The 57,671-nt window shown below is 61.6% G+C and carries 43 protein-coding genes and 1 pseudogene (1 of these 44 running past the window's edge); 30 read left to right on the top strand and 14 right to left on the bottom strand.

Features of this window, described 5'->3' with window-relative positions:
- Together P3T23_RS40255 and P3T23_RS40250 are read left to right on the top strand one after the other, a co-directional pair.
- Positions 1 to 976, top strand: partial view of an efflux RND transporter permease subunit gene (locus tag P3T23_RS40255; protein ID WP_429321622.1) — the end only. The gene continues 2,096 nt to the left of window position 1, outside the view; only the last 976 of its 3,072 coding nucleotides appear in the window; its start codon lies off the left edge, out of view; its stop codon occupies positions 974 to 976.
- Positions 977 to 992: 16 nt separating this feature from the next.
- On the top strand, positions 993 to 2,516 hold the full coding sequence (locus P3T23_RS40250) for an efflux transporter outer membrane subunit (protein ID WP_429321621.1): 1,524 nt from the start codon (positions 993 to 995) through the stop codon (positions 2,514 to 2,516).
- A gap of 31 nt (positions 2,517 to 2,547) precedes the next feature.
- Here P3T23_RS40250 and P3T23_RS40245 read toward each other — a convergent pair whose 3' ends face one another.
- Positions 2,548 to 3,840 (bottom strand): phospholipase A, encoded by a 1,293-nt coding sequence (locus tag P3T23_RS40245; protein WP_429321620.1) that lies wholly within the window; start codon positions 3,838 to 3,840, stop codon positions 2,548 to 2,550.
- Positions 3,841 to 4,269: 429 nt separating this feature from the next.
- Here P3T23_RS40245 and P3T23_RS40240 point away from each other — a divergent pair, with 429 nt between their 5' ends.
- From P3T23_RS40240 to P3T23_RS40230, 3 genes are all read left to right on the top strand, one after another.
- Complete coding sequence (locus P3T23_RS40240) at positions 4,270 to 5,343, top strand: AI-2E family transporter (protein ID WP_429321619.1); 1,074 nt, start codon at positions 4,270 to 4,272, stop codon at positions 5,341 to 5,343.
- A 235-nt stretch (positions 5,344 to 5,578) separates the two neighbouring features.
- Positions 5,579 to 6,043, top strand: a complete 465-nt coding sequence (locus P3T23_RS40235; RefSeq protein WP_429321618.1) for a hypothetical protein — start codon at positions 5,579 to 5,581, stop codon at positions 6,041 to 6,043.
- A 382-nt stretch (positions 6,044 to 6,425) separates the two neighbouring features.
- Positions 6,426 to 7,448, top strand: coding sequence for a LysR family transcriptional regulator (locus tag P3T23_RS40230; RefSeq protein ID WP_429321617.1), 1,023 nt, complete (start codon positions 6,426 to 6,428; stop codon positions 7,446 to 7,448).
- 12 nt (positions 7,449 to 7,460) lie between these two features.
- Here the strand turns inward: P3T23_RS40230 and gltS are convergent, their stop codons facing one another.
- Both gltS and P3T23_RS40220 read right to left on the bottom strand, forming a co-directional pair.
- The gene (gene gltS, locus P3T23_RS40225) at positions 7,461 to 8,663 is read right to left on the bottom strand and encodes a sodium/glutamate symporter (protein WP_429321616.1); all 1,203 of its coding nucleotides are present in this window, start codon (positions 8,661 to 8,663) and stop codon (positions 7,461 to 7,463) included.
- A 230-nt stretch (positions 8,664 to 8,893) separates the two neighbouring features.
- Positions 8,894 to 9,937, bottom strand: a complete 1,044-nt coding sequence (locus P3T23_RS40220; protein ID WP_429321615.1) for a patatin-like phospholipase family protein — start codon at positions 9,935 to 9,937, stop codon at positions 8,894 to 8,896.
- A gap of 781 nt (positions 9,938 to 10,718) precedes the next feature.
- Between P3T23_RS40220 and P3T23_RS40215 the strand changes: the two genes are divergently transcribed.
- The 4 genes from P3T23_RS40215 (at position 10,719) to P3T23_RS40200 (ending at position 14,933) form a co-directional block, all read left to right on the top strand.
- On the top strand, positions 10,719 to 11,108 hold the full coding sequence (locus P3T23_RS40215) for a BON domain-containing protein (protein WP_429321614.1): 390 nt from the start codon (positions 10,719 to 10,721) through the stop codon (positions 11,106 to 11,108).
- Between the two features lie 492 nt (positions 11,109 to 11,600).
- Positions 11,601 to 12,638 carry an ABC transporter substrate-binding protein gene (locus P3T23_RS40210; RefSeq protein WP_429321613.1) on the top strand — a complete coding sequence of 346 codons (1,038 nt, stop codon included), beginning with the start codon at positions 11,601 to 11,603 and terminating at the stop codon, positions 12,636 to 12,638.
- A gap of 169 nt (positions 12,639 to 12,807) precedes the next feature.
- On the top strand, positions 12,808 to 14,223 hold the full coding sequence (locus P3T23_RS40205) for a sensor histidine kinase N-terminal domain-containing protein (protein WP_429321612.1): 1,416 nt from the start codon (positions 12,808 to 12,810) through the stop codon (positions 14,221 to 14,223).
- Positions 14,220 to 14,933 carry a response regulator gene (locus P3T23_RS40200; protein WP_429321611.1) on the top strand — a complete coding sequence of 238 codons (714 nt, stop codon included), beginning with the start codon at positions 14,220 to 14,222 and terminating at the stop codon, positions 14,931 to 14,933. Before P3T23_RS40205 ends, P3T23_RS40200 begins: the two co-directional genes overlap by 4 nt.
- Before the next feature lie 306 nt (positions 14,934 to 15,239).
- Here P3T23_RS40200 and P3T23_RS40195 read toward each other — a convergent pair whose 3' ends face one another.
- Complete coding sequence (locus tag P3T23_RS40195; protein ID WP_429321628.1) at positions 15,240 to 15,524, bottom strand: hypothetical protein; 285 nt, start codon at positions 15,522 to 15,524, stop codon at positions 15,240 to 15,242.
- A gap of 302 nt (positions 15,525 to 15,826) precedes the next feature.
- Between P3T23_RS40195 and P3T23_RS40190 the strand changes: the two genes are divergently transcribed.
- The 3 genes from P3T23_RS40190 to P3T23_RS40180 all read left to right on the top strand — a co-directional run bounded on the left by P3T23_RS40190 (position 15,827) and on the right by P3T23_RS40180 (position 19,435).
- Positions 15,827 to 16,105 carry an HU family DNA-binding protein gene (locus tag P3T23_RS40190; protein ID WP_133666611.1) on the top strand — a complete coding sequence of 93 codons (279 nt, stop codon included), beginning with the start codon at positions 15,827 to 15,829 and terminating at the stop codon, positions 16,103 to 16,105.
- A 1,208-nt stretch (positions 16,106 to 17,313) separates the two neighbouring features.
- Complete coding sequence (locus P3T23_RS40185; RefSeq protein WP_429321610.1) at positions 17,314 to 18,675, top strand: MFS transporter; 1,362 nt, start codon at positions 17,314 to 17,316, stop codon at positions 18,673 to 18,675.
- Positions 18,662 to 19,435, top strand: coding sequence for a type IV pili methyl-accepting chemotaxis transducer N-terminal domain-containing protein (locus tag P3T23_RS40180; RefSeq protein ID WP_429321609.1), 774 nt, complete (start codon positions 18,662 to 18,664; stop codon positions 19,433 to 19,435). Before P3T23_RS40185 ends, P3T23_RS40180 begins: the two co-directional genes overlap by 14 nt.
- 70 nt (positions 19,436 to 19,505) lie before the next feature.
- Here P3T23_RS40180 and P3T23_RS40175 read toward each other — a convergent pair whose 3' ends face one another.
- Positions 19,506 to 19,763, bottom strand: coding sequence for a hypothetical protein (locus P3T23_RS40175; RefSeq protein ID WP_429321608.1), 258 nt, complete (start codon positions 19,761 to 19,763; stop codon positions 19,506 to 19,508).
- A gap of 386 nt (positions 19,764 to 20,149) precedes the next feature.
- Positions 20,150 to 20,935 carry a TetR/AcrR family transcriptional regulator gene (locus tag P3T23_RS40170; protein WP_429321626.1) on the bottom strand — a complete coding sequence of 262 codons (786 nt, stop codon included), beginning with the start codon at positions 20,933 to 20,935 and terminating at the stop codon, positions 20,150 to 20,152.
- Positions 20,936 to 21,202: 267 nt separating this feature from the next.
- Between P3T23_RS40170 and P3T23_RS40165 the strand changes: the two genes are divergently transcribed.
- The 4 genes from P3T23_RS40165 (at position 21,203) to P3T23_RS40150 (ending at position 26,909) form a co-directional block, all read left to right on the top strand.
- The gene (locus tag P3T23_RS40165; RefSeq protein ID WP_429321607.1) at positions 21,203 to 22,384 is read left to right on the top strand and encodes an isovaleryl-CoA dehydrogenase; all 1,182 of its coding nucleotides are present in this window, start codon (positions 21,203 to 21,205) and stop codon (positions 22,382 to 22,384) included.
- Positions 22,385 to 22,418: 34 nt separating this feature from the next.
- A complete protein-coding gene (locus P3T23_RS40160; protein ID WP_429321606.1) occupies positions 22,419 to 24,026 on the top strand; it encodes a carboxyl transferase domain-containing protein in 1,608 nt (535 codons plus the stop codon).
- A 23-nt stretch (positions 24,027 to 24,049) separates the two neighbouring features.
- On the top strand, positions 24,050 to 24,835 hold the full coding sequence (locus tag P3T23_RS40155) for an enoyl-CoA hydratase/isomerase family protein (protein WP_429321605.1): 786 nt from the start codon (positions 24,050 to 24,052) through the stop codon (positions 24,833 to 24,835).
- A gap of 64 nt (positions 24,836 to 24,899) precedes the next feature.
- A complete protein-coding gene (locus tag P3T23_RS40150) occupies positions 24,900 to 26,909 on the top strand; it encodes an acetyl/propionyl/methylcrotonyl-CoA carboxylase subunit alpha (RefSeq protein WP_429321604.1) in 2,010 nt (669 codons plus the stop codon).
- Positions 26,910 to 26,922: 13 nt separating this feature from the next.
- Here P3T23_RS40150 and P3T23_RS40145 read toward each other — a convergent pair whose 3' ends face one another.
- Entirely contained in the window at positions 26,923 to 27,714 is a 792-nt protein-coding gene (locus P3T23_RS40145) for a phosphate/phosphite/phosphonate ABC transporter substrate-binding protein (RefSeq protein ID WP_429321603.1), read from the bottom strand.
- On the opposite strand from P3T23_RS40145, the gene P3T23_RS40140 reads away from it, so the two are divergent.
- The 4 genes from P3T23_RS40140 (at position 27,713) to P3T23_RS40125 (ending at position 31,632) form a co-directional block, all read left to right on the top strand.
- Complete coding sequence (locus P3T23_RS40140; protein WP_429321602.1) at positions 27,713 to 28,021, top strand: hypothetical protein; 309 nt, start codon at positions 27,713 to 27,715, stop codon at positions 28,019 to 28,021. The two genes, P3T23_RS40145 and P3T23_RS40140, sit on opposite strands and share 2 nt — an antisense overlap.
- 76 nt (positions 28,022 to 28,097) lie before the next feature.
- Positions 28,098 to 29,660, top strand: a complete 1,563-nt coding sequence (locus P3T23_RS40135; RefSeq protein ID WP_429321601.1) for an HAL/PAL/TAL family ammonia-lyase — start codon at positions 28,098 to 28,100, stop codon at positions 29,658 to 29,660.
- A gap of 114 nt (positions 29,661 to 29,774) precedes the next feature.
- On the top strand, positions 29,775 to 30,611 hold the full coding sequence (locus P3T23_RS40130; protein WP_429321625.1) for a transporter substrate-binding domain-containing protein: 837 nt from the start codon (positions 29,775 to 29,777) through the stop codon (positions 30,609 to 30,611).
- A 10-nt stretch (positions 30,612 to 30,621) separates the two neighbouring features.
- Positions 30,622 to 31,632 (top strand): LysR substrate-binding domain-containing protein, encoded by a 1,011-nt coding sequence (locus tag P3T23_RS40125; RefSeq protein ID WP_429321600.1) that lies wholly within the window; start codon positions 30,622 to 30,624, stop codon positions 31,630 to 31,632.
- A gap of 115 nt (positions 31,633 to 31,747) precedes the next feature.
- On the opposite strand, the gene P3T23_RS40120 is transcribed toward P3T23_RS40125, so the two are convergent.
- The 7 genes from P3T23_RS40120 to P3T23_RS40090 all read right to left on the bottom strand — a co-directional run bounded on the left by P3T23_RS40120 (position 31,748) and on the right by P3T23_RS40090 (position 38,360).
- Positions 31,748 to 32,602 (bottom strand): urea carboxylase-associated family protein, encoded by an 855-nt coding sequence (locus P3T23_RS40120; RefSeq protein ID WP_429321599.1) that lies wholly within the window; start codon positions 32,600 to 32,602, stop codon positions 31,748 to 31,750.
- Between the two features lie 137 nt (positions 32,603 to 32,739).
- Positions 32,740 to 33,450 (bottom strand): ABC transporter ATP-binding protein, encoded by a 711-nt coding sequence (locus P3T23_RS40115; RefSeq protein WP_429321598.1) that lies wholly within the window; start codon positions 33,448 to 33,450, stop codon positions 32,740 to 32,742.
- Positions 33,447 to 34,196, bottom strand: a complete 750-nt coding sequence (locus P3T23_RS40110; RefSeq protein ID WP_429321597.1) for an ABC transporter ATP-binding protein — start codon at positions 34,194 to 34,196, stop codon at positions 33,447 to 33,449. The genes P3T23_RS40115 and P3T23_RS40110 overlap by 4 nt, the downstream gene beginning before the upstream one ends.
- 58 nt (positions 34,197 to 34,254) lie before the next feature.
- The gene (locus tag P3T23_RS40105; RefSeq protein WP_429321596.1) at positions 34,255 to 35,214 is read right to left on the bottom strand and encodes a branched-chain amino acid ABC transporter permease; all 960 of its coding nucleotides are present in this window, start codon (positions 35,212 to 35,214) and stop codon (positions 34,255 to 34,257) included.
- On the bottom strand, positions 35,211 to 36,080 hold the full coding sequence (locus tag P3T23_RS40100) for a branched-chain amino acid ABC transporter permease (protein WP_429321595.1): 870 nt from the start codon (positions 36,078 to 36,080) through the stop codon (positions 35,211 to 35,213). Before P3T23_RS40100 ends, P3T23_RS40105 begins: the two co-directional genes overlap by 4 nt.
- Positions 36,081 to 36,211: 131 nt before the next feature.
- Positions 36,212 to 37,786, bottom strand: coding sequence for an ABC transporter substrate-binding protein (locus P3T23_RS40095; protein WP_429321624.1), 1,575 nt, complete (start codon positions 37,784 to 37,786; stop codon positions 36,212 to 36,214).
- A 292-nt stretch (positions 37,787 to 38,078) separates the two neighbouring features.
- On the bottom strand, positions 38,079 to 38,360 hold the full coding sequence (locus P3T23_RS40090) for a pentapeptide MXKDX repeat protein (protein WP_429321594.1): 282 nt from the start codon (positions 38,358 to 38,360) through the stop codon (positions 38,079 to 38,081).
- 559 nt (positions 38,361 to 38,919) lie between these two features.
- On the opposite strand from P3T23_RS40090, the gene P3T23_RS40085 reads away from it, so the two are divergent.
- The 10 genes and pseudogenes from P3T23_RS40085 to P3T23_RS40040 all read left to right on the top strand — a co-directional run.
- Positions 38,920 to 40,485 carry a multicopper oxidase domain-containing protein gene (locus P3T23_RS40085; RefSeq protein ID WP_429321593.1) on the top strand — a complete coding sequence of 522 codons (1,566 nt, stop codon included), beginning with the start codon at positions 38,920 to 38,922 and terminating at the stop codon, positions 40,483 to 40,485.
- Between the two features lie 10 nt (positions 40,486 to 40,495).
- Complete coding sequence (locus P3T23_RS40080; protein WP_429321592.1) at positions 40,496 to 42,148, top strand: multicopper oxidase domain-containing protein; 1,653 nt, start codon at positions 40,496 to 40,498, stop codon at positions 42,146 to 42,148.
- 17 nt (positions 42,149 to 42,165) lie between these two features.
- Positions 42,166 to 50,442 carry a choice-of-anchor Q domain-containing protein gene (locus tag P3T23_RS40075; protein WP_429321591.1) on the top strand — a complete coding sequence of 2,759 codons (8,277 nt, stop codon included), beginning with the start codon at positions 42,166 to 42,168 and terminating at the stop codon, positions 50,440 to 50,442.
- A gap of 10 nt (positions 50,443 to 50,452) precedes the next feature.
- Complete coding sequence (locus P3T23_RS40070) at positions 50,453 to 50,953, top strand: hypothetical protein (RefSeq protein WP_429321590.1); 501 nt, start codon at positions 50,453 to 50,455, stop codon at positions 50,951 to 50,953.
- 42 nt (positions 50,954 to 50,995) lie between these two features.
- Positions 50,996 to 51,835 (top strand): outer membrane lipoprotein-sorting protein, encoded by an 840-nt coding sequence (locus P3T23_RS40065; RefSeq protein ID WP_429321589.1) that lies wholly within the window; start codon positions 50,996 to 50,998, stop codon positions 51,833 to 51,835.
- Positions 51,836 to 51,861: 26 nt separating this feature from the next.
- On the top strand, positions 51,862 to 52,686 hold the full coding sequence (locus tag P3T23_RS40060; RefSeq protein ID WP_429321588.1) for a hypothetical protein: 825 nt from the start codon (positions 51,862 to 51,864) through the stop codon (positions 52,684 to 52,686).
- Between the two features lie 2 nt (positions 52,687 to 52,688).
- Entirely contained in the window at positions 52,689 to 54,386 is a 1,698-nt protein-coding gene (locus tag P3T23_RS40055) for a cytochrome C (protein ID WP_429321587.1), read from the top strand.
- Between the two features lie 516 nt (positions 54,387 to 54,902).
- Positions 54,903 to 56,288, top strand: coding sequence for a cytochrome C (locus P3T23_RS40050; protein WP_429321586.1), 1,386 nt, complete (start codon positions 54,903 to 54,905; stop codon positions 56,286 to 56,288).
- 176 nt (positions 56,289 to 56,464) lie between these two features.
- On the top strand, positions 56,465 to 57,136 hold the full coding sequence (locus P3T23_RS40045) for a c-type cytochrome (RefSeq protein ID WP_429321585.1): 672 nt from the start codon (positions 56,465 to 56,467) through the stop codon (positions 57,134 to 57,136).
- Positions 57,137 to 57,201: 65 nt separating this feature from the next.
- Positions 57,202 to 57,671 (top strand): annotated as a pseudogene (locus P3T23_RS40040) (c-type cytochrome biogenesis protein CcsB); the annotation flags it as partial.

Here is a 57,671-nt window from a genome sequence, read left to right as displayed (position 1 = left end):
GGTCAACGTCGTGCGGCCGGTGTTCGATGACTCGCGCGCCCGCGCCGCCGGTGTGACGCGGCGCCAGGTGAACGACGTGCTCGCGTATGCCACCGAAGGCATCACCACCGGGATCTTCCGGGAACACGACCAGCTGCTGCCGATCGTCCTGCGGGCACCGGATAGCGAACAGGGAATGGAGCGCCTGCTCACGATGCAGGTCTTCAGCGCTGGACAACAGCGCTATGTGCCGCTTGCCGACGTGCTGGACGGGGTCTCGCCGCAGACAGAAGAGAGCATCATTTCGCGTAACGATCGTATTCGAACGCTGACCGTGTCGGCCGGCGTAACGTACGGTAGCAACAGCGTGGCTGCGTTCGAGCGGGTGCGGCATGCGATTGAAGCAATTCCGTTGCCGCCCGATTACAGCTTCGAGTGGGGCGGCGAACACGAATCGTCGAGCATTGCCCAGGAAAGCCTGTTCCGTCAGTTGCCGATGGGCTTTCTTGGGATGATCCTGCTGGTGCTGTTCATGTTCGGTCGCCTCAAGCCCGCGCTGGTGGTGCTGCTGGTGGTGCCGATGTCGATTTGTGGTGTGACGGTGGGTCTGCTGCTGTTCCGGGGAGCGTTCGGCTTCATGGCGCTGCTCGGGCTGCTCAGCCTCATTGGCATGATGATCAAGAACGGCGTGGTGCTGGTGGAGGAGATCGATGGTCAGGTTTCCGCCGGCGTGCCGCGCATGCAGGCGGTGATCTATGGCTCGATGAGTCGTCTGCGGCCGGTGGCGCTGGCTGCCGGCACGACGATTCTCGGCATGTTTCCGCTGTTATGGGATCCCTTCTTCAAGGACATGGCGATCACGATGATGGCAGGGCTTGCGTTCGCGACAGTCCTGACGATGGTTGCAGTTCCTGCGCTCTATGTGCTGCTCTTCTCGATCAAGGGTACGGAGTGGGAAGAAGGCCAGCAACCCGGGGACCAATATGGAAAGCCCTGAGAACCGGAGCCGCCCGATGTCGTCTCTCGCGTCGCGCGAGGCGCGCCGTTCGACGTGGCGCGCCATGCGTCATTTGCCGCTGGCTTCGCTCGTGGTGGCGATAGCATCGGGCTGCACGGGTTCGCTGAAACTTGATTCGCCGAAGGCGCTTCCGCAGCACTTCAACGAGGTGTCGCCAGACGTCGCCGATACGCACGCGTCCCTTAGCGACGAACAGCTCGCGGCGTGGTGGACGCAGTTCAACGACCCTGCGCTTACCCAGTTGATCGAGACGGCGATCGCGCACAACTACGACATTTCGATTGCGGCTGCGCGCGTCGATCAGGCGCGCGCCGGCGTGCGCCTCGCGCGCTCGCAACTGCTGCCTTCGGTGGGCGTGGGCGCTGAGGCTGCGCGTTACCACGGCGGGGAAACCTCGCTGGAGTTTCAGGAGTTTCTCGGGGTCAACAATCTCGATGCGGAGTTCTGGCGCGTAGGGCTTCAGACGCAATGGGAGATCGATGTGTTCGGTCGCGGGCGCGCGCGTCTTGCCGCGGCGCGTGCGTCGACGCTCGCCGCAGCGGGCGATGCCGAGGCCGTGCGGCTCAGCGTCATCGGGACGGTCGCCGATCTGTATATGAGCTACCGCGGCCTGTTGCGGCAGCGAGAGCTGCTCGCGCAAAGCCACCAGATAGCCGCCGACTTCGTCGTCATTGCCGAGCGCAGTTTCAGGGCGGGCGTGGTGTTGAGCACGGATATCGACGTGGCCCGCGCAGGGCTCGCGCAGGTCGAGGCACGACAACAGGACGTCGAGACAGCCATTGCCGCTGCGCAGCTGTCGCTCGAGAATCTGTGCGCGGTCCAGCCGGGTGAGCTCACCGCCACGCTCAATTCCGTCAGCGGTCTGCCCAAGCCGCTGCCGGACATCACGCCGGGGCAGCCTGTCGATCTGTTGATGCGGCGCCCCGATCTTATCGCTGCGCGTGACCGGCTGTTCGCGAGTGTGAAGCAGTCGGACGCCGCGCGTCTGAACTACTGGCCGACATTCTCATTGAGCGCGCTGCTTGCGCGCAACGGTTGGGAGATCGCCGGCCAGAACCTTGGGCCGAGCACGTTCTGGCTGTTCGGCGCGGCCGCGACATTGCCCTTGATCGATTTCGGCGCGCGCGAATCGCTGGTGGAATCGTCGGACGCGCAGGCGCAACAGGCGCTTCGTGCCTATGAAAAAACCGCCTCGGGAGCGCTATACGATGTCGAGCAGGCCCTGTCCAGATTGAAGCGGCAGGAACAGTTGCAGCAGGCGCGCAACGAAGAGGTCGCGCGACGCAACGAGGTGCTCAGGAAAACAACGCGTCAATTCACGGTTGGGGATGTTGGACGCATCGATATCGATCAGGCCCGTGTCGCACTGCTCGAAAGCCAGGCGGCGCTGGTGCGGGAGCAGGTCGGGCAGCTGCAGGCTCAGGTCGCGTTGTTCCGCGCGATGGGTGGCGGCTGGCAACCGGCGGGTTCCGCGGTCAGTGCGTCACCGCCGTACCCGGCGCCACCGGCGAACCAGTAGTCGAGGCGCCTCGCGGCAATGACCTTGATGGTTAGCGCGCGAGGGCCAGGCCAATGCGGGCGATCCAGTGCTTCTTGTTGTAGTCGAGAATGGTTTCGCCGAAGCCGTTGAAGTAACCGAGCCAGAGATAGCCGCCCCATTTATTGCCAAAGATCCTCGCGAGCGGATAGGTCAACTGCGTGTCGACGCTGCCGTACCAGCTTTTCGTGCCCTTGCGCAGGGTTGTCGCGAGCTGCCAGCTATCGGGGCTGCCGTATTTGACGAGCAGATCGACGTAGCCACGAAAGTCCGCGATGTCGGGGTTGTCCTTCTTTCGGAAGGGAAAGTAGTAGTAGACCTTCGGCGAGATCGTCAGGTGGTTCGACTGCGTATCACCGATTTCCCAGGTGGGACGCACGAAGACGATATCGATGCTGCGTGATTCGTCGCCATCCCGTCCGTTGGATTCGTGTCCGAGGCCCGCCATTGCCGACATCTGTTTGAAGATGGGGCTTGTCCATCCTGTGTCCGGAATGGAGTAGAACACCTGCGGCATGTAGGCTGTATCGTGAAACGGCGACTGGTGCTCACGGATGTCCCAGAGCGACGTCTGCGTGTACGCGAAATACAGGTTATCGAACAAACCGCGCGAACGTGGATCATCCGGAATCGCGACCCTGAACTTCAGGCTGAACTGGAACCTCGCCATATTGTTGCCGTTCGAGCCATCTGCGAAATAGATCGGTTCGAAAATCGAGAAGCGGCTCATGAACAGGCTGTCCATGCCTGGAAGCGGCCTGTTGCCCGACGCTGGCGATACAGGTTGCGTCGAGGCTTGCACGACAGACTGATCCGGTTGCGCCGGCTGGCTCGTTTGCGACGTGGCGGCAGGCTGCCCGGCCGTCGCTACCGCTGTGCCAGGTCCAGTCCGGGTAAGCGCGACGATCACCGGAGAGGCATCAAGGCCCACCACGTCTATTTTCAGGAAGCCTCGTGCCCAGTCAGGCCACGCAGCGGAAAAGCGTATCTTGCGGAACTGCCCCGCAGGCAACGTGAGATGGTCCGGTGCGCCCGGCTCGCGGGTCAGGACGACCGGCTTCGGAGGCAAGTCGCCGTTCGTGAGCGTGACTGTAAGCTGGGAGGGTATCTCGAAGTCGCTGGGCGTCTCTTGATCGCCGCTATACATCAGCGTGACTTCAAGCGGCTGCTGTGTCGTCGCTTCGCGCGGGGGTTGCAGGACGGAAACCGTGGCATGCGACAGTGTGGGGCACGCCAGCGCAATGGACAGCGCGGACATCGCGACAACCCGGTGCACGCCGTGCCCGCCACACATCAGTGATCGCATCGACTCGAGGGTCGCCCCGGTTGACGGCACACGGGCAAATGACCGTGGTGACAGGGATTCGATGTCGAGACGAGCAGCACGATATGGCGACGGACCCGGCAGATTGTGCACATTGAACTCCTAAGCGATCAGCGTGGGAGGAGCCTGGTTCAGACACGATCCTTCAAGCATTTTATATAGCAAACAGGGTTTATGTGCGAAGATATTCCCCATGAAATGTGCGCACTTTTAGAAGCTGAAGTGCAATATGGCACCCGTCGTGGCATCGATTGAATGGTGCTGGAAACTCGCCGTTCAGTCCTCGCGTGACTGCCATTCAAGGCAGTCGTCCGGTGCTGGGCAAGGGTGCTGGAAGGCGGCCCGGCGGCCTGGCCGTAGCAGTGATACCCGAACAGGTTGGCAGTTCGCCGCTCAATGGAGCACTGATACATGAACGACAGATTGCAGGCGTCCGTATGCGTTGTCGTGCTGTTGCTGATTGTGGGCTGGGTGCTCTACGTTGGGCGCGCCGTTTTCGTTCCGATTGTGTTCGGCGTCATCGCGGTGTATGTGGTTGTCGGTTTTACACGGCTGTTACAGCGCATTCCTGTCGTGGGGAGCCAGCTGCCTGTGCAGTTGCGGTATGCCCTTTCCGTATTTCTGATTGCGGCCGGGATATTCTTCGCGGTGGACATGCTGGTGGCGAACAGGGACGGTCTGATGGCATTGGCGCCGCGATACCAGGATTCGATACTCGCACTGATCCAGAAAATCGCCGCACTGTTGCATCTCGAGACCGAGCCCACGTGGGATTCGCTGCGGCGTGACATGCTCGCGCAGTTCAATCTTCAGGCCATCCTCACCGGTATGCTGGCCTCGTTGTCGTCTGTGATCGTCAACGTATTTGTCGTGGCCCTGTACGCCAGTTTCCTGCTGGTCGAGCAACGAACGTTCGGCGAGAAGCTGACGAATATCGCAGCGAATGCACGTAACGCGGCGCGGATCAAGAGCGTGATCATCGACATCAACGGGCGTATAGGCGCCTATCTCGCGCTGAAAACGCTCCTCGGCGTTCTGCTGGGGGGCGTGTGCTGGATAGCGATGCGCGGCGTCGGACTTGAATTCGCCGGGCTATGGGCCGTGCTCATCGCGCTCCTCAACTACGTGCCTTATATCGGTTCGGTGCTCGGCATTGTCTTTCCCACGCTCATGTCTGTCCTGCAGTTCGGGCAATGGAACGAAGTGCTCATTGTGGTGATATCGCTGACCGTCGTCCATTTTGCGATCGGCAACGTGCTCGATCCGTACCTCATGGGCAACTCGCTCAACCTGAGTCCGTTCGCGATACTGGCGAGCATGGCGATCTGGTCTTCGATATGGGGCGTGGCGGGCGCTTTCCTGGCAGTGCCGATCACAGTCAGCATGACCATCATCTTCTCCGAGTTCGAGATGACGAGGCCCGTTGCCGTTCTGCTATCGAAAAACGGCCGGCTGACTTATGGGGAAAGCCCGCCGCTGACCTGATTGACGCGCCGAAGCGTTCAAATCGGAAAGCCGTCAAAAATAGCGTGTTTTGGTGCATAAAAACATGCAGGCCGCTGCTATCGAAGGGATGTCCCGCGTGCCATCCAGCGGCTTTGGGACGCTTGCCGCTCCGGCACGAAGAGACAGGTAACGCCGACCTTGAACCGGTCGATTTTTGCCCTATTATTTCATCGAGGGCCGGTCCTGATATCGACTATGAGAGCAAAGGATAACGATGAAACTGAACCATCTGGCGCCACTCCTTCTCTTGCCGGCCGCAGTGAGTCTTCTGCAAGGTTGCGCGCATCCCACTTCTGCTTCCACCTTTACGCCTGGCCAGGCGCAACAGGCTCAATCGGTGACGATGGGTGTGGTTGAAACAGTGCGGCCCGTGACGATCCAGCCCGGACCTACCGGCGTGGGCGCAGTAGCGGGGGGCGCGATGGGCGGCCTCGCTGCGGGCAGCACCATAGGCGGTGGAAACGGTTCGATTCTCGCGGGGCTCGGCGGCGCGTTGCTTGGCGGTATGGCAGGCAATGCAGTCGAATCGCGTGTCACGCGCCGCGCCGGTGTCGAGATAGGCGTGCGCCTCGACTCCGGTCAATTGATCGCGGTGACGCAGGACGCCGACCAGCCAATCAGCCCTGGCGACCGGGTGCGCGTGCTGAGTGGCGGTGGCGTGACCCGCGTCACACGATAGGTCGGGCGTTGCCGTGTGCGAGGGCAAGCCGGGCCTGACTTTTGTTCGTCGTTCTGGCTTGCGTGCAATCTGGCTCCCTGTTTTCCCTGTTCTGTAGCGTTGTCCCGAAGGCCGCGGAATGACTTGCTGCGGTCCTATTGTATTGACGTATTGAGGCAGCGGGTTTTTGAAATGATTGCAACGACTGTTTCTGTCTTGCGAGGCAGTTGGAACCGAAAGTTCGACCCGCGGCGCAACACACTGTCATTAACAATCGCGTATGCATGACCGGCGCATCATATTGGAAATGCTATCCCCAGTTGGAACTGCCAGGTCGGGTCGTTGTTTCGCCAATTGAAACGATGTGCTGACGGTCTGGACAACCTCATGACGGAGATGTTCCATGGATCACATTCAGGCGATGCGTGTCTTTGTTCAGGTGGCCGAGAACCATAGCTTTCGCCGGGCAGCCCAGCACCTCACAGTCTCCAATGCGCTTGCAACACGGGCGATCGCGATGCTTGAAGCGCAGTTGCATGTGCGGCTTCTTAATCGCACGACGCGGACACTCTCTTTGACGGAGGCTGGCGCGCAGTACCTGGACGGTTGCCGTTCGCTGCTGGAGGAACTCGATCAACTCGAGGCAGCGATATCATGCAGCGATGGCGAGCCGGGTGGCACACTGCGCGTCGTTGCGGCCGGCGCGCTTTCAATGACGTCGCTGACCGGCCTTCTCGACGGCTACCGGAAGCGTTATCCCAAGGTTAAATTGCACGTCACCCTTAGTGAAAAGCGTGTCGATCTCATCGAAGGCGGCTTCGACGTCGGACTCGTCACGGGCTCGATGACATCGGGCGCCGAACTCGTCGAACATCCTCTTGTGACGAATCCGATGGTTGCAGTGGCGTCTCCCGCCTATCTGCGTCAACACGACGTACCTGAGGCGCCCGAAGATCTCGCCCGGCATGGTTTCATCGGGCTCCCGCAGGAGTCGCGCGACGCAGCGTGGGGCTTCCGTCATCATGATGGGTCTACACAATCGGTCAAGCTGGAGCCCAGCTATACGGTCAACAACGCATTGATGGTCCGGCAGGCCGCGCTGGCTGGCATGGGGCCGGCCATTGTGCCTCACGACGTTGCAGCCGCCGATCTGAAGGACGGCACGCTGGTTCGACTCATCCCGGACTATTCGATCGATGACGCTGAAGTGAGTATGTCGATTGTCTATCCGAGCCGGAAATATCTCGCAGCGAAGACGCGGCTCTTTGTGGAATACGTACTCACCTGTTTCAGCTTCGGCGAACAGGTCGACCTGCGAAGAGGCGAACCGGATGTCGAGGCGCTAAAGGCCGCCTCGCGCCACGGTTTTTCGATTCCCGCCGCAGCGTATGGCGCGGTTCACGCAGCGAGCCAGGCCGCGCGATAGTCCGGCGCTGGATCATTGAAAAAACGGTAGCAGGAGAAATAGTTTGATGACAATCGCGTTGATGATGTCGATGAAGAATGCGCCGACCATCGGGACGATCAGAAACGCGACATGTGAATGACCGAAGCGGTTGGTGACGGCCTGCATGTTGGCTATTGCCGTTGGCGTGGCACCGAGGCCCAGGCCACAATGGGCGGTAGTTAGAACGACCGCGTCGTAGTCGCGACCCATCATGCGGAACGTCACGAACACGGCATAGAGGGCCATGAGGATCGTCTGTGCGATGAGGATCACGAGCACAGGTAACGCGAGCGCCGCGAGTCCCCAAAGATCGAGTGTCATGAGCGCCATCCCCAGAAAGAGCGCGAGACTGACATTGCCCAGCAGCGCGACGGCATGCTGGGCAAGTTGCACACGCATCAGCGCCAGCACGTTGTTCAGGACCACGCCGATGAACAGCACGCAGACGAAGTTCGGCAATTCAAAGGCGGTTCCGGACAACCATGCGTAGACGATTTCGCCTGCGGCCAGACAGACAGAGATCAGGGCAAGCGTTGCGATAAACGCCGCGGGTGTGGTCGGCTGTTCTGCTTTGGGTTCTTCGAATGCCAGTGTCTCGTCTGCCAGGACTTTTGTCTGCGGCATTTCGTTGCTACTGAGCTTGCGCATGAGCAGGCGCGCAACTGGACCGCCCATTACGCCGCCCGCCACGAGTCCGAACGTCGCGCAGCCGATGGCGACTTCCGTCGCTGACTCCAGCCCATGATGTTCGATGAAGACCTTGCTCCAGGCGGTGCCGGTGCCGTGGCCGCCTGCCATCGTGATTGACCCGCCCAGGAGTCCGTACAGCGGATCGACGCCCAGAGCGAAAGTCAGCAGCACGCCGAGGACGTTTTGCAATATCAGCAGCCCGGAAACGACCGCGAGGAATTTGATCAGCACCGGACCGCCCGACTTAAGGCTGGACAGGTGTGCGTTAAGACCGATCGTCGCAAAGAACGAAAGCATCAAAGGCGTTTGCAGAACGGCGTCGAATCGCACCTGAACATGAAATGCAACGCGTACCAGCAGGACGATGAGAGCCACGATCAATCCACCCACGACCGGAGCGGGAATGGAGTAAGTTCGCAGAAACGCGACCGATCCAACGAGCTTTTCGCCGAGAAGCAGAACAAGCGACGCTGCGACCAGCGTGGCGAATACTCCAATATTCATGAGTGACCTCGGAGCGCGAGCATGAAACGTGTCATTCCAAAGCGCGACTTTCGCGGTGAACCGGCTAACCGCCCGACGTCATGATCCTGAACGGTTGCCTCGCCGTTGACTCCTGTCACGCCTGCGTCAGTTTCTATCTTCGAGCAGGTATGTGGTGAGCTATGTCCCTAACACATGCGTGCGGGAACCGGCCACGCGAGAAAGCGCCCCCGCGCTGGCGATGCCCATTGTCAGACCCCTTCCAGCAGCGCGTCGAGATCGAACGACGAACTCACGCCGATCTGATCGCCATGCTCGGCAAGGAACGCCTCGGCCGCTCGACGTCCCTCGTCGCGCAGCATCGTGAGAAACGCCCATTCCGCGTTGAGTTTCGACGAGTACCCAAGCGAGGTCATCATCGGGCTGGCGATACGATGGATGCGCATTTCCGCCCAGTGTCGTCCTTCGTCGCTGCCGGCGTCGGCGGCTTGATGCAGCAGCGCGATCATCCGCAGTTCCTTCAGCAGTGGCGCGTTGAAGGCGACTTCGTTAAGCCGGCTGATGATGTCGCGCGCGCTGCGTGGGGTTTCGTCGCGCTCGATCGGGTTCACCTGCACCAGCAACGTATCGCTCGCGCTGCATTCACGCACGAGCGGCGTGATGGTCGGGTTGCCGGCGTAACCGCCGTCCCAGTACGCGTCGCCGTCGATCTCGACGGCCTGGAACATGGTCGGCAGACAGGCGGACGCGAGCAGTACGTCTGGCGTCAGGTCTGCGTTGCGGAACACGCGGCCCTGGCCTGTGCGCACGCGTGTGGCGGTGATGAAGAGTTTGATCGGCGCTTCACGCAGGTGATCGAAGTCGATGCTGTCGAGCAGAATGCGGGTCAGGGGATTGACACCCGAGGGGTTGAGGTCGTACGGCGAAAAGAGGCGCGCGGCAAGATCGAATGAAATGAACATCGGCGAGTGATCCAGCGACCAGCGGCCCATCAGCACGTCGAGCGGCGTGCGGCTAAATGGGCTGAGGCGTGCTGCGTCCGACACCCGCCGCCAGAAGTCTTCCAGAGCCGTGCGGGCGCCGGCCGCGCCGTTTTGCAGATATCCGCTGGCGAGCACGGCGGCGTTCATCGCGCCGGCCGACGTGCCGGAAATGCCGTCGATCTGCAGCCACGGCTCTTCGAGCAGGCGGTCGAGCACACCCCACGTAAAGGCGCCGTGCGAGCCGCCGCCCTGCAAGGCGAGGTCGACGGGCTTGGGCACGCTGCGCCTGGATTGACCGGTTGAAGTGTTCACAATAACCTCGCTGCGGTGTGTTCGACACCGGCGACGGATAGGCCGGCAGATGCGTCAATTCCGTTGCAATTCTAGCTGACCGCTCCAGGTGCAGGAATAAATAAAAGATGAATTTCGGAAAATGAAATTGTGGCGGGATTGTTTTGTGTGGTGATGTGGGTTGTGCGTGAATATTAACGCTGGCTTTCGATGTTTGGTGTGAGAATCGGGCTGTGTGTGTCGGGTGAATAACTGCTTTTGAAGTATCGTGGATTTCCCGAGTGGCTGGGGCGATGTCGAGATGGTGGCAATGCCGGTTGCCTGGTAAAGCGAAAGTTGTGGGGGTTATAACTGAATCAGGTGCGGAGCACTGCGTGCTCAACGGCATCGTTCCGAGGATGGGGCAAGACGCTGATGCGACGGTTCATCGATGCGTTATATGGCTTGCGGATAGTTAAAAAAACAAACCAGGTGTTTTATTTTGAAGTGCGGGTTTAAATATCTTCCGGATGCCGTCAACGGATATTGAGACGATTATTGGTTGTTGAATATTATCTGTAAAGTAGGTAAAAGTTTTCTCTGGGTTATTGATTAATGATTGGGTGGTATTTGATGTGAATGAAGATTGATCGTGATCAATTTAAAAATGTGTTTTGTATTCATGCGTTTCCTGCGTCATGGCAGAATATAATTTGATCAGGCGGGCGAATAACAATCTCGAGGTAACGTCGCGTTTCGTTGCCTCACCGCCGGTGGCACGACGCGGCAGGAACGGCAGGTCTGGAAAAACGACCAGGGAGAAATGGTGAAAACGAGCCGCGCAATCAGAATAATCGGCGCGATTGCGGCCGTCGCGACTTGCGCGATCTGCGCGTCATACGCGGATGCGCAGACAAGCGGCGGCATGGCGACCGGTGCGTCCACGCAAAGCCAGCCAATCACCACTTCCGCATCACGCCGCAGGCCGGATAGCGAGTTGGTTCGCGACGTTCGCCGCGCGCTCTCGCGTGCATCGGGGCTGAATGCTTCGGGTATTCACGTGCAGGCACGTAGTGGCGCGGTGACGCTAACTGGCCGCGTGCCCCAGCGCGCACAGGTCCAGCGGGCCGGGAATGTCGCACGGTCGGTTCGAGGGGTAAGGTCCGTTTCGAACAGGCTGACGGTGCAAACGACGGGCGGTCGCTGGAGTTAGACCCTACACGTCGCCGCCGATCCATAGCTCGGCGACATCATGATCGATGTCGCCGCGGCTTCCAAAGTCCACGGCGAGCGCGATGCACGAAGCGGCCATCGCAAACCGATGGCCCGGACAGGATCATTACGATCTTCCTGGCTCTCGCAGGCGAGGCCGGCGGCGCAATCGGCGCCCGATTTTCCGAACGCGCGCCCTGATGCAGCCGTGACAATCACGACAGAGCGCCTGCACCGAGTTGTGCATCAGTCATTTTTCTGCCAACATGCGCGGTTTTCCCGGTCGGCCCGACTGATGTGGGTCGTTCATAAATGGGAATTATTCGGGTCATAACGATGTGATCGCGGGGTTCTCAGGACAAACCCGCACTCCACGCCAAAAGCGAAGTCGCGAAAGCTTCGAGAAGGGTTTGGGCCGATAGAATTTTCCACGGCGCAACCAGACGCCGGCCCGCGCTCCGGTTCGCGCGTGGAATATAACGGAGACACATCAATGAAGCATGCCTTTGGCGTCGCCGCGCGCGCCGTCCGCATTGCTGTAGCGGTCTCGCTCGCACTTGGCGTCGGCGCGTCCGTCACGAACGGTGCCCGGGCGGCAGAGCCCGAAAAACTGACCATCATGGTCGGCGGCATGACCAAGCTCATCTACCTTCCCGTGCGCCTGACGGAACAACTTGGCTACTTCAAGGCCGAGGGTCTGAATGTCGAACTGCTGTCGCAACCGGCAGGCGTCGACGCCGAGAACGAACTGCTCGCCGGCGCCGTGCAGGCCGTGGTCGGCTTCTACGATCACTCGATCGACCTGCAGGCGAAAGGCAAGGAAGTGAAGGCGATCGTCGTGTTCGGGCAGGTGCCGGGCGAAGTGGAGATGGTGGCGAGCAAGGCCGCCGGTTCGATCAAAAGCATGGCCGACGTGAAGGGCAAGACGCTCGGCGTGACCGGGCTAGGCTCCTCGACCAGCTTTCTGACGCAGTATCTCGCGCATTTGCAGGGCGTTGCCAGTTCGCAATACACGCTCCTGCCGGTCGGGGCGGACAACAGTTTTATCGCAGCGATCAAACAGGAGCGTATCGACGCCGGCATGACGACCGAACCCACCGTGTCGCAGCTGCTCAAATCCGGCGACGCCCGTGTGCTGGTCGACATGCGCAGTGTGGACGGCACCCGCGCGGCACTCGGCGGAACCTATCCCGCGTCGAGCCTGTACGTTCAGAGCGCGTGGCTCGGCGGTCACAAGGATGAGGCGGCGAAACTCGCGCGCGCTTTCGTGCGGACGCTGCAATATCTGCACACGCACAGCGCGGATGAAATCGCCGCACAGATGCCGAAGGACTACTACGGCAGCAACAAAGAGCTTTACGTCAGCGCACTGAAGGCTTCGCTGCCGATGTACACGGCGGACGGCAAGATGCCCGCCGACGGCCCCGGGACAGTGTTGAAGGTGCTTGGTGCTTTTAACCCGTCGGTCAAGGACAAGCACATCGATCTGTCGAGGACTTATACGAATGAGTTTGTGAATCAGGTCAAGTAAGACCATTTCCAGGCCCGGCATGGCGAGCGATCCCTGTGCTGCGATGATTACGCCGGGCATGAATGCGTTCATAGCGAACCGTCTGCCGGCACGCGTCGGCAGGCGACATTGGGCATGGAGGCCGGCGGCGTTTCGGGCACGCCGGTAGCGGAAAGAGGAAAGGCGTACGGTGTTTCTGGGCAGTCTTCGTGGTCGCTTGCTTTGGTGGCTGTTGTTGCCACTGGCTGCGTTCGTGTCCGTTTCCGGCTGGATGTCCCTGCGTAGCGCCCAGGCGACAGCCAATCTGATGCAGGACAATGCGCTCGTGTCCTCGATGCGGATCATCGGCGAAGACATCGATTGGGATAACGGCAGCGTCGAAGTGCAGATCCCGCCTGCTGCGCTGGAGCTCTTCGAGTCCCCCGAGCAGGACAGCGTGTTCTACCGTGTCGAGGCGAGCGGACGCCGTCTGCTTGCCGGCACCACGGAGTTGCCTCTGCCGCCCCGGGCCGGTTACGACCCCACCTTCTTCTCCACGCGGCTCGACGACGGACGCGTCGTTCGGGCCGTCGCGTACGTCCGGCAACTGTACGATTCAGGGCGCAGAGAAGAGGTCACGGTGGTGGTCGCGAAGACGCCGGGCTCGCGCGACGCGATGGTCTGGCAACTGTTGCGTCCTCAACTGTTGGGAGAGGTGCTCACGCTCGTGCTTGCGATGGTGTTCGTCTATCTCGGGCTTACGTTCGAACTACTTCCCCTGATGAAGCTGAAAGACGATGTCGCCGATCGCAATCCCTCGCAGCTCGAACCGATTCGCGTGGCTCGACTTCACTTCGAACTGCGGCCGATCGTCGACGCGATCAACCGTTGCATCGCGCGCATGAGCGAGCAGACCGCAACGCAGCGCCAGTTCATTTCCGATGCGGCTCATCAGTTGCGTACGCCGCTCACGTTGCTCGACGCGCAGATCCAGTTCGCACGCCAGCGTGAGAACCGCGACGCGCCGCTTGCGGAAGCCCTGCTAGGCATGCACAAGAGCAGCCACCGGATGACGAGGCTGACCAACAAGCTCCTGCTGCTCGCGCAGGCAGAATCGGCGCAGCCTTCCCGGGTGCGGGAGCGGGTCGATCTGAACGCTGTGATCGCCGGGGTGCTCGAAGAACTCATCGCGTTCGCCCAGACACGGCAGATCGACCTGGGCGCGGAACTCGAAGACGATCTGTTCGTGATGGGCGATGAAGCGCTGACCGCGGCGCTGGTGACCAATCTCGTCGACAACGCGTTGCGCTACACGCAGGCGGGTGGTCGAGTCACCGTCGAAGCGCATCGCAGCGAAGACCGTGATATGGCGCTGATACGGGTCGTCGACAACGGTCCTGGCATTACGGCTGAGGCGCGCTCGCGCGTGTTTGAGCGCTTCTATCGCGCGTCGAGCGGAACGGATGGCACCGGCCTTGGCTTGCCGATCGTGCGGGAAATCGCGCATCGACACGGCGGCACGGTCACGCTTGGGCCGGGTGAGGGCGGTATAGGGCTCGTGGTGACCGTAGAAATGCGGCTATGGGAAGCTGTCGCGCCGACAGCAGGAACCAGGGGAGACATATGAAACTGCTGCTTGTCGAAGACGATGCCGATCTTGCGCGCTGGATCATCAACCTCATGCAGGTCGAGAACTTTGCGCTGGACTGGGCGCCGGACGGGGAGCGCGCTGAAACACTGCTGAACCTGCAGCGTTACGACGCGGTACTGCTCGATCTCCGTCTGCCGGGAATCAGCGGCAAGGACGTGCTGGCGCGTCTGCGCCGCAAACGCGACAACGTGCCCGTGCTGATGCTGACCGCCAACGGGTCGACCGATGACAAGGTGTCCTGCTTCTCGGTCGGCGCCGACGACTATGTCGTCAAGCCGTTCGATGCGCGCGAACTCGTCGCGCGCATCAAGGCGCTGATTCGCCGTCAGGCTGCCGGCGACCAGGGGCAACGGCTCGTCTGCGGCGATCTGCATTATCTTTTCGACACACGCGAGTTCGTGCTGCACGACGAGCCGTTGCCGTTGCGCCGCCGCGAACACGCGATTCTCGAGGCGTTGATCCTGAAGCAGGGCAAGACGGTCGCGAAGACGACGCTGATGGACAGCGTCTTCAACCTCGACGACGAACCGAGCGCCGATGCGATCGATATCTATATCCACCGGTTGCGCAAACATCTCACGAAATCGAGTGCGCAGATCATGACCTTGCGCGGTCTCGGATACATCCTTCGCGAACAGGAGCCGCGCGAGGTGTTCGCGAGCGCAGTGGCTGCGAAATGCGATTAGTTTTTTCACCGACGTTCCCTCTCTCGCCGTGAAAGAGCCGCGAAGGGTTGGTTTCACTATGCTTTGGTCTACTACGAAAGTAGGAAACAGATCATTTCAACGTAGTGGGATCGGAGGAGAGGATGGTAAAGAAGACCTGTTTGCTGGCTGCACGGAAGAGGGCGGCTGGACCCACGCCAATAACTTCAAGCAGCTGATTTTCTATGCGGGCAGCGCCACCGGCACCCGCTATGAGAACAGCGTTGTGTACCACCCGGACCGCCCCAGATGCCGGCGGCGGTCCGGTCCAACCCGTTACCTCCTCGATCAGGCTGCTTTTGCAGCTGCCTCTTTCGCGAGCAGTCTCTTCGCCTGCAGATCGCCAGCGCCCGCTTCCTTCGCGGTTTGAACTGAAGTTTCGGTCGCTTCGGCGAGGGCCGCGCGACCGGCGCTACTGATGCTGACGCTATACGACGCCGGCGGCGTGCCGCTGCCAGCCGGTTTGCCGGTGGTCGACTGGGCGGTAGCCGACGCCGCGCCGGTCGTGCCGGACGTAGTGGTGGTTAATTCCGGCATTTGCGCCGTGTTTTGACTGATGGCCTGAACTGACATTTGATACTCCCGAGGTTAAAACATCTGTACTGCAGTCGAGGTATCGGCGGATATCTTACGCACTTTAGAACTATATATTTCGCGCTGTAAGGCCTCGCTTAAGGCTGTCATAAGATTCGCCAAACCCCGGTTCCGACTGACAAAATCCGCTGTCCACTGCAGCGTGCGTGCCAGAAAACGCGAGCGGGCACGCCGGGCCGGCAACTCAGCGGATTTGCACGGAGGCACAACCATGCGGTACTGTGTATTCCCCGGCGCTGCGGAGGCGGCGCTGGTTCCATGAATACGAAACAGGACGTGCTATGAACAAACAGGAACTGATTGATGCAGTCGCCGCGGCCACAGGCGAAAGCAAGGCGGCCACCGGCGAGGCCATCGACGCCATCGTCAATGCGGTGACTGCCGCAGTCGTACAGGGAGAAACCGTGCAATTGATCGGTTTCGGTTCGTTTGCGACCGGCTCCCGGGCCGCGCGCGTGGGTCGCAACCCGGCAACGGGCGAAGAGATCCAGATCGCCGCCGCAAAGACCGTGAAGTTTGTCGCGGGCAAGGCATTCAAGGAAGCCGTGAACGGGTCCTGAAAGGCTGGCTGACGCCTTACCTGGCTACCCGGCGCGGCTCATTGCGTGGCTTATTGCATGACGCATTGCGTAGGCTAACTGGCGGAACGCGCGGAAGATCGCCGGGTGGTTCGTTGATCCGGTACAAGTACCTGATCAACGGACACCAGGGCGGATGCAGCCCGAAATCCGGGCGCAGGAGCCAGATATCGCGTCCTGCGGCCTGGCGATCCGGAGGGGGCCGACGCCTGCCTGAGTTGAATTTCAGGCGCCGGGAGTGTTCCCTCCTGTGCGCTTCTTCAGCTTCTTCAAACTGGCCGATCGACGGTTTGAACGGATCGCTGCGCGACACGACTCCGACAAGTCTTCGTGTTTTTTTCGTATCGGCGATCGTTCAAGCCTCCACTTCGAGTGGAGGTACGCGCGTCAGCCTTCGACCTCAAATAGCACACCGCATGAGACCCGGTTCAATTGCGTTCCCCGCCGAGTAGTGACCGGTTGCGGCGACACCCCATGCCCGCAATCTATTCATACCTTCCCGCAACGTTTCCCTCGCCACCTGCTCATCGACTTCGAGTCGCATCGAAGTAAGCACATCGAATCCGCTCGACCAGTATGTGCAATCGAGAATCGACAGGAGGTGCGTTTCCGTCTGCAATATCATGATGTGATGTTTTAGTGGGCGTTCCCGGCGCATCGGCTCAGGGTTCAGTGCGATGCCTGCGAGACAAAAGTCACCGCTCGATCTTCGCGCCCGGCGTCATGGCCGGGCATGAGTCAGTCAACGCAATAGCCACGCAGACGCGAGTCTGCGCCCTCACGGTCACGGAGCACAGCGGGCGCGAGATTGGGCAAAACCGTCCCTTGTGGGCCACCCGATCCCGCACGTGCTCAGTGCTGCGTCGCACCATGGCTGTGCCTGCCTGCATCAGAAAGCGTCGGCAGATACATCGGATGATCTGGCGGATTTCCCGTCCGAGGCCGCGCTGGCGGCGTTTTGCGACATGGCATGGCATTTGCTGATAGAAGCTTCGTCGGATCAACGGCGATCCTTCTGGCTGCAACATTGAAGTAAGTGGCAGCCCTTACCTTCAGACTTTTGGACAACGGCGTCCCCCGAAACCAGTCTTCCGGCTGGGATCGCGGGATGCCGTTTTGTTTTCCGGCAAACCACCGGGCAGACCAGGAAGCCCGAACCGAACGACTATTCGGACTTATGAGGAACTCGAATGAAGAACGTGATTGGCTCCCTTAAAAGCGGCGACTGGCGTGCGTTGCTCGCGTGCTTCCTGTATTTCGACACGGGCTTTACCGTGTGGGTGCTATATGGCCCGCTCGCTCCGTTCATTGGCAAGAGCGTCGCGATGACGCAGGCCGAACAGGGCTTTCTCGTCGCGGTGCCGGTTCTGTCCGCGGCGATCCTGCGCGTCACGTTAGGCAATCTGTACCAGTCGGCGAACGGTAAGCGGATCGCACTCTTTGGCGTCGCGCTCTCGGCGATTCCGACGATCGTGTTGCCGCTGCTGCCGTTCGTGCCGTCCTACACGCTCTTGCTGGTGCTCGGGGTGTTTCTCGGTATGGGTGGCGCGAGCTTCTCGGTTGCGTTGCCGATGGCCGGCAGCAACTATCCGCCGAAAGTGCAGGGGCTCGTGCTCGGGCTGGCCGCCGCAGGCAATATCGGTGCGGTGCTCGACGGCTTCCTCTTCCCGCAACTGGCCACGCATTTCGGCTGGCAGGTGGCCGCAGGCGGCGCGCTTCCTTTGCTGGCGATAGCCGGGCTGGCGCTGCTGTTCTGGGCGAACGATGCCGGCCTCAAGTCAGGCAGCGCGGTACGTGCTTTCGGCAGCTTCGCGATCACGCTCGCAGGACTGGTTGTGCTCGTCCTGCTGGTGGAGGCGGGTCTGTTCGGCGCGGGCAAGACAGGCGTGCTGCTCCTGCCGTTGATCGGCGCGCTGCTCGCTATCGCCGTGCTGCCGAAGCGTTATCGTGCAGTACTGGCCGAACGCGATACATGGGTCATCATGCTGGTTTATAGCGTGACGTTTGGCGGCTTTGTCGGCATGTCGTCGTATGTGACGCTGCTGCTGACGAACCTGTATCAGATGCCCAAGATCGAGGCCGGTCTTTTCATGGCGCTGCTTGCGGCGACGGGGGCGATGGTGCGCCCGCTGGGTGGCCTGATCGCCGACAAGGTGTCGGGCGTGCGTGCACTGACGATTCTGCTCGCGGTTATCTCCGTTGCCGACTTCGTGTTCGCTGCGGCGATGCCGTCTCTTGCTGGCGGCATCGCGCTGCTGCTTTGCCTTTACGTCGCATTTGGACTTGGCAATGGGGCAACGTTCCAACTCGTGCCGCATCGTTGGGCGGGACGCACGGGTCTGCTGTCAGGCATCGTTGGCGCGGCGGGCGGCATTGGCGGCTTCTATCTTCCGGTGGTGATGGGCATCGCCCGAGAAAGCACCGGCAGTTACCAGATGGGCTTTGCGACGTTCGGCGTGCTGGCGGGCTGCGGGTTTCTGGCGATCGTAGCGCTGCGCAGGCCCTGGATGGCGTGGTCGATGCAGACCAGCATCGTGCATGCCACTGAATAACGCACGAGGCGTGCCGGTCGGCGTGTCCGGGACTCCGTTCGCGTCGATCCGGCTGGCCGTGCAAACAGGCAAAAGAAGAATGAACCTGGGCATCAAGCGGGAACGTGACGAGACCGCAAAGCCTGAGGCGGACGTTTCCGGCGAAACACTGGGCACGCTCCTCAATATGGCTGGCCGGCAACGCATGCTTTCCCAACGCATTGCGCTGCAGGCCATGCTGGCGTTTCAGCAGTTCGAAGGCGCACATGCCGTGGCAAGGGAAGCGCTGCGGGTCTTTTCGGAGAGCCATGCGACGTTGTTGCACGGACGCAATGGCTTGCCCGGGCTATTCTCAACAGCGATACGCGAGGCCTTTTACGGCAGCGGAAACGTCGCGACGAAGATCGACGGTTTCATCAATCGCGCCGCAAGTGTGCTCGATGCGATCGACTACCGGTCCTCACAGGCTGAAGCGGCGTTGCATGAACTGATCGGCATGGTCGATCCGTTGCTGAATCATCTGCATCAGGTGACATCGGTGTACGAACAGGAAAGCAGGCGAATTGCGCTGGCTCAGAGGAAGGGGCAGCAGGAATTGATCGACAGAATCAAGGCGATCGCGAAGGAGGCGCACATCGTTTCGTTCAACGGTCAGATTGTGGCGAGCCGCGCGGGCATCGCCGGGCGCGAGTTCGCTGTCGTGGCCGGGGTGATGACCAACATCACCCGCGAGATGGAGAACGTGGTGAGTGTCTTTGCGAAGCGAACCTCGCTGGCGTGACGGACGTGATCGGTTCTATCGTTGATCGCCGGTCTGAATCCCTGGATGGGATGCTTCTCTCGCGTGGACTTCAGTTCCGTTCGCCGTCGCGCGAGCAGCACGGTTTCGCGCCTGGCCGCGCTACGCCATGCGGGTTGCGTCCACGATGCCGCGCTTCCTGGCGGGCCCGTCGTGCACGCAGACCCGCTGGACGCAGATCCGCTGTGTGCCGTTGACGCGCATCGCTGCTGCCCGGAAGCTCGGGCACGTTGATCTGGTCGGCATCGTTTCTGTCGAAGAAATCACGGGCCGTGCCGTTTCCTGAAGCGATGCGCGAATACTTGTTCATGGCGATCTTCCTTGGCGTGTTCGCAGGCCGCCAGTCGTTTGGCATGGCCTGCGCCCCCGCATGTTCGTGCAGTGCTTATCAACGCACCTTATGCGCGACCGAAAAAAACGGCGTCCGCTCGTGTCGTGGCACGAGGGGACGCCGTTGTCCTTGTATGTCTGTTTCTGCCGTCGACCAGTAAGGGACGGTCTGATAACCACGCGGGCGGCACCTTTGCCGGCTCGTGCATTACCGAGCCGCTAAAGTACCATAACGGTCCAGCGCGCGAGAACTGGAAAAAAATTCGGCGCGGCAAAAAAGTGGGACATGCGGGCTTGAAAATATCCGCTAACGCTGCCGGTGCATCGCAGCGCGCCTCAAGCCTTCAGTGTGATCGCGCTCAGGTCTTATGCGGCGCCGCTGGCCGTTACCTTGCGCGTGCGCCGCGTGACCGTGGCGGCATCGCCGGCCTTGTGCGCGGCTTCGGCCTCTTCCAGCTGGCGGGTCGCTTCGCCGACGACATTGCGGAACTGCCTCAACGCGGCGAGCGACGCGTCGGGTGGTTGCAAGGCAGACCACAGCACGTCGATGAGCCGCTCCGCTGTAGCTTCGATGTCGGTGCGGCGATTGACGAGCGTCGCGTCCCAGAGCACGTGTTCCATCGGGCCGAACACCATCGATCGCAGGAGCCGCAACGGCACGTCGCGACGAATCTGACCGGTTTCCTGACCCTGCGCGAGCACCCGCATCAGCGGCGCCGTATAGCGCCGTTGCAGGTCGACCAGCGCTTCGCTGAGTTCATGTTGCCGCGAGCGCCCTTCGGATAGCACGAGCGCGCACAACCCTGTGCCGTTCACCAGCATCAGCCGCAAATGCATCCGTACGATGAAGGCGAACTGTTGCCGCACGGTGCCGTCGCGCGGCAGGCCGGATTCGATCGCATCGATGATTTCGTCATACCAGTCGCCAATCACGCGCGCACACAATTCCCGCTTGCCGCGGAAGTAGCTGAACACGGTCGCCTCGGAAATGCCCAGGCGCTGCGCGATTTCGGCTGTGGTCGCGCGCTCGTAGCCTTTCTCGGAGAACACATCGCGGCCGGTTTGAAGGATTTCCTTCACACGCTGTTGCGACTTGCGTCCAGCTGGCTGGCGGCGCGACAGAGGGAGTTCGGCCTTCGGGGTGGCCATCATATGAGTCAAGGTCAGTTTTCAGAGCCGGAGGATTCCGGTGATGATCATAGTAGCACGGCCAGTCATGGCTGAACCTCGCAAAAGCAGAATCTGAGTCGTACTCAAAAAAACCTCTTGACGTATACGTAAATGTGGCGTGAAATTCGCCTTGAGCGGCCGTGCCTGGTGGAGGATGATGGGGGCGGCCCGAGAAGATCGCTGAGCAACGCTCAGAAAGCCGGCTGCCCCAGCGCTCGGGCTGCCGCCAGAGAATTCCAGGAGACATAGATGACCAATCTGCCCGGTTTGCAATTTCCGCTTGGTGAAGAGATCGAGATGCTGCGTGACAGCGTCGCAGGGTTTGCGGCGAAGGAGATCGCGCCGCGTGCCGGCGAAATCGACCGCACCGATCAATTCCCGATGGACCTGTGGCGCAAGTTCGGTGATCTGGGCGTGCTCGGCATGACCGTCTCCGAAGAATATGGCGGCGCGAACATGGGTTACACGGCGCACATGGTGGCCATGGAGGAAATCTCGCGGGCCTCGGCATCGGTCGGCCTGTCTTATGGCGCGCACTCCAACCTGTGCGTGAACCAGATTCACCGCAACGGCACGGAAGCGCAAAAGCAGAAATATCTGCCCAGGCTCGTGTCGGGCGAACACGTCGGTGCGCTCGCCATGAGCGAGCCGAACGCCGGTTCGGATGTCGTCAGCATGAAACTGCGTGCGGACAAAAAGGGCGACCGCTACGTGTTGAACGGCACCAAGATGTGGATCACCAACGGCCCGGACTGCGACACGCTCGTGGTCTACGCGAAAACCGATATCGAAGCCGGACCACGCGGTATCACGGCATTCATCGTCGAAAAGGGCATGAAGGGCTTTTCGGTTGCGCAGAAGCTCGACAAGCTCGGCATGCGCGGCTCGCATACCGGCGAACTCGTGTTCGAGAACGTTGAAGTGCCGGAGGAAAACATTCTTGGTCAGCTCAATAGCGGCGTGAAGGTGCTGATGAGCGGCCTCGATTACGAGCGCGCCGTGTTGGCCGGCGGCCCGACCGGCATCATGGTCGCGGTGATGGATTCGGTCGTGCCATATATCCACGACCGCAAGCAGTTCGGGCAGTCGATCGGCGAATTCCAGTTGATTCAGGGCAAGGTCGCCGATCTGTACACCACGTTGCAGGCATGCCGCGCGTATCTGTATGCGGTCGGCCGTCAGCTGGACACCATCGGCGGCGATCATGTCCGCCAGGTTCGCAAGGACTGCGCCGGCGTGATCCTCTACACCGCGGAGAAGGCGACGTGGATGGCCGGCGAGGCGATCCAGATTCTCGGCGGCAATGGTTATATCAACGAGTATCCGGTCGGCCGTCTCTGGCGTGACGCGAAACTCTATGAGATCGGTGCGGGCACCAGCGAAATCCGCCGCATGCTGATCGGCCGCGAACTGTTCGCGGAAACCATGTAAGACAGTTCACGCTGCGAACGGGAGAGTCACGGCGATGCCGATCATCGAAACAAAGCTGAATCCGCGCTCGGACGATTTCCGGGCCAATGCCGCCGCGCTCGAAGCGCTGGTTGCCGACCTGCGGGCAAAGATCGAAAAACTGTCGCTGGGCGGTGGGCAGGCTGCCCGCGACAAGCACGTATCGCGCGGTAAGCTGTTGCCGCGCGAGCGCGTCGCGCAATTGCTCGATCCGGGTACGCCGTTTCTCGAACTGTCGCAACTCGCGGCGTTCGGCATGTATCACGACGATGCGCCCGGTGCGGGGGTCATTACAGGGATCGGGCGCATTGCCGGGCAGGAATGCATGATCGTCTGTAACGACGCGACGGTGAAGGGCGGAACCTACTATCCCGTCACCGTGAAGAAGCACGTGCGTGCCCAGGAAATCGCGGCGGAAAACCGTCTGCCCTGCGTGTATCTGGTCGATTCCGGCGGCGCCAACCTGCCGAATCAGGATGACGTGTTTCCCGACCGCGATCACTTCGGCCGCATTTTCTACAACCAGGCGAGCCTGTCGGCGGCGGGCATTCCGCAGATCGCCGTCGTGATGGGGTCGTGCACGGCCGGCGGCGCGTATGTGCCTGCGATGAGCGACGAGTCGATCATCGTCAAGAATCAGGGCACGATTTTCCTCGGCGGCCCGCCGCTCGTGAAGGCAGCAACGGGCGAAGTTGTGACGGCCGAAGACCTTGGCGGCGGGGATGTGCATACCCGTCTGTCGGGCGTCGTCGATCATCTGGCGCAAAACGATGCACACGCGCTCGCGATTGCACGCAGCATTGTCGGCAATCTGAACCGCACGAAGGCCGTGCCGGTCGCGTTGCAGGAGCCGAAGCCGCCGCGCTACGACGTCAAGAGCATGTACGGCGTGATTCCCGTCGACACGCGCAAGCCATTCGATATCCGTGAAGTCATCGCACGCATCGTCGACGATTCCGCGTTCGACGAGTTCAAGGCGCGCTATGGCACCACGCTGGTTTGCGGCTTCGCGCATATCTGGGGGCACCCGGTCGGCATCATCGCGAACAACGGGATTCTCTTTTCCGAGTCGGCGTTAAAGGGCACGCACTTCATCGAGCTGTGCTGCCAGCGCAAGATCCCACTCGTCTTCCTGCAGAACATCACCGGCTTCATGGTGGGCCGCAAATACGAAAACGAGGGCATCGCGCGTAACGGCGCCAAGATGGTGACCGCGGTTGCGACGGCGAAGGTGCCGAAGTTCACGGTGATCATCGGCGGCTCGTTCGGTGCGGGCAACTACGGCATGTGTGGCCGCGCGTATTCGCCGCGTTTCCTGTGGATGTGGCCGAATGCGCGTATTTCGGTGATGGGCGGTGAGCAGGCCGCGTCGGTGCTTGCAACCGTCAAGCGCGACGGCATCGAGGCGAAAGGCGGCGCGTGGACGGCGGAGCAGGAAGAAGCATTCAAGAAGCCGATTCGCGATCAATACGAACACCAGGGTCACCCGTATTACGCCAGCGCGCGCTTATGGGACGACGGCGTGATCGATCCGGCGCAAACGCGCGACGTGCTCGGTCTGGGCCTTTCGGCGGCCATGAATGCACCGATCGAAGAGACGCGCTTCGGCGTGTTCAGAATGTGACGCAGACGCAGGAGTCGAGGAACATGCAATACGAAAACCTGAGCGTCACGTTCGCCGGGCAGGTGGCAACCGTCACGCTGAATCGCCCCGACGTGCGCAACGCGTTCAACGAAGCGATGATCGCGGAGCTCACTGCCGCGTTCGAAGCGCTGGATGGGCGCGACGACGTCCGCGCGGTCGTGCTGGCGGCGAATGGCAAGGCGTTCTGCGCGGGCGCGGATCTGAACTGGATGAAGAAGATGGCCGGCTTCTCCGACGAGGAGAACCGGGCGGATGCGCTGCGTCTTGCAAACATGCTGAGCGCGATCTATCGGTGCGGCAAGCCCGTCATCGCCAAGGTCAGCGGCGACGCGTACGCGGGCGGCATGGGTCTCGTCTGCGCATGCGATATCGTCGTGGCTGTGGATACGGCGCGATTCTGTCTGTCCGAAGCTCGCCTCGGTCTGATTCCCGCGACGATCGCGCCGTACGTGATCCGCGCGCTGGGCGAGCAGGCTTCGCGCCGGTACTTCACGACCGCGGAGCAGTTCGATTGCGCAACGGCGCTGCGTCTTGGCCTCGTCAGTGAAGCCGTGGCGGCGGATCAACTCGACGCCACAGTCCAGCAGATCGCCGATACGCTTTGCGCGAACGGCCCGCATGCGGTGCGCGAATGCAAGCGGCTCGTGCAGGATGTAGCGGGCCGGCCGCTCGATGCCGGGCTGATCGAAGACACCGCGGTGCGCATCGCGCGCGTGCGCGCGGGCGCGGAAGGTCGCGAAGGCGTCGCGTCGTTCCTCGAAAAGCGTACGCCTGGCTGGCGCAACTGATGCGCGTGACACCGCGCGTCCCACGACATACAGCAGAACGAACAGCACGAGAGCGAGACACCTCATGTTCAACAAGATCCTGATTGCGAACCGGGGCGAGATTGCGTGCCGCGTCGCCGCAACCTGCAAGCGGCTTGGCATTGCAAGCGTTGCGGTGTATTCCGATGCAGACGCGAACGCCAAGCACGTCGCGGCGTGCGACGAAGCCGTGCATATTGGTGGCTCGACAGCAACGGAAAGCTATCTGCGCATCGAGCGCATCATCGAGGCCGCACTCGCAACCGGTGCGCAGGCCGTGCACCCCGGCTACGGCTTTCTTTCGGAAAACGAGGACTTCGCGCACGCCTGCGAAAAGGCGGGCATCGTTTTCATCGGACCGCCGGTCGAGGCCATTGCCGCGATGGGTTCGAAAGCGGCCGCCAAGGCGCTGATGCATGCGGCGGCGGTACCGCTGGTGCCGGGCTATCACGGCGACGATCAAGACGCCGCACTGCTGCAGCGCGAAGCCGACAGGATCGGCTATCCGGTGCTGCTCAAGGCGAGTGCGGGTGGCGGCGGCAAGGGCATGCGCGTGGTCGAGCGCAGCGAGGACTTCGCGGCGGCGCTTGCGTCGTGCAAACGTGAAGCCGCCAGCAGCTTCGGCAACGACCGCGTGCTGATCGAAAAGTATCTGACCCGGCCGCGTCACGTTGAAGTGCAGGTGTTCGCCGATCGTCACGGCGGCGCGGTGTGGCTGTTCGATCGCGACTGCTCGGTGCAACGCCGGCATCAGAAAGTGCTGGAAGAGGCGCCGGCGCCAGGCCTTACGGGCGAGTTGCGCCGCGAGATGGGCGAAGCGGCAGTGGCCGCGGCTCGCGCAGTGAATTACGTCGGCGCGGGTACCGTCGAGTTCATCATGACGGGCGGCGCGTTCTACTTCATGGAGATGAACACGCGACTGCAGGTTGAGCACCCGGTCACGGAAATGGTGACGGGCCAGGATCTGGTCGAATGGCAGTTGCGCGTCGCGGCGGATGAACCGCTGCCGCTCACTCAAAGCGAACTGCGCATCGACGGTCATGCAATCGAAGCACGCATCTATGCCGAACATCCGGCGCGCGGCTTTCTGCCTTCGACCGGAACGCTCAAGCACCTGCGCATGCCGGCTGGCGTGGAGTTCAGCCTGGGCGATATGGGCTTGCGTGCGCCCGTGCGGATCGACAGCGGCGTGCGCGAAGGCGATACGATCACGCCGTTCTACGATCCGATGATCGCGAAGCTGATCGTTCATGGCGCGACGCGTGACGAAGCGCTGGCGCGAATGAGCCGCGCATTGCGTCGATGCGAAGTGGTCGGACCGCATACGAACGTGGAATTTTTGCAGCGGATCGTGGCGAGCGAGCCTTTCTCGACGGCCGATCTCGATACCGGGTTGATCGAGCGTCATTACGATGCGTTGTTTGCGCCGGTGCAAAAGCCGTTCAAGGAAGCGCTGGCGCTCGCGTGCGGGGCATTGCTCACGCGCGAGGGCGGCACGGCTCACGGTGCTTCGCCGTGGGACGCGCTGTCGCACTGGCGACTGAACAGCGGCTACACGCAGACGCTGGCATGGCGCGACATCGATAGCGAAACGGCCTTCGCGGTCACGTTCGCTCGCGAGGGCGCGGCGCAGACGCTGGAATACGCCGGACAACGCGATGCTTTCACGTGGTGGAGTGCCCAAGGCGCGCATGAATTCGGCGCGACCATCGGCGATACTCATGTGACAGGGCGCGTGTTTATCGACGGCGATACGTTTCACGTGTTCTGCGGCGGCGCAGCGCTCGCGTTCGAATGGCAGAACCTGCTCGCCCACGCGGCCGACGCCGAGCACGGAGAAGGGCGTCTTACCGCGCCAATGCCAGGCAAGGTGATCGCGGTGCTGGTGGAACCGGGTACTGTGGTGGAGAAGGGCACGCCGCTCATCGTGATGGAAGCGATGAAGATGGAGCACACGATCGGCGCGCCGGCAGCGGGCAAAGTGGCCGAGGTGTTGTATGCCGTCGGCGATCAGGTTGCCGACGGTGCGCAGTTGCTCGTGATGGAAGTGGGCTGAACTGCCGCGCGTGTCAGTCGAGGCGCGCGTAGCCGGCGGCGAGCGCCTCGTTTTGCAGTTGTTCGATGCGCGCGTAGTCCGCGAGCGAGAGCGTCGAAAAACCCTTCAACCGCAGACGTTTCGCGCGCGCGGGGTTCGCCTTGCGTGCCTCTTCGAGTGCTGTGCGCAGAGCCTCAATCATTGCCGGCGGCACCTCTCTCGCCGCAATCAGCGGCAATCCCGGCGACGTCGATGTCCAGCCGATCTCGCGGACGGCCTGCGCCAGTTCGGGTAGTCCATCGCGTACATACGCCATCGTCACGCAGTCGATCGCGGCGATATCCGCACGAGCGTCCGCGACCGCCCTCAGCGAAGCGAGATGCGAACCGGTGCGAATGGCCTCGGCGAAGAATGAGCCGTTGCGCGAGAACGGGGCAACGCTATGCCGCAGCGCGTTCATGCCGCTATTCGAATCGTCCTGGTTATAGGCCGCCCGCGCGCCACGAAAATCTTCGATCGCTTCGCCCGTCGCGCCTGCGCGCGTGACCAGCACGCTCGAATAATCCCCACCCACGCAGCCAGACGCATCGAAGTGAGGTGTCGCGATCAACTGCACGCGCTCACGTAATCCCCGCATTAGCGGATAACCACAAGTTTGCGAAATCAGGAGATCGGGACGTCGCCAGAAGGTGTGCAGATCGTCGCCGGGATCGACGATGCGCGCCTGCGGCGCGGCGTTGCGCAGTACGTCGGCTAGCAGCCCGAGCCAGTCGGCAGCGAGTGCGGGCGTGACGTTGTACATCGGAAGTGCGGCGATCCAGTTCATGCAGGCGATTCTGGCACATCAGCCGGCATGGCGCGATCCTTTCGGTCAAGCAAGCGGCCGCAATTCCCTGCCCACACAAGAATTCAAGAAAGACATTTACATCGATCGAAAATCGAAATATCGAGATTTTCTGGTAACTCTCCAAAAAAATCCGGGAAAATTATTTTATCGAATTATGCGGAACTCATCCTTTAGACAATCAAATTTAAAATGGCGAAACAAATTCGGCTTTAGAAAAACTAAACACGAAACTCAAATCAAATCGTTTGTGTGCCAACACCGCCGACGCTACTCTGCCCTGCAATGATCTCCGGCAAACATCGCGCTTTGAAGCTGATTTTGCCACCCACTTCATTTGATGCATTCGACAGAGGAAATTCAGAATGAGTTTGGCGCACATCGAATCTCGACCGGGCAAGATTTCCGAAGTTCAGCTCGGAGAATCCGATCTTTCAATCGAGCAATTCATTGCCGTGGCCCGGCATGGCGCACAGATAAAGTTTTCGCCCGTTTATCGCGAGCGCGTGTTGAATTCGCGCCGCCTGGTCGATCTTTTTCTGAGCCAGAACCGGCTTGTTTATGGCGTGACGTCTGGCTTTGGCGCAAATTCGACACGCGTCATCAGCCCGGACGACGCCGAGCAGCTTCAGCGAAATATCGTGCGCTCCCATGCCGTCTCGGTCGGCGAACCGCTGCCTCGTGAAGTTGTCCGAGCCACGCTCCTGATGATGCTGATCAGCCTCGGCAAGGGTTATTCCGGCGTAAGCCTCGAATTGCTGCAGCAAATCGCCGGGCTGCTGAACAACGACATCACGCCGTTCGCGCCCGGCGACGGATCGGTCGGTTATCTCGCGCCCGAGGCGCATATGGCGCTCGTGCTGATCGGCGAAGGAGAAGCCTTCTGCCACGGTGAACGCATGAGTGGGGCCGAAGCATTGGAGCGAGCGGGGCTGAAGCCGCACTCGCTGCGCTGCAAGGAGGGGCTTTCGCTCACCAACGGCACCACCTCAGTGACCGCGATCGGGATGCTGGCGCTTTACAACGCGATCGAGCTCTCGAAGGTTGCCGACATTGCCGCATCGATGTCCCTGCAGCCGCTCAAGGCCACCACGCGCTCGCTGGATGCCCGGTATCACTCCGTCAAGAAACATGTCGATCAGAGGAACACCGCCGACAACATCCGGCGGCTGCTGGCCGGAAGTGCGCTATGCGATCGCTTTGCCGATTACCGACTGCAGGACACCTACAGCCTTCGCGGCATTGCTCAGGTGCATGGGGCGTCCAGGCGGGCGATCAAGGACGCGTACGACGCGATTCTCGATGAAGTGGGGTCGTGCGGTGACAACCCGGTCATCCATCCCGACGGCGAGGATGGTACCGCGATATCCGGCGCCAACTTCGACGGTACGTTCGTTGGCATCGGGTGCGATCTGCTCTGCATCGCCATGACCACGCTCGCGAAGATCTCGGAGCGCAGGACGGACCGCCTCGTCAACCCGTACTTCAGTGAACTGCCCGCGTTCCTCGCGAAGGATCCTGGGCTCAACAGCGGTTACATGATCATTCAGTACACGGCGGCCGGATTGCTGGGCGAGATGCGCACCCTTGCTCAACCAGCAAGCATCGACAGCGTGCCGACGAGCGGCAACCAGGAAGACCCCGTGAGCTTCGCCTATCACGCGGCACGAAAAGCCTACGCAACTTCGCAGAAGTTGCAGCACGTGCTGGCGATCGAGCTGCTCACCGCTGCCCAGGCGCTGGACTTCTTCGATCCAGCCGACGCATCACCCGCAACCGCGGCTGTGTATGCGCGGATTCGACAGGTTGCCCCGACTGCAGAGGGCGACCGGTTTTTCTATCCGGACATGATGGGAGTCCACCGGCTCGTCGAACAGGGCGACTTGCTGAGCATCGTGGAAAACATCGCCGGCACATTGCACAGCTGAAGCCGGTAGCGCCCGCAATGCCGCGAAGTGTGGCGATCCGGATATTTCCAATCCGGGCACAACCTTGATTCGACACTATGGAGGTGTAATGTGAATACAATTTCTACAAAAGTCCTGAAGGCTTCTCTCGTCACCTTTCTCGGCGTGCTGGCACTGGCAGGAAACGGCGCTCAGGCAAAGGAATTTAAGACCGTGAAGGTTGCTCTGGAAGGCAGTTATGCTCCGTGGAATCTGACCTTGCCGAACGGAAAAATCTCGGGATTCGAACCGGAATTAATCGACAATCTGTGCAAGCGGGTCAACCTGCAATGCGAAACAGTCGCCCAGGACTTTGACGGCCTCATTACCGGCCTGCAGGCCGGCAAATTCGATGTTGTGATGGATGCCCTCGCGATCACACCAGAACGCCAACAGGTCATTGCCTTCTCCAGGCCCTACGCTGCAACGCCGGCCGCATTCGCGGCGGTAGATGGACATGGATTGGCGAACGCGACAGGAAAACCCTCTTTCCTCAAGCTGACTGGCGACCCCAAAATCGACGGACCCATGATCGCCCCGCTGCGCGACCAACTGAGAGGGAAATCGATCGGCATTCAATCCGGCACGGTGTACACCAGGTTCATCACCGACAACTTCAAGGACATTACTTCCGTCCGCCTCTACAAGACCTCGGCCGAACGTGACCTCGACCTGGTCAACGGACGCGTCGACATGGCCTTCGACGACGTAACCTATTACGCCGGAATCGCCGACAACAAAGAGACAGCCCGAATCCGGATCGCTGGACCCACGATCGGTGGCGCGGTTTGGGGGCCGGGAGAAGGTCTTGGGTTTCGCAAACAGGATACGGATCTGAAAGCAAAATTTGACGCAGCCATCACGGAAGCACTGGCAGACGGTACCGTGACGCGGTTGTCGGAAAAGTGGTTCAAGACCGATGTGAAGCCGTAAGCGTGCGGCATTGCATGACGCCGTTGCGCGTCGAGGCGGAGATCAGTCTTTGCTAAACTGGCTTCACGATGGCATTTGCCAGGTCAACGACATGAACCGCCTTCCTCCTCTTCGAGCCTTGCAGATATTCGATGCCGTCATTCGTTACGGGGGCGTCGTGGCCGCCGCAGAGGCGCTTCACGTGACGCCCGGTGCAATTAGTCAGCAGATTCGCGTCCTTGAAGACTTTCTCGGGGTCGCGCTTTTCGAGCGGGAAAACACGGGCCTGCGACCGACCCCGCTCTGCGAGCTGTATCACTCGCACATCTCCCGGGGGTTCGAGTGCTTTCATAGCGCCCAGGCGGCGCTCAAGGCGCAGACGGGCCGCCGACTCACCCTGATGACATTTCCGTCAGTCGCGACCCATTGGCTTGCCTCCAGACTGGACACGTGGCACACCATCTGCCCTCACGTGCAGGTCCATGTCGAGGTCGTCGATCACGAAACCAGTATCGGCGCGAGAAGTGCCGACGTCCGGCTAACGTATGGGGCACTACCGAATGACGGAACGCCCTATCACGTCGTCTTTACGGACAGGGTTGCACCCGTGTTTGCACCCTCGCTGTTGCAGGCGGAAAAGCCAATCTCGCAACCGGCGGATATCTTGCGCTACCCGCTGATTCACGTCGAGTGGGGATGGGCAAACTTGTCACCACCCACGTGGGGACACTGGTTGCATGCGGTTGGCGTGCCGCTGCCCGAGGTGTTGGCGCCACTCACTTACTCCGTTTCCGGCATGGCAATCGATGCGGCAATTCGGGGAAGAGGCATTTCGTTGGGACAGGGCTTTTTTGCCATTGATAGCATCAAGCGACACGAACTTGTCGCGCCGTTCAAGGTCGCCCTACCCATGCCGTTCCCATACTTCATTTGCTGGAAGCGAACTGCGGCAGACTCCCCTGCAACCAGGCAATTTCTCGACTGGCTGATTGAGGAAGCCGAGCAGACGGGACGCGACATAAAAGCCATGTTTGGCGACTGAAGCGCGCATGTACAGGCGCAACAAACGGAGGTTTCATGATTACCTCCACACAAAGGAGATCAGTGGCCACCCAATGCAGGTGGCCATCGGCCGTGCATGCACGGCCGATCGATCATCAACAGCCGCATTTCCATTGCGGCTGCTGCAGTGTCATTCCATGCTGCCCCTTGTACGCAGCGACGGATGGCGGCGCCCATCCATCCAGCATCTGCGGTGCAAGCCGGTAAATCTCGATGCCGAGTGGCCGGCACACCTCCAGCGGATCGCGGGCGTCCGGCCCCCACATCGGCAACGAGAGATCGCCGCCCGGACAGGTCGACAGCGCGCACAGCAAGTCGATCTCGGCAAAGAATTCGAGGTAGTCCCCCTTCTTCGCGGGGCATGCTTTCATGAAATATTTGTCTTCCAGGTTCAGGCCGGTGCACTGGAAGACGTTGAGCACGTCATGCACGTCGTATTCGGTCAATCCGTACGGAGCGATCGCGCGTGTGAGGTTGGAGTGGCAGTGGAAATGGAAATCTTCGTCAGTCAGCATCCGGTTCACATAGGGATCGCACCGCGTACCGAGCAGGTCGTGGACACGGCCACCATGCTCGTCGACGCCGTAGTCGGCGAGGCTGTCATCCGTGATTGTCACCATCGGACGCAGGAACGGCAGCGTCGACCACAGACGGTCGAACGTGCTCACGTGCGCGTGCTGTAACTGGCGCGTGCGCGAGGCCCACATGCGCTCGCGCGGGTTATGCAGGCTCCACATATTCAGGTCCGCCACCTGCGGCCCTTCGATCGTCACGATGCGAAACACATGGCCGGCCGGCACGGTCCACGCCTGGCCCGAGCGGATCGGCACGACGATCGATTCGACCAGCGTGCGGGTGTCATGCTGTGAAGCGACGCGTTGATAGAACGCCTTATCGACGTCGAGTGCGGAACCCTTGGTGGATTGATAGGCGGCAGGGTAGTTCAACATGTTGGATGCTCCTTGATAAGACTGACGTGCAGTCCGCGTGACGAACGGGCGGCGGTGTTCGATGTCGGGTGGAATGAATCAAAGATAGTCGAACCACGCGTGCCTGGGGGCATAGTACAAGCCCGTTATGAGGGCGTTTACTGCTCCACGCTGGCACCGGTCAGGGCTCGTACCCGGCTTTCATCGGCGGCGAGCGCGCCCGCGTCTCCCGAGTACACGATGCCGCCATCGTCCAGCACGTAAGCATCATCGGCGATCTCGAGACTCATGCGTGCGTTCTGCTCCACCAGCAGTACCGAAATCCCATCATCGCGCATCTGCGACACGACTCGAAACACCTCCCGAACGATCAGCGGGGCCAGGCCTTGCGATGGCTCATCGAGAATGAGCAGCCGGGGATTGAGCAGGAGTGCGCGGGCAATCGATAGCATCTCCTGTTCGCCGCCGGATAGCAGCCGCCCGCGGCTGAACCTGCGCTCGGCGAGGCGTGGAAACAGCTCGTAGATCCGTGCGATCGTCCATGGTCCGCCGCGCTCCAGCGGGACCTTCAGATTTTCCTCGACGCTGAGATTAGCGAAGATTCTTCGCCCCTCGGGCACGTAGCCGACGCCGCTCGCGGCGATCTGGAAGGTCGGCCAGCGCGTGGTATCCGCCCCGAAAATCGTCACACGCCCCTCGCGTGCGGGCGTCAAACCCACGAGGGTACGCAAGGTCGTAGTCTTGCCGGCTCCATTGCGACCGAGCAGTGCCGTGATCCGGCCTTCCGCAACCTTCAGGCTCACGCCATGCAGGATATGGCTCTTGCCGTAGTAGGTATGCAGCCCTTCGGCGGTCAGTGCGGCGCTCATGCAGTGTTACCCAGATAGGCGGCCTGTACGGCCTCGTTGGAAGCGATCTCCTCTGGCGAGCCTTCGGCGAGGAGGCTGCCCTGGTCGAGCACCGTGATTCGATCGGCCAGATGGAAGACCACGCGCATGTCATGCTCGATCAGCACGATGGTGAAATTGCCGTCGCTGTGCAGGCGGCGCACGAGCTGCGTAATCTCGTGAGTCTCCTGATCGCCCATACCGGCGGTGGGCTCGTCGAGCAGCAGCAGGCGCGGCTGCAGCGCCAGCGCTATCGCGATCTCGGCAACCCGCTGGTCACCGTGCGGCAGCTCGCCGACCAGCCGGTGCGATTTGCCGGCAAGACCCGTGAGCTCAAGCGTCTCTTCGATGTGACGACGAACCCGCGCCCGCGCGGTGCTGCTGATCCACGGACGCAGCCGAAAGCCCTCCGTCACCTCCGCACTGATGCGCACGTTCTCGAATACTGTCAGTTCGGGAAAAATCTCGGTGATCTGGAACGTGCGGGCGATGCCGGCCGCAACGCGCCGATACGCAGGAAGCGCCGTGATATCGAGTCCGTCGAACACGATCGTTCCCACGCTCGGTGGGAAAAAGCCGCTGATGAGATTGAAAAAGGTGGTCTTGCCGGCGCCGTTCGGCCCGATCACAGCGCGCAGCTCGCCCTTCTCGACCGTGAGCGATACGTCGCGCACCGCGGTCAGGCTGCCAAAGCGCTTGCTGACGCGCCTGACTTCGAGCACGCTCATAAGGCAACCTCCGCGCTGCGCGCTGCGGTGCGAGCGCCTTCGGGCGGCCGGGCGGCGCTCATGAGTCGCTCCTGCGCTGAATGAAGCCGAGCAGCCCGCGCGGGAAAAACAGCACGATCGCGACGAACAGCATGCCGACGAACGACATCCAGTTGACCGTGATGCTCGAAAGATAGTCCTGCAGCACGACGAATACCGCGGCGCCAAGGAGCGGCCCCCACAAGCTGCGCATGCCGCCCATGACCGCCATCATCACGAAGTCGCCCGACTGGCTGTAGTGCAGCCCGCGCGGATCGGCGAAGTTGTTCAGGAGTGCGTAGAGCGCACCGGCGAACCCCATGAAGAAGCAGGACAGCGTGAAGGCGATCCAGATGTGCCAGTCGACAGGAATGCCAAGAAAGCGCGCACGCCGCTCATTCTCGCGGATCGCGATCATGGTGCGCCCGAACGGGGAGCGCAGGATGAAGCCCATCACGCCGATCGCCAGCGCAAGGCAAAACAGCACGAAGTAGTAGAACGCGTTTGCGTTCGACAGGATGTCGATCCGGGCGACGCCGAGGTCGAGCGGCTGGCGCGAAAAGCCGCGCAACCCGTCGTCGCCGCCGGTGACGGAGCTCCACTGGAAGGCGATGTAGTAGAAGACCTGCCCGAACGCGATGGTGACCATGGCGAAGTAGACGCCGCGTCGCCGCGCGATGAGCGCGCCCAGCAGTGTGCCGGCAATGCCGCCGAGCAGCGTGCCGCACAGCAGCGCGAGTGGTGTGCTCGGCGCGAGATACTTCAGCGCGAGGCCGGCGCCATAGGCGCCGAGGCCGAAATACGCCGCGTGTCCGAAGGACAGCACACCGGTGAAGCCGAGCAGGAAGTTGACCGACATGGCTGCCAGTCCAAGCACGAGCACGCGCGTGCCGAGCGCGGTGTAGCCGCCCACCAGCGGCATCCAGTAGGGCGCGAGCAAGAGCGCTGCCCAGAGTGCTGCGATGACGGGTAGCCGGGGAGAGTGGGGGTATTTGCTCATGTCATCATGCCTTCTTCGCCGAGCAGGCCGCGCGGGCGGATCAGCAAGACCACGGCCATCAGCACGTACATGATGGCCTCGCTCGCCGCAGGGAGGAACACGGCGGTGATGCCTGAAGCGACGCCGATCAGCAAGCCGCCGAGCAGTGTACCGGTGAGGCTGCCAACCCCGCCGACGATGATGGCGATGAAGCTCGGCATCAGGAGGCCGGTTCCCATTGTCGGCTCCAGCCCGAGCTGGCCCGCGGCGAGCACGCCGCTCAGACCGGCGAGAAAGATGCCGACGGCGAAATTGAGCGCGCGCAGCCTGCCCACGTTGATGCCGAGCGCCGCGACGGTCTCGAGGTCGAGCGTGCCGGCGCGGATGCGTATGCCGAGCCGGCTGTAGCGCAACAGCATGAAGAGCAGTGCAACGGCAATGGTCACGGTGCAGACCATGAACAGGCGGTAGCCGGTGATGAAGAAGAGCTCGTTGCTCAAGGGCCGGGCGAGCACGGGCGGAATGGTCACGGGCTTGCCCTGCGCCCCCCAGATGAAACGGGTGCCGTCCTCGATCATGAAGGCGAGGCCGAACGTCAGCAGCAGACTGTAGAGCGGATCGCGCCCGTAGACTCGCCGGATGAGTACCCGCTCGACGGCGAGACCGATAACGGCCGTGCATACAGGTGCGATCAGCAACGCACCCCAGAACCCGACATACGGCGTGATCGTATAGGCAATGTAGCCGCCGATCACGAGAAAGCCGCCATGGGCGAAGTTGATCACGTTGCTCAGGTTGAGAATGAGCGACAGGCCAAGCGCCATCAGCACGTAAAACGCGCCGATGATCAGCCCGTTGGTGACGTTGAAAAGGAGTAGTTGAGTCATCGGCGGCTCATGTCCTGAGGCAACCCATGCACGAGCCGCGTCGGGCAGCCTGGGCCGCTGTGTTGCCACGCATACGTGGCAGGTTCGTGGCAACGGTCTCCGGCACTACCGCGCGGACATCGCTCTCGGGATCAGGCCGGCCACTGCAGCTGGCAGCCGGTCGCAGCCTCGGGCGGGGCAGTCTTGTCGCCGGCGACCACGCGCTCGACGCGAAACAGATCCTCCGGGTCGCCCGACGGCTGAGACAGCGCTTCGCCGACGAACGAAGAGGTCATCAGCTGGTGGTCTCCCTTGCGGTAGTAGCACTTGTTGGGCTGCAGCTTGACGTCGTCCGCGAGTTCGAACCCGCCGAGCGCCTCGGCGAGCTTTTTCGCATCGAGGCTCTTTTCCTTGTTGGCGACCGCGGCAAGTGTATGAACCGATGTGTAGCCGAACCAGTGGCGTGCGGTGGGGACTTTGCCGCCGTTCATCTTGCGGATGTCGGCGACGAACTTCTCGACGCCCGGAACACCCGGCTGCTTCCAGTACCACTCGAACATCCAGATGCCGACGCGCGCCTCCGGCGGCATCGCCTCGAGCGATTCGAGCTCCTGCTGAAGCCCGGCAACGTGGATCTGCTTTCCGATGCCGAACTGCGCGATCTGCTTCAGGCAGTTGACCATGTCGGAACCTTGCGGCAGCACCAGCAGAACATCGGGGTTGGCGGCGCGCGCCTTGATCAGGTAGGCGGAGAAATCGGTCGTGCCGAGCGGCGTGAGCTCGTTGCCGGTCATCGTGCCGCCCAGCTTTTGCAAATCCCCCAGCGCGGCCTTCTGCAGCGTATGGCCGAAGGCGTAGTCCGGGGTAATGAAATGCCACTTCTTGCCATACCTGGTGAAGAGGAGGTCGGCGACCGCGTTGGCCTCCATGCTTGTCGTATTGCAGACGCGAAAGACGTTCCATTTGCAATCGCTGCCGGTGATCGTGTCGGTGTGGCCGCCCGAGACGATGTGCAACACCTTCTTCTCGTTGCTCACCTGAGCGATGGCCTGAGCGATGCCGGAATTCACGTCCCCGATCAGAAACGTGACCTGATCACGATCGATCAGCTTGCGCGCCTTCTGCACGCCGGTGCCGACGTCGTTCGCCGAGTCTTCTACCAGCAACTCGATGGGGCGCCCGAGAATACCGCCGTTGGCATTGACCTGTTGCACGGCGAGTCTCGCGCCCATCACTTCATTCTGTGCAACTGCAGCATAAACGCCGGTCAACGGATCGACCATGCCGATGCGCAGCGGTGTCTCGCCGCGTGCCTTGATGATGAAAGGTGAGGCGAGCTGCAACGCTGCAGCAGCAGCGGCCCCCTTGAGCACCGTGCGACGACTAACGGCGCGGATATGACCCGGAGTTTTCATAGGGGTTCTCCCTGATTTTTTCACGTCGAACCGGTCAAACGCCTGAATCCTGAACCGAAGCTTGAGCGTCCTCGGTGAGCACAATCTTGATCTTGTTGGATGGGATCCACAAGTCCTCGTTATGGTGCTTCGGTTCGGGTAACCGTAGATCTTAAGCACCACCTCCGGGTGATACACAGGTCGTCCGGCAAGCGCTGGTTCGACGCCCTCAAATTCAGCCTGCTGAAAATCCAGCTCATCGACAAAGACGTCGACTACGCGGACCGGATTGGTATCCGCTACCTGGTCGTCGAGCGCTTCAGGAAGAAGGATTGTTTGAGTACGATTGTCGGCGCTATCGCGATGATTCCCGAGTACGGGAAATGCGCACCGGAAGGCATTGAGGGTCTCTAGCGCGGCCAGGTTCGCGCCACTTTTGTCGATCGTAATCGTCTCTGGTTCGGCGCGCAACCTGCGCCTGTCCGGGGTGCGCGACGTGATCGACGCGCACGGTCTTCAAGGCTGGAACGACAACCAGCTGTTTCCGGGTCTGCCTAGGCGCACGCACACGTTGAGACCGGCGGGTTGTACGGGGCATCACCGAGGCGTACGCTCGCCAGGTGAACTACTGCTTCACCTCGTTGTTCTTAGTTCCATCTTTGGCCATGCTTTCATGGTTCATCGTGTCTTCCTTCATCGCGTCTTCCTTCATCGCGTCTTCTTTCATCCCTTCTTTGGCCGTGCTGTCGGCGCTCATCGCGTCGTGTTCCGTTCCATCGTTTGCCATGGTCTCCTGACTCACTGCGTCTTTAGACACCGGGTCGTTTGACGTACTATCGGCAGCGAAGGCGCCCGCGGTCGCGATGGTCACGCAGCAGGCGAGAAGGGTGGCGGTTAGCTTGTTCATGGTTTGATCCTTCAGCGATTCAATGGTGAGGCCGGAAATCTCAAGGGCAGTAGCTCGACCATGCGGACCTCATCTTGCCCCGACCCGCTGTCACCCTGGTCGTCCCAATGCCCGCGAGGGTGCATCCTCGCGTCTCATTCTTGCGTCGCTAATCAACGAAAAGCAGTAGGGATCCCCACCGAACCGCATGGGTAAAGACCCGCTATCCATCTAAAGCGCAACGCGCCGTTGCACCCGGAGTTCTATCCGCGTCTTGCCCGAAAAACCATGGTGTTCAATTTCCTGAAAGTGGACCTTGCCGTTTGCGCTGCCAGCCGAACTCGAACAAAACAACACGGCCCGAGCCCACCGTGCTGTCAAATGCGTGCTCCGACCGGTCTGAAGAACGCCGCTAGGTTGCCCCCTACCGCAAGTGTAGGGGGGTGACCCATCCCAGGCTCCGTCGCTCTTGTCCAGAATCCAGATACGGGCGGATGTAAAGACTTAAGCAGCCCGCATTCGCAGTAGAGCATGACGTCCGGCGCGAGTCGCGCTGGCTGACCCCTGGGACGGAGGTCATATGTTCAGTACCCGCGCATATCTCGGCAGAGTTGCAGCACTGCTGTTACTGCTGTTCGCCATTCCTTCATTTGCCCAGTCGTTCCGGGTGCAATGCCCGCCAATCACGCCGGCGCATCCGACGGCGCTCCCTCCCGGAGCGCCTGAACCAGCCTACACCGGGCCGTCCTACACCGGACAGACTTCCACGTCGACCGGCGTCGTCAACGGCGCGATCAAGTGCCAGCAGATCTCGGGCGGCGATGGCTACGCAACGATGGGCAACGGCGTGCAGACCTATCTGTTCGCCTTCGGCCCGCTGTCCGGGCTCGCCGACATCAAGGCGGGCCTTCCCGGCACCGAGTTCGCCTCGGTGTTCAACACGGTCGGCGACCCGAGGACGGACCCGACCTACAACGGCGCGGTCGGCATCGCTCCTGATCCGGAATCCGTGCCTCCGGGTCAGCTGACCGGCCACGTCGATCCACGCCCGATCATGGATATCGGCGTGATGAACGGCAACGAGCCGGCGCCGACGATGGCGATCGACGAGGACGACGAGTTCTTCCTCACGCTGACGAACGTCGGGATGATCATGCGCCCCGACCTGTTCGAGAAGCACACGGTGCACTTCCACGGCTACCCGAACGCATCGTCGTTCTATGACGGCGTACCGGACGCGTCGGTGGCGATCAACATCGGGGCGAGCTTCACGTACTACTATCTCGCGCCGGATGCCGGCACCTACTTCTGGCACTGCCACATCACGCCGCCAGAACACTTGCAGATGGGCATGGTCGGCCAGATCTTCGTGCGGCCGCGGCAGAACCGCGTTCCCGGCGGCGCGTCGCTGTACAGCTCGCTACAGCAGCAGCAACTGGATCTGCGCACGGCGTGTGGCAACGACATTCTGTGCACGACGCCGCTGCCGCCTCAGAACGGCGTTCTCCACGTGAACAACAAGAGCGGTACGCCGACGCTGTACGCGTACAACGACGGCGACGGTTCGACCGCCTACGACGTCGAGTATCCGGTGCAGATACACGGCTTCGATCCGAACTTCCACTTTATTGGCATGACGTTCAATCCGGAGCCGTTCACCGACATGAAGGACAAGCTCTTCCTGTTGAACGGACGCAGCTATCCGGACACCGTGAATCCGAACCCGCTCTCGACACAGGTCGCTGACGGAACGCCGCATTTTTCGCAGCCGCTGCCGACGCTGATCAACATTCCGTCTGGCGGCAAGGCGCTGCTGCGGATCTCGGACCTGGACGTGACTGAGTTTCAGACGCTGGCGTCGCTCGGCATTCCGATGCACGTGATTGCCCTTAACGCCCGCTTGCTGCGCGACATGTCCGGCAACGACCTGACCTACAACACGAACTCGATCACGTTGGGGGGCGGCGAATCGATCGATGTGATCCTCGACGCCAGCGACACGACGAAATATAAGCCGGGTGCGGTCTATTACCTGTACACGCCGAATCTCGATCACCTGGCTAATGATCAGGAGAACTTCGGCGGCTTGATGACCGAGGTCCACATCTGCAACGCCGTGGACCCGACCAAGAAGTCCTGCACCTAGGAGAAGAGCCGTGGGACACATCACTCACCACACATGGATCGCCACGCTCGCGCGCCTTGGGCGGCTTGCACGGTTCGGCGCGGCGATGCTCGCCACGCTCGTCTGCATGCACGCGCAAGCCGCCGCGCCTGGCATCACGGGGACGCACTTCGATCTGAGCGCCGAGGCGAACCGCATCACCCAGCCCGACGGCGCGAGCGTCTATTCGTGGGGCTATGGATGCCGCACGGCGCCGGCCGGCTTTTCGCCGTCCACGATCGCGGGCGCGAACTGTCCGAGTATGCAGATTCCCGGTCCGACACTGATCGTCAGGCAGGGCGACGTCGTCACGGTGACGCTCACCAATAACCTGCCGGCGGCGGCGGGCAACACGTCGATCCTCTTTCCGGGATTCCAGGTCTGCGCCGCGGTGCTGAACCCCGACGGGACCTGTCCTGCCGCGCTCACCGGCTCGCCGGGATTGCTGACCCGCGAGGCCGCCCACGGTGCCACGGTCACGTATAGCTTCGTCGCGGCGACGCCCGGCACGCATGCTTACTACAGCGGCACGCAGGGCGATCTGCAGATCGAGATGGGCCTGTTCGGCGCGATCATCGTTTTGCCGACCTCGTCGCCCGGCACGGTTGCGGTGCCTGCTGGTTGCCGCGCGGTCGCGGCGACGCTGCCGGATGGACAAACGGACTTCCGCAATGCCGGCGCGGCCTATAACCACAGCGCGGCCTGTTATGACCGTGAGTATCTTTTTCAGTTCTCCGAAATGGATCCGCGCATCCATGCGCAGGCGGAACAGCAGGCGGCGAACGCATGCACGGCGCCGAACGGCTGCATGACCGTGGAGACGGAGCCCTATCACCCGGCCTATTTCATGGTCAACGGCCGCTCGATGCCGGACGACCTGGACCCGAACTACGCGGTGCAGTATCCGCATCAGCCTTACAACGGCAATCCGCACATGCACCCGGGTGAGCTGGTGCTGTTGCGGATCATCGGCACCGGCCGCTGGCAGCATCCGTTCCACGAGCACGGCAATCACGTGCGGGTGCTGGCGCGTGATGGAAACATGCTGCTCAGCAAGACGGACCCGACCAAGGTGGCCGGCCCGCTGCTGTTCACGACGACCACGACGCCGGGGCTAGCGATGGACGGAATTTTCTACTGGACCGGCAAGGGCCTGAACTGGGATGTCTACGGGCACAAGCCCGGTGACGTGTACACCGACACCGCTCCGCAATTCGCGGCTTACCTCGGCAAGCCGGTCGTCTGCACCCCGGACGCGAACGGCTATTACACGGCCGACCCGCATGCGCCGAATTACTACGAGTGGTGCGCCGATCACGGCAAGGCGCTCGAAACGCATCCGTTCGGCGCCGTCGGCAGCGGCGGGCCAGTGACCCTGCCGGACTCGCATGTCTTGACCAACGGCTTCTGGTATGGCGGCAGTCCTTATCTCGGCCCGGACGCGACCATACGCGCCACCTCGCCCACCGGGACAACGCCGCCGAGCGGGACAAACCTGAATCCACCGCAAACCGAAGCGGGCTTTGCATTCATGTGGCACTCGCATAACGAGCGCGAGATCACTACGAACAACATCTTCCCTGGCGGAATGATGATGATGATGCTCGTCGATCCACAAGCATTCGTGATCGACGAATCGAACTAGAGGCGGGGAGAAACGCGATGAGATCCAACAAGTTCAGGGCGACGCTCTTTGACTTGCTCAAGGCAGGTGTCGCGGCGTCCATTCTGCTGACGGCCAGTGGGGTATCTTTCGCTCAGGTCGTCAATCTGACAGCGAAGGCGGGCACTGCCACGTTGCCCGACGGACAGGCTGTGCCGATGTGGGGCTACACCTGTACGTCGGCTGCGGTTGCGCCGGCGACCTGTGCGGCGGCGAATCCGGGCGCCGGAGCGAGCTGGTCGCCTGTGGTGATCACCGTGCCGCCAGGACCGCTGACGATCAACCTCACCAATAGCCTGCCCGGCACCGTGCCGACCTCGCTCGTCGTGGTGGGGCAGTTGGGTGGCGGCCTCGGGACGACGGCGACGAGCATGCCGAGTCCGCCGCATCCCACGCAAACCGCGGTCACCTGGCCGATTGCCACCAGTGCGACCGGTGCGTCGTTCACGCCGCCCGCGCAAGGGCCTCGCGTCCAGTCGTTCTCTACCGAGGTGGCGAACGGCGCGACAACCTCGCTCACCTGGAGCAACCTCAGCCCCGGCACCTATCTGATCGAGTCGGGAACGCATCCGTCGATCCAGGGGCCGATGGGACTATACGGCGTGCTGGTGGTGAAGGCGCCGGTCGGCGGTACTGTGACTTGCCCGGTCGCGTCGCAGGCGTATCAGGCCTATACGAATCCGGCTATCTGCTATGACGCCGACGTACCGCTCGTGCTGAGCGAAATCGATCCCGTGCAAAACACGGCTGTTGCCGCGGCGGTGACGACCACAGGCTTCAGCGAAACCCTGGCGTGGTCAGGTCAGCCCGGCGGCTGCGGTGATTCGAAGTCGACGGCGTTCGGCACCTGCTATCCGCCGACAGTGAACTACGATCCGCGCTACTACCTGATCAACGGCGTCGGCTTCGACCGCACCAATCCCGGCGGGTCTACGTTCGCCGCCACCGCGCCTGTCGCGACGGGCCAGGTGCTCGTGCGTTTCGTGAACGCCGGTCTGCGGATGCACGTTCCGTCGATAGTCGGTACACAAACCGGCAATCCTGCTGTGTCCGGTTTCTCGCTGATCGCCGAAGACGGCAATGTGCTGCCCGGCAGTCCGCGGGTCCAGTCGGAAGTGTTTCTGGCGGCCGGCAAAACCTATGACGTGATGGTCAACGCACCGGCGACTGGCGCAACGGCGCTGCCGGTGTTCGACCGCGAACTGAGCCTGTCGACCAACAATCAACGCGACGGCGGCATGCAGGCTTACATCGCAGTCAATGGCGGCGCGCTGCCGACGGCGGGGGCCGCCAATCAGAATGCGATCGCCAATTCCGCTAGCTACTTCTTTAACCCGGGTACCACGTTGACCGTGTCGGACCCGGCCAAGGGCGTGAAAGCCAGGGACGTGAATGTTTACGGCGTGGAGGTCAAGACAACGACTACCGGCGGCGCGCTGACGCTGAACCCGGACGGCACGTTTGTCTATGTGCCGAATGCGGGTACGACAGCTGACAGCTTCGTGTATCAGGCCAACGGCAATCCCGCGGTATCGGCGACGGTCACGCTGACGGCCTGCAGCGCCGGCAACGGCTGTCTGTCCGGTGCGCCGGTGGCCAGCAATGGCACTTACGTCAGCAACATCGCGTCGCGGCTGCAGATCGGCGCGCCCGGCGTGTTGGCCAATGCCTCGGATCCGAAGGGGCTGCCGCTCACCGCGGCGATTTCCGGTGCTGTGACAGGCGGGACCGTCACGCTGAATCCGGATGGATCGTTTACCGCGATTCCGACGACGCCGCCGGTCGGCAGCACTGCGACTGCCAACATGACGTTCAAATACACGGCAATGAATTCGCAGAACACGTCGAGCGCTGCCGCGACCGTGACGGTGACGTTCAAGGGCGGCAGTGGACTTGTCGTCAAGCCGCTGGATGGGCCGAGCACGGCGCCGGGCAAGACCCCGGTTCAGCTTGCCGACTACCGCTGGATCATCGAGGAAGACCGTACGTTCCAGATCGATCCCGCATGCCAGACAACCGGGACGACGCGTCCGGCTACGTGCCCGCCGCTGCCGGTTCCCAGCCTCGGCGCAAATTTCCACACCAGCTACATGCCGGTGGTGGCCGCAGGCTGTGTCGGCAAGGTCGCCTGCGAGTCGGGGCAAACGGTGTATGACCCGGCGAGCAATTCGCACTTGCCGGCAGTGTGCGATATCGGCAACGGCGTGTGCCGCACGACGGGTTCGCAACAGGTGCCGGTCGATCCGTCTCAGGTGGCGCTCGATCCGACCAGGCACTACTACATCTCGATCCTGCCGGGGGACGCCGGCAACAGCTTTGGGAATGGTGCGGGCTTGCCGCAGCCGGTCAATCCGTCGAACCCAACCGGGCCACAGAGACCGTTCGATATCTCCAGGGACTGCCCATCGGGGCCCGCCGGCGCGGATTTTGCGGCGGGCACCGGTAAGTGCGGTCACACCATGGGTGGCGCCCCGATCGCGCCCGGACAGACCAGCGTCAACGTGATTTTGCAAGAGACGCCGATGGCGACCGCGAAGGTCTCGGTGTTTGTCTTCGAGGACGACGCCCCGTTGAATGGTGAAGTGGACGTCAGTGGCGGCACCGACACTTTCGGCACGGCCCGCGAGCCAGGCCTTGGCGGATTCGAAATCAAGCTCTGGGACGACGCGGGGCAAACCGGCGACCCGACCGGACAGATGAGTTACGACATGTTCAACATGCCGCTGTCCAATTCGTTGCAGGGGACCATCGATCCGGTTACGGGGCTCAATGCCTGCCCGATTTCGACGACGTCGACCGACGGCCTCGTCGGCATGATCCCGACGTGTCCGAAATTCGAGTCGGACGGCAAGACGGTGTCGCCGCTCGTCGGCCAGGCCATCATTGCCAACCTGATGCCAGGCCGGTACGGTGTCGTCGCGACGCCGGCAGCCGACAGAATCGGCAGGGGCGAGGAATGGCTGCAGACGAACACGCTGGACGGACAGAAGGCCCACGACGCTTTCGTCAAGGTGGGCGGTCCGGCGTACTTCCAGGAATTCGGCCCGGCGGGTTTTCACGTTGCCGTCGGCTTTGCCAATCCGAAGATCATCAATGCCCGGCTGCCGATCTTCTGCGCAGGCATTACGTGCAACAACGGGCTCAAGGGCAGGGTGACGAACCTGCACTACAGCCGCCCGCCGAACGAGAACCTCTACGGCGCCGGCTCGCGCACCTCGCTGAGTTTTACGCAGTGCTACGTCAGTGTCGGCGATCCGGACGGCGAAGATATCGCCTTCACGAAGTGCAATGGCGACGGGACGTTCAGCTTCACCGGCCTGCCTTCGGGCACATACAGAATCACGATCTTCGATCAATGGAACGATCAGATCGTGGATGGGCTGGCGACGGCGGTTCAACTGGCGAACGGCCAAACCGTTGATGTCGGGGATCTTTCGGTGCTCCAATGGCATACGAATCTCTACACCCGGAGCTTCATTGACACGACCGGCACCGGCGTCTCGACGCCGGGTTCCCCAGGGCTGCCGCAGCTTGCAACCAATATCCGCTTCCGTGACGGCAGCTATTCGAACTTCAACATTACCGACGGGAACGGCTACGCGACCTTCAACGAAGTGTTCCCGCTATTTAACTGGTACGTCGTCGACACCGACGAGACCCGCTTCAAGCAAACGGGCGTCCACGTGGTCTATGACTCGGGCGGTCCGCCCGACGGCACGCCTGGCGGCGGCAACTCGACCATTGCAGCTAACTACGCCAACACGCTGGAATCCGCGACGGCGCACCTGCCGACGAACCTGCGGGTGCCGGGGGCGGTGTACTGCAACGATGCGGACTGCAACGACCGCTCGGGTACGTCGCCTTCAACCGGCAGAGTCGATCCGCCGTGGGTAACCACGATGGGTTGGCAAGGCTTCTCGGGGCAGAGCTCCTTTATCGAGTTCGGCAAGACTCCGTTTGGCGCGAATGAAAACGGCGGCATCCGCGGCGAAGTCATCTATGCATCGACGCGGCCGTTCGACGATCCGACGCTGCTGCTCCACACGAAGTGGACGCCCGACGTGCCGAACGTCACGGTGAACCTGTATCAGGAGGGCACCGCTGCGGACGGCACCACCAGCCTGACGCTGGTGGACACGACGAAGACAGCCAGCTGGGACGACTGGGCGCAGGGTTTCCGCTCCCCTGGTATTCCGAACATGAACTGTCCGGGGCAGGAGACCACCGACCCGTTCTTCTTCACGCTGAAGGACACTACCCAGTGGCTCGACCCGAATAAGACTCCGTTGCCAGCGCATTCCCAGTTCAAGTGCTACGACGGCATGCACGCGTTCAACCAGCTGCAGCCGGCGCCGTACGACGGGATGTACAGATTCCCCAGCGTGACGGGCAGGAACACGACTACCGGCAAGCCGACAGCGACGAACTGCACGATTTGTGTGGCGAATCCTTCGGGCGACGGTACGCAGATGCTGCCTGCCGGCAAGTATGTGGTCGAAGTGATCGTGCCGCCGGGCTATGAACTGGTGAAGGAGGAAGACAAGAACATCCTGATCGGCGACAACTACATTGCGCCGGTGACGCAGCAGTTCGCCGGGATCGGCGCCATCTTCATCCTGCCCGACCAGGCTGCGGTGAACTCGACCTATAACCAGAACAATGCGCAGAATCCGACGACCAATCTCGGATCGACTACGTTCCCGCGGAACGAGGGCGACACGGGCAGCATCGAAGAGTTCTGGCCTTGCGTCGGTGAGTTGCGCATCGTGCCTGACTACATGAGCATTTTCCCGCTGGTGCAGGAGGTAGCACCGTTCGCGGGCGCCTCGCGGCACCTGTGCGACCGCAAGGAAGTGACAGTGTCGCCCCAGATGACGGCGTTGGCGAAATTCTGGATCTTTAGTTCGACGCACGTCTCCGCGCACTACACCGGCTTCATGCTCGATGACTTCTCGTCGGAGTTCGATCCGTATTCGCCGCAATTCGGCGAAAAGTTCGCGGTGCCGAACGTGCCGATCTCGATGAAGGATTTCGCCGGCAACGAAGTCGCTCGCACGTATTCGGATCAATGGGGCATTTTCAACGGGTTGAACTATTCGACCTGGCAGGTCAACCCGCCCAACCCGACGGGCTATGCGCCGACGATGATGGTCGCCTGCATGAACGATCCGGATATGCCCGATCCGGCGCATCCCGGCAAGACGATTCGCGATCCTCTGTTTAACCCGGCGTACAGCCAGTTCTGTTACGAGATTCCGTTCATGCCTGGACAGACCCAGTACATGGATACGCCAGTGGTGCCGGTCTCGGCCTTCGCGGAGGGCTACAACCAGCCAGACTGCGCGTACCCGGATGCCACTCCGGCGATCTCCAGCGTAACGGGCGACCCGATCAGCGGCGGCGGCACGGGGCCGTGGGTCAGCGGTTTCAACCATACGCTGACAATCAACGCTCTGGGCAACCAGCAGGTGGTGAACCATGCCTACACGGGTCCGGCTGCGACCACAGCGCCGTTCAACCAGAAGTTCCTCACGCGCCACTATGGCTTTGGCAGCGAGCCTTCGGCATGCACCCGGCCAGGCTTCCCGTGCGAGAACGTCACGATCGGCGGCTTGCCTGTAGTCGTGCAGTCGTGGAGCGATACGCAGATCAAGGTCCAGGTGCCTGCCCTGCTCGCCCTGCACTCGAGCTGCACGATCCAGCAGCGCGGTGTGCTGAACCCCGCGTTCTGCGGTGAACTCGTCATCGAGGCGGCCAACGGCAAGCGTTCGATCGACACGGTCACGGTCACGGTCGGCGGCAAGGCGCCCACCTATGTGAATGGCGAGAACGCCACGAGCAACGCGATTCAGACCGCGATCGACACGGCGACCCCGGGCGACATGATCGTCGTCGGTCCGGGCGTCTACAACGAGATGCTGCTGATGTGGAAGCCGGTCCGGTTGCAAGGTGTCGGCGCGACCTCGGTGACCGTCAACGCGAACACCCACCCGTCGGGCAAAATGGACCCGTGGCGCAGGCAGGTTGGCTGTCTCTTCGGCGACGCATTGAACGGCGGGCTGATCTCGGCGAGCAATCCGTACGATCCGACCGGCACGTATTCCTGTTCGACCGCGATGCAGCGCAAGGTGGATGCGATTCCGTTCGAACCCGCTTCCGGATGGGATTTCAACCTCAACGGCAACCTGGCTGAACTGCTGATCGAGCCGACGCTGATGGGCGCGTATGAAGGTGCGGCCATTACCGTGCTCGCCAAGGGCGTGAAGGACGTGACGGTGAACGGCGTGCCGCAACCCGACCCGAACTGCACCGCGAACGGCATTTGCACGCCGCTCACGGGCCCGAGTCTGCTGCAGCCGAACCCGCCGGATTGCACGAACTACCCGAGCAACTTCCTGTGCAATCCGTCGCGTATCGACGGCATGACCTTCACCAACAGCTCGCAAGGCGGCGGAGGGATCTTCCTGCACGGCTGGAATCATTACACGGAGGTCTCGAACAACCGTGTCTTCGCCAATGCAGGGACGCTGACAGGCGGCATCACGGTAGGCCAGGTCGAAACTGCCGATGCGAGCATCGCCGCGAACGGCGTGACACAGTTGCCGTTCCTGCTCAACGAGCATGTGAACGTTCACAACAACGCGGTTACGGCGAATGCTTCGTACGGCGACGAAATCAACTCGACTACGCCTTCGTCAGCAGGCGGCGTGACCTTCTGCAACGGTGCCGACTACTATCACTTCAACTACAACTGGGTCTGCGGCAACATCAGTTCCGGCGACGGCGGCGGTGTCGCGCACTTCGGGTTCAGCTATAACGGCGACATCTCGCACAACTGGGTGTTGTTCAACCAGAGCAACAACCCGACGCTACCCACGTACGGTGGCGGCATCATCGCCCAGGGCGTACCGCCTGACGGCACGTTCTGCGAGAACGCTACGGTGGACACCGATTGCGCGCCTCAGCTTTCGGATGGCGTGGGCCCGAACCTCGTGATCGACGGCAATCTGATTGTCGGCAACACGGCGGAAAGCGGCAAGGGCGGTGGCCTGCGACTGCAGAACGTCAACGGTACCGAGGTGCAACGCAGTCCCAACAACCCGAACGCGTGGTATTCGGTTCGGGTGACCAACAACATCATTGCCAACAACGTGGCCGGCTGGGCGGGAGGCGGTGTCTCGCTGCAGGATGCGGTGGCCGTGAACTTCATCAACAACACGGTTGTCTCCAACGACTCGACGGCATCCGCTGGCGTGCTGTTCAACACGCCCGCGGCCGCGCAGGCCAACGTCGGGCCGCCGAACTGCACGACGGTGGGATCGGAAACGACGTGTTCTCCGATCACAACGTCGACTTTCGAGCCGGCTGGGCTGGAGACCGCGCGCCACACGTCGAATTTCATCGTCGCGTTCACCAATCAGAGTGTGGCGTGTCCGGCCGGGTTGCCCCACTGCACGACGTTCTCGAACCCGGTGCTGACCAATAACGTGTTCTGGCAGAACCGCACGTTCTATATCACGGTGGGAGGAAAGAACCCGAACATCGCGGGCCTGCAGAACGCGGTCACGTTGAACCCGACATTGAATCAGGCAGGGAAGACGACGGGCTACTGCGATCCGAACGCAGTCTATTGGGATGTCGGCGCGTTCGGCGACACCGGAGCCAGCAACCATCAGTCAGGTTTGACGTTGAGCCCGCGGTATTCAATCCTGACCGATGCCGTCGACTACCCGGGGGCGAACAACAGCAATCTGAACCCGGCGGTGGTGCACCAGTACTGCAACGGTGCGCGTGTGCCGCCGGAAGCGGGCGGAATCGGCATCACGGTTCCTCCGGGCATTGCGGATACGGTTCTTCCGAACCCGCTGTTCAGCCTGATGCCGTCGGCGACGCCGGATGAGGGCAACCAGTGGATCAACATGACGTACGGTCCGCTGTCGCTGTTCAACGAAGCGCTCACGTCGGGCATGGCCGGTTATAACGTGGTGCTGGGCAACTACTCGATCACGGCTGCTTCGCCGGCATTCAATCACGGCACGTCAACCGGTGCGCCGAATCATGACATCTTCGGCACGTCGCGGCCGCAGGGTGCCGGATACGACATCGGTGCGGTCGAGGTCGTGCTGCCAGGGGTGTTGGGCGGCACGCCTCCGCCGATCGATCCGCTCGCATTGAACGGCTCGCCGGCGGGTCTGCTCGGCGTGTTCCAGGCAGTGGTGCCAGCAGCGGCGCCGCTGCTGACCCCGGCGCAGACGCATTCTCCGGTCATACGGTGAGGGGGCTGCAATGAAACTTCGGTTTCCTTCGACCAGGCCGGCGGTGCTGTTCACAAGCAGCGTGTGTCTGGCCGCAACCCTGGTTCAAGGGGTTGCGGCCCAGCAGAGCGCCCCGGGAGCGCTCAAGCCCAGGCACTCGCCGTATTTGCCGGTGAGTATGTCGCAGCACGCGAAGAACTACTACGGGATGATGAAGGGCATCGATAACCTGAGCGTGCGCAGCACGGCATCGGGCAATCTGATTCGCTTCAGCTATCGCGTGACGGATCCAGTGGCGGCGCATCTGCTCGGCGAGAAGACCGCGACCGCCTGGCTGTACGGGCACACGAGCCACGCGCTGCTCGAGATTCCGGTGATGGACAAGGTCGGACCGTTGCGCCAGACCGGCCCACTCCAGGCCGGGCAGGAATACTGGATGGTGTTTTCCAACAAGGGCGGTCCGATCAAGGCCGGCGAGCGCGTCGACGTCTTCATCGGTTCGCTTCATGTCGACGGACTGATCGTCGAATGATCGCGATACGGCGATTTTCAACACAAATGGGGGAGATGACTCATGTCTCGATTTCTTTTGAAGGCGATTTCGGCGGCCACCGTGGCCGGTGTTCTGGCATCCGGATCGGTCGCATACGCGGCCTCGGCCGCAGGAACGGCGCAAGCCGCAGCGGCGAGTCATATGAGCGCGGCGCAGATCGTCGAGCGGAACGTCGCGGCGCGCGGCGGGCTTCAGGCGTGGCACGCGGTCAATACGATAACGATGTCGGGGCAGATCGAAGCCGGCGGCACGAAGAACACCAAGCTGCCGTTCACGATGATGATGAAGCGGCCGAACAAGAGCCGCTTCGAGGTTCGCTTCAATCAGCAGACGGCGTTTCAGGTCTACGACGGCGCGCGGGGCTGGAAGGTCAGGCCCTTCCTCGGACGCGACGAAGTCGAACCGTATACCCCTGCGGAGGCTAAATCAGCTGCGGCTTCGGCTGATCTGGACGGTCCGCTGATCGACTATGCGAGCAAGGGCTCACGGGTGGAGGCTCTGGGTATGGAATCAGTAGAAGGGCATCGCGCGTACGTCCTGAAGCTGACGGAGAAAGACAATACCTCACGCCGTATCTGGATCGACGCCAGCAGTTTTCTCGAACTGAAGATCGACGGCGAACCACGCAAGCTCGACGGGCGGATGCACAACGTCGCCATCTTCTATCGCGACTACAAGAAAGAAAACGGGCTCGTCATTCCGCACACGCTGGAGACCGTTGTCACCGGCGTCAAGCCGTCGCACAAGCTGACGATCGACCATGTCACGGTGAATCCGCCGACGGACGACAAGCTGTTTGCGAAACCGCAACTGGCCATGGCCAAAGTGCCGACCCAACAGCCAGTGCCTACGAGTCACTAGCCAACATCCGTGCGGGGTCCACTGCCATGAAACGAATCGCACTGTGGGTGCTCGTCGGCTGCCTGACGGCGGTGATGTACGCGTGCGAGCAGATACCGGAGCACGGTCTGAGCGCGGATCAGATCGTCGAGAAGAACGTCGCCGCGAGGGGTGGGCTCGACGCATGGAGGAAGATCCAGACGATGGCCTGGGTCGGGCATGTGGAAAGTGCAAATGCACCTTCCGAGGAATTGCCGTTCGCCCTCGCGCTGAAACGTCCGAACATGACACGCTTCGAGATCACCGTGCTCAACCGCCGGACTGTCCGGATGTTCAACGGCAAACAAGGCTGGAAGATGAGTCCGAGCGCCACGGGCAGTAGCGAAGCGCGGCCGTATACCATGGACGAACTGAGGTCCGCGCATGACGAGCAGGTCATCGACGGGTTGCTGATCGACCATCAGGCGAAGGGTATCGAAGTCGCACTCGACGGTATCGACAAGATCGACGGACATTCGGCTTACCGCCTCAGCGCGAAGTTGCCTTCCGGTGTCACCCGTCATGTGTGGGTCGACGCGCAGAGCTTTCTTGACGTGAAGTACGACCGCGAGGTGCGGGGCCCTCACGGGCCGGTCACCGTGGAAGTCAAGTACGGCGACTACAAGGACGTCGAGGGTTTGCAGATACCGTTCACGATCGAAAGCGGCGTGGTGGCTGCAGGAAAGAGCGACAAGCTGATCATCGACAAGGTGTCGCTCAATCCGCCGCTGGACGATACGATGTTCATGAGACCCGGCTCGCAGGGCCGGCGCAGTTCGGTGTCGGTCAACGCCGAGGTGTCGCCGCCTACCCTGAGCCGGCCGAGCCCCTAGCCATGGACCGCGCCCGGGTCAGCCGACATGCCATCGCGCGGGTACGATCGCTCGCGGCGCTCGCGCTTGCTCAATGGGTCTTGCTCGCCGCGTTGATTGTGCCGGTGGGCAGGGCGCACTCTGCCCCGTCAACGCCGCCACCGGTCACGACCGTGAGCACGGGGCAGGCGATCTTCCAGAAAGGCGTGCTGGGTTCGGGCGAACCGCTCGAAGCGATGCACGACGGTGGCGTGAACCTGCGAGGCGCCGCCGCGGCGTGCATGAATTGCCATCGGCGCAGCGGCCTCGGCTCCCGGGAGGGGACTAGCAGCATCCCGCCGATCACCGGCCGTTATCTGGTCCATCCACGCGCAGACAGCCCCGACGATCTCGACATACCGTACGTTCCCAGCATGCGCACCAATCGCGAGCCCTACACCGATGCGACAATCGCAAGGGCGATCCGCGAAGGGCTCGATTCGGAAGGCAACCCGCTTAGCGATCTGATGCCGCAGTACGCGCTGAACGACACCGACATGGCAGCGCTGATCGGCTATCTGAAGCGCCTCGATCAACGCAGACCAGCCGGTGTGACGGACACGGTGCTGCACTTCGCGACCATCATCACACCCGATGCGGACCCGGTGAAACGGCGTGGCATGCTCGATGTGCTCAAACAGTACTTCGATGACAAGAACGTGTTTCCGCTGGGCGCGACGCCGCCGCTGCGCTCGTCGCGCAAGATGATGTTCATGGTCAATCGCCGCTGGGAGCTGCATGTGTGGGAGCTGAGCGGCCCGCCGGCATCGTGGCATGAACAGTTGCGGCGCTATCTGGCGGAGCAGCCGGTGTTTGCCGTGCTGTCGGGACTGGGCGGCAGGAACTGGGCGCCAGTCCATGAGTTCTGCGAGCAGGAGGCCGTGCCGTGTCTCTTTCCGAACGTGGAAGTGCCGGTCGAAGCCGACCGCGACTTCTACTCCGTCTATTTCTCGAAGGGCGTGCTGCTCGAGGCGGATCTGATTGCAAAGCGGATTCTCGATGACGCCAGCGGCAAGCCAGGCAAAGCGGCGAAAATGGTCTGGCAAGTCTATCGCGCGGGTGACAATGGCGAGCGGGGTGCAGAGGCGCTGGCTGCCGCGTTGAAGGGCCACGGCATCGCGGTGTCGAACCGCGCGCTCGCGCCGGGTGACAGCGTCGCGCGCGCCATGCATGGAATATCGCGTTCGGACGTGCTCCTGCTGTGGCTGCGTCCGCCCGACGTCGCGGCGCTCGGCCATACACCGCCGCCGTCGGACACTGTGTTCATGTCGGGGCTGCTTGGCGGGCTCGACAGCACGCCGTTGTCAGCGAGCTGGCGCGGCGTCACGCGCGTCGCGTATCCGTTCGACTTGCCGGAGGGACGGCGTGTCCGTGTCGACTATGCGTTCGGCTGGTTCTCGATCCGCAAGATTCCGATGGTCGCCCCGCAGGTGCAGGCGGACACCTATCTCGCGTGCGGCCTGCTGGCGGAGACGCTCAGCCATATGGTCGACGCGTTCGAGAGGGACTACCTGATCGAGCGTATTCAGGACATGCTCGAACGCCGCATCCTGACTGGCTACTATCCGCGCCTGACGCTGGCGCCTGGGCAGCACTTCGCGTCCAAGGGCGGTTATATCGTCCGGTTCGCCGGGCCGGATCCAGTCAGAATCGTGGCCGATGGGGACTGGTTGGTGCCTTGAGGCACGGCGTGGCTCGGCGCGCAAGGGCTCAGGAAACTCCATCGTCATCGCACCGGCATGCTCGGGCGACACCAGCGGCGGTGCACGCCCTCGCTTATCCCCTGGTTTCGATTCACGTGCGCTACCGCTCGCACTGAGCTGCCTGAATTGCCTCGCACGCGGCTCACTTGCGGCGTTCATTCGCAGACTGTCTTCGCATCGCGCGCATGGTTTTTTCGCGCAACGTGTCATGCCATTCGATGTTCCCGACGAGCTGCGGGAAAGCCCATCGGGACACCCCGTCGTCGAGTGCTTCCCCTCTCCCAAATATAGGACATTGACCCATGCCGGCTTTCATCGCCGCTTTGCACAATAGAGATGTGGCAACAGAGGCAAATGCCACATCGGGAATGATCGCAATGGCGGGAGAACGTGTTGCATCCCGCTCATCGCCATCAGGCGCGACACAGGAATGCAGTCTTCAGCTTCTACTGCCGCCGATACGGGCGGCAACCCACGGAGTGGGGGGAAACAGCCATGACAAAGGCTTTTATCAGCAATCCTGCAATTCATCATCTGTTGGGCCTTGGCTGGGCATTCGCGCTCGTGGCGCTTGGTTTGTTCCAGGCTTCCACCGCGCACGCGCTGCCGATATTCGCGCGTCAGACAGGACAGAGCTGCGTGGCTTGTCATGCCGGCGGGCAGTTTCCTGAGCTAACGTCCTATGGCCGGATGTTCAAGCTGAACGGCTATACGTTCGGCGAACGCACTGTTCCGATCGCAGCCATGGCTTTGGCCGATTTCACCAAGACAAGGAACAACCACGACACTAGCGGGAACATCGTCTCTCCCAAAGACGGCAATGTGATATTCGATGCGGCCAGCATTTTTCTTGCCGGGAAGATCACCGACAAGATCGGCGCGTTCGCCCAGTTCACGTACTCGAACTACGATCACCAGGATGGCGACGGCGGGTGGAAAGGTCATTGGGGATCGGACAACACTGACTTCCGTTTTGTGGACCGAATCATAGGAGAGGCGAACGATTTTATTCTTGGCGTAACGCTTCACAATAATCCCACCGTGCAAGACGTCTGGAACACCGCTCCGGCATGGAGCTATCCCTATGTCTCCTCTTCGACCAGTGCAGTGGGGTCCGCTCAGTTCACGCCGATCATCGAAGGGGGGCTGGCGCAACAGGTCGTAGGCACCGGTGCATACGTGTACTGGAACAAGACGATTTACGCGGAACTGACGGCGTACAGTACGGCCGACGGCATCTGGTCGTTCCTGAGCAAGGGCAACAAACCCGGAGACCCGAACCATCCGCAGACTTATCTGCGCGCCTACAACCCATACTTTCGCCTCGCCCTGACCCGCGATTGGGGTCCGCATAGCGTCATGCTGGGAATGTTTGCGTTAAATGTCGACGTCTACCCCAACGACGCAGAGTTCTTTCCGATATTCGGGAGTGGCGTGACCCGTTATCGTGATATTGGCGTGGATGCCCAGTATCAGTACATTCTGGAGCCACACACGATCACTGCACAGGCACGCTATATTCAAGAGAATATCTCCGATCCGAACAATTTTGTTTACGGTGATAGTCAATCTGCCAACCTGAAATCGTTGAGATTGAAAGCGTCGTACATCTACCAGGCCAAGTATGGCGTGAGTCTTTCCTTCTTCAATGTGACGGGCAGCCCGGACAGCGTCGCTTACGCCAGCAGCGCAAACTCTTATCCCAACACGCAAGGATTGACCCCCGAGATATTCTGGATCCCGGTGCAATACGTGCGAATCGGCTTGCAATACACGCATTTCACTCGATATCTGGGTGCCCGGTCAAACTACGACGGCAACGGACGAAATGCTAAGGATAACGATACGCTTTTTATCTACTTATGGGCTGCGTCGTTTTGAGAGTTCTTTCGAACGTTTTCACTTGCCGGGTCGTGGCAATTTCTCCGGGCGGCGTGAACACGCGTATGCGTGAAATATCAGGCAGGCGGAAGGATTGTCACCCGGTGCGCTGCGCCATGGCGTAGAGCGCGGTCGATTCAAAGGACGGCAACGGTAGCGGTCAGGAGGTTCGTAACATGCAAAAGGTCACGCGATTCATCTACCTCGGATTTTTGCTTGCGGGGTCGGCCTGTCACGACATCGAGCGGTCCCGATCGGTCGATAATCCGGCTGTCGCAGGAAAGACAATCGCCTTGCAGGTTTGTTCGAACTGCCATGGCGTGAACGGCGTCTCGGTGTCGCCTACCTTTCCGAAACTGGCGGGGCAACGACAGGAATACCTTGTCGATCAACTGACGGATTTCAAGACGCATGCCCGAACCGACCCGAACGCCAAAAGATTCATGTGGGGCTTTACGCACTTGACCGAGGCGCAGATCGACGATCTTGCTGCGTATTTTTCAAGCCAGCCGGCGGACCTGGGCGAAGCCGGCGATCGCGCGCTCGTGAACGAGGGGAAAGTGATCTTCACATCCGGCCTGCCGGACAAGGGGGTTGCTGCATGCGTGTCATGTCACGGCCAGCACGGCGAGGGGATGAATCGGTTTCCCCGGCTCGCTGGTCAGCACGCGGACTACGTCGAGAAGCAACTGGAGATCTTCCAGCACACCGAAGACAGGCCTCGCGGTGAAGTCATGAAGGCGGTATGCGCCAACATGTCGGAGCGGGATATGCGCGCCGTAGCCGCCTTCGTGGAGGCGTTTCCGCCGGAGGCCGAGGCGGCGGCCAGCCCGCCTGCCGATCAGTGAGCACAGCGACCGCACACAAAGGCAAATAGCGTCCCGGCGGCGCGATCATCGCAACGGTGAATATGATGAAACTGACAGAATCGTCTCTTGATGGCGTCGTGCGGAGCGCGCGCCCAATGCCCCCGCGGAACGCCGTAACGACTCCGGCTCATGCATTGGCGCTTCTCGACGAACGCCCATTTTTGAAGCGCCTCGGCGCGCTCGACTGGCTGTTCGCGCTTGCGATGATTGCCGGTGCGGGTTTTGCGCTTTCGCGCTATCACCCGTACATGAATGATTACGACAAGCTGGTTCTAGTGTGCGCCGTGCCGGTTTTCGTGGTGCTCGGCTGGCGCTGGAAGCCCGCGCGTCTGCTGATCGCGGGTATCGCCGTGCTGTCGCTGTTTGCCATCCAGCTGTATCACGGCGATCTCGCCCGTGCGGATAACGCGTTCTTCCTCAAATATTTCCTGTCGAGCCAGTCGGCGATTCTGTGGATGAGTTCGCTGTTCGTCCTCGCGACGCTCTTCTACTGGATCGGCATGCTGTCGCGCTC

This window comes from Paraburkholderia sp. GAS448, assembly GCF_050435685.1.
Taxonomy (GTDB): domain Bacteria; phylum Pseudomonadota; class Gammaproteobacteria; order Burkholderiales; family Burkholderiaceae; genus Paraburkholderia.
The sequence above is the reverse complement of the archived record's forward strand: the minus strand, read 5'-3'. Positions and strand labels throughout refer to the sequence as shown.

Excerpts from the sequence above, each read along its gene's own strand:
- P3T23_RS40250 (WP_429321621.1), top strand. The coding sequence starts at position 993 with ATGTCGTCTCTCGCGTCGCGCGAGGCGCGCCGTTCGACGTGGCGCGCC.
- P3T23_RS40245 (WP_429321620.1), bottom strand. The coding sequence starts at position 3,840 with ATGCGATCACTGATGTGTGGCGGGCACGGCGTGCACCGGGTTGTCGCG.
- P3T23_RS40240 (WP_429321619.1), top strand. The coding sequence starts at position 4,270 with ATGAACGACAGATTGCAGGCGTCCGTATGCGTTGTCGTGCTGTTGCTG.
- P3T23_RS40235 (WP_429321618.1), top strand. The coding sequence starts at position 5,579 with ATGAAACTGAACCATCTGGCGCCACTCCTTCTCTTGCCGGCCGCAGTG.
- P3T23_RS40230 (WP_429321617.1), top strand. The coding sequence starts at position 6,426 with ATGGATCACATTCAGGCGATGCGTGTCTTTGTTCAGGTGGCCGAGAAC.
- gltS (WP_429321616.1), bottom strand. The coding sequence starts at position 8,663 with ATGAATATTGGAGTATTCGCCACGCTGGTCGCAGCGTCGCTTGTTCTG.
- P3T23_RS40215 (WP_429321614.1), top strand. The coding sequence starts at position 10,719 with ATGGTGAAAACGAGCCGCGCAATCAGAATAATCGGCGCGATTGCGGCC.
- P3T23_RS40210 (WP_429321613.1), top strand. The coding sequence starts at position 11,601 with ATGAAGCATGCCTTTGGCGTCGCCGCGCGCGCCGTCCGCATTGCTGTA.
- P3T23_RS40200 (WP_429321611.1), top strand. The coding sequence starts at position 14,220 with ATGAAACTGCTGCTTGTCGAAGACGATGCCGATCTTGCGCGCTGGATC.
- P3T23_RS40195 (WP_429321628.1), bottom strand. The coding sequence starts at position 15,524 with ATGTCAGTTCAGGCCATCAGTCAAAACACGGCGCAAATGCCGGAATTA.
- P3T23_RS40190 (WP_133666611.1), top strand. The coding sequence starts at position 15,827 with ATGAACAAACAGGAACTGATTGATGCAGTCGCCGCGGCCACAGGCGAA.
- P3T23_RS40185 (WP_429321610.1), top strand. The coding sequence starts at position 17,314 with ATGAAGAACGTGATTGGCTCCCTTAAAAGCGGCGACTGGCGTGCGTTG.
- P3T23_RS40180 (WP_429321609.1), top strand. The coding sequence starts at position 18,662 with ATGCCACTGAATAACGCACGAGGCGTGCCGGTCGGCGTGTCCGGGACT.
- P3T23_RS40175 (WP_429321608.1), bottom strand. The coding sequence starts at position 19,763 with ATGAACAAGTATTCGCGCATCGCTTCAGGAAACGGCACGGCCCGTGAT.
- P3T23_RS40170 (WP_429321626.1), bottom strand. The coding sequence starts at position 20,935 with ATGATGGCCACCCCGAAGGCCGAACTCCCTCTGTCGCGCCGCCAGCCA.
- P3T23_RS40165 (WP_429321607.1), top strand. The coding sequence starts at position 21,203 with ATGACCAATCTGCCCGGTTTGCAATTTCCGCTTGGTGAAGAGATCGAG.
- P3T23_RS40160 (WP_429321606.1), top strand. The coding sequence starts at position 22,419 with ATGCCGATCATCGAAACAAAGCTGAATCCGCGCTCGGACGATTTCCGG.
- P3T23_RS40155 (WP_429321605.1), top strand. The coding sequence starts at position 24,050 with ATGCAATACGAAAACCTGAGCGTCACGTTCGCCGGGCAGGTGGCAACC.
- P3T23_RS40150 (WP_429321604.1), top strand. The coding sequence starts at position 24,900 with ATGTTCAACAAGATCCTGATTGCGAACCGGGGCGAGATTGCGTGCCGC.
- P3T23_RS40140 (WP_429321602.1), top strand. The coding sequence starts at position 27,713 with ATGCAGGCGATTCTGGCACATCAGCCGGCATGGCGCGATCCTTTCGGT.
- P3T23_RS40145 (WP_429321603.1), bottom strand. The coding sequence starts at position 27,714 with ATGAACTGGATCGCCGCACTTCCGATGTACAACGTCACGCCCGCACTC.
- P3T23_RS40135 (WP_429321601.1), top strand. The coding sequence starts at position 28,098 with ATGAGTTTGGCGCACATCGAATCTCGACCGGGCAAGATTTCCGAAGTT.
- P3T23_RS40120 (WP_429321599.1), bottom strand. The coding sequence starts at position 32,602 with ATGTTGAACTACCCTGCCGCCTATCAATCCACCAAGGGTTCCGCACTC.
- P3T23_RS40115 (WP_429321598.1), bottom strand. The coding sequence starts at position 33,450 with ATGAGCGCCGCACTGACCGCCGAAGGGCTGCATACCTACTACGGCAAG.
- P3T23_RS40110 (WP_429321597.1), bottom strand. The coding sequence starts at position 34,196 with ATGAGCGTGCTCGAAGTCAGGCGCGTCAGCAAGCGCTTTGGCAGCCTG.
- P3T23_RS40105 (WP_429321596.1), bottom strand. The coding sequence starts at position 35,214 with ATGAGCAAATACCCCCACTCTCCCCGGCTACCCGTCATCGCAGCACTC.
- P3T23_RS40100 (WP_429321595.1), bottom strand. The coding sequence starts at position 36,080 with ATGACTCAACTACTCCTTTTCAACGTCACCAACGGGCTGATCATCGGC.
- P3T23_RS40090 (WP_429321594.1), bottom strand. The coding sequence starts at position 38,360 with ATGAACAAGCTAACCGCCACCCTTCTCGCCTGCTGCGTGACCATCGCG.
- P3T23_RS40085 (WP_429321593.1), top strand. The coding sequence starts at position 38,920 with ATGTTCAGTACCCGCGCATATCTCGGCAGAGTTGCAGCACTGCTGTTA.
- P3T23_RS40075 (WP_429321591.1), top strand. The coding sequence starts at position 42,166 with ATGAGATCCAACAAGTTCAGGGCGACGCTCTTTGACTTGCTCAAGGCA.
- P3T23_RS40070 (WP_429321590.1), top strand. The coding sequence starts at position 50,453 with ATGAAACTTCGGTTTCCTTCGACCAGGCCGGCGGTGCTGTTCACAAGC.
- P3T23_RS40065 (WP_429321589.1), top strand. The coding sequence starts at position 50,996 with ATGTCTCGATTTCTTTTGAAGGCGATTTCGGCGGCCACCGTGGCCGGT.
- P3T23_RS40060 (WP_429321588.1), top strand. The coding sequence starts at position 51,862 with ATGAAACGAATCGCACTGTGGGTGCTCGTCGGCTGCCTGACGGCGGTG.
- P3T23_RS40055 (WP_429321587.1), top strand. The coding sequence starts at position 52,689 with ATGGACCGCGCCCGGGTCAGCCGACATGCCATCGCGCGGGTACGATCG.
- P3T23_RS40050 (WP_429321586.1), top strand. The coding sequence starts at position 54,903 with ATGACAAAGGCTTTTATCAGCAATCCTGCAATTCATCATCTGTTGGGC.
- P3T23_RS40045 (WP_429321585.1), top strand. The coding sequence starts at position 56,465 with ATGCAAAAGGTCACGCGATTCATCTACCTCGGATTTTTGCTTGCGGGG.